The organism is Polaromonas sp. (genome assembly GCF_012927455.1).
In the GTDB taxonomy this organism is placed as follows: Bacteria; Pseudomonadota; Gammaproteobacteria; order Burkholderiales; family Burkholderiaceae_C; genus Polaromonas.
Map to the genome: position 1 here is coordinate 115,344 of NZ_JABBPE010000003.1, position 57,164 is coordinate 172,507.

Sequence of the window (57,164 nt, forward strand, 5' to 3'; positions counted from 1 at the left end):
GGAAATTCCCCCGGCCTTGATCACGGGGCGCTCGCCATTGGGCAGGACGGGGCCCTCCCTTGGCGCTTCCTCCGTCGTCAACGTGGCAATGTTTGTGTCCAGCGCGACCGCAATTCGGTGCAGCATGGCCAGTGAAGGAGATGCCTGTCCGCTTTCTATTTTTGAGATCAGGCTTTCTGAACATAGCGACTTCTGAGCCACCTGCGTCATGGTCAGACCGGCAACCAGGCGGGCATGCCTCAAACGGACGCCCAGCATTAAGGGTGGTTTGACGACAGCGTCTTCCGAGTTTGGCGCAGCAACGAGATTTGATTTCATGCGCAACTCCATCTGTTTGTCCGAAGGGTCAGGCATTGGCCAGCGATGTCACGGCATAAGCCAGCGCCTGAACACCCAGAAACAACTCCTCAGGTGCTGTTTCCTCCGCAGCATTGTGACTGACTCCCCCCTTGCTCGGAACAAAAATCATCGCTGTCGGGCAATGCTCTGCGAGGTACATGGCGTCATGAAAAGCGCCGGACGTCATCCGCAACGGCGCAGCCAGCGACGCGCTGCTGCAAGCGCGCGTGCAGGCCCGTTCAATCAGCTCCAGCATCGCGGCAGGGAAATGTGTCGGGGGACGGGAAAACATGGATTCGAATTCGATCTGACCTGCCCAAGAATACGCTCGTGTGATCCTGTTCAACGCCGCCTCGAACTGAACCAGAACCTGCTCATCGACACAGCGCACATCGACGGTGAACTCCACGGCACCGGGAATCGTATTAATCGAGTTCGGGCTCACCTGCCACCGGCCCAGCGTCAGCCGCAATTTTTCCCCAGCCTCCACCGCCTGATAGGCATACAGCTGCTGCGCCAACCCGACGGCAGCAGCCATGGCATCAACGCGCTCGCCCATGGGCATAGTGCCCGCATGGCCGGCAGTGCCAGTCACCTGAATACGATACCAGCGTACGCTCTGGATGCCCGTGACGACGCCCAGAGACACAAGCGCACGCTCAAGCACAGGGCCCTGTTCGATATGCAGCTCCACGCAAGCGGACATCGGTTCAGCCATGGGCCGACGGGGAACATCCGGTACAGCCTGCAGGGCCAGATCCAAAGCGTCCCCAAAACGCACACCCTTGGCATCGACAGAATTTCTATAAGCAGGTAGACAACTCGGGTCGACAAAGGCGCTGGAACCCATGGCACCCGGACCAAAGCGGCATCCTTCTTCGTTGGTCCACGCAACGACCTCGACAGGTCGCAGGGTCTCGATACCCGCATCATTTAACGCAGCAATCACTTCGAGGCCAGCAAGCACGCCGTAAGCCCCGTCCAGCTTGCCACCTACCGGCTGGGTATCGGCATGGCTTCCGGTTAGCACAGGGGGCAAATCGGATGTTCCCGGACGACGGAAAAAAAGATTGGCGCAGTCATCGATCGTGACCGAGCACCCACGCGAACGGGCCAGATCGATCAAATAGCGGCGAGCCTGAAGATCATTGTCGGTCAAGGTTTCGCGAGAAACACCTCCGTCTGACCGTCCGCCAAAGGCCGCAAGCTCGGCAATAACCGACTGCAGGCGATCATGCTGCACATGGTCCTGCGCGCGTTCGCTGGCCGCCGTCTGATCTCGCTGTTCCAGGTTGCTCACATTCAACTCCTTATTCATGTTCACCTCAGACTGAGCTCTAGCGTATGCGCTGCTCTCAATGTCAGCGAATCAGCCCATCGCGGGCCAATGACCGTGACGCCTACTGGCATGCCGTGCACTCCTGTCCCTGCCGGCACATGCACACAGGGGTTTCCGAGTAGCGTCCAGAATCGGTTGAAGATAGGGTTACCCGTGGCGCCTAGCCCCGCAGGCGCCTCACCTTCAGCGCTGGGGGCAAGAAGCACATCGATCGACTCGAAGACGGCGTCCAGCGCCTGCCGCGCAGCAATCACGAGTAACTGCGCAGCGGCAAAGTCGGCTCCGTTCAGCGACTCACCCAATGCCAATAGCTGCGAAAAAGCTAAGCTGAACTTTCCAGCTTCCCGCTGGCGCTCCGGCGCAAATGCTGCCGCGGCTTCATAAGCCATGATCTGAATTTGCGCCTGCGTCAACGCATCGCACGAAGCCGGTAAGACAAGGTCATGAACATGTGCTCCAGCTTTTTCTAACTGGCGTGCCGAATGTTCAAGCACGCAGCGCGCATCGTCCGAGGCGAGATCCCAATGGGCGGTACGGCAAATACCCACGCGAAGGGCAGATTGCCGCTGCGGATCCAGGTTGACTCGGGTCAATGCACCAACAAAAAAAGCGGCATCATCCACCGAGCGTGCGAACGCGCCGATTGTGTCGAGACTGGGCGCGAGCGGCTTGACACCGGCCAGCGGCAATGTCCCGTGGGTGGGCTTGTAGCCGATCACACCACAGTAGGACGCCGGCCTCACGATGGAGCCAGCCGTCTGGGTCCCGAGTGCCAGTGGCACCATGTTCGCAGCCACCGCCGCGGCGGATCCGCTGGACGACCCGCCCGGCGTGCGGGGCGCGTCTGCTGGAGCGCGGGGATTGCATGTCACGCCAGGGTTAAAGGTTGCAAATTCGGTGGTGACGGTCTTGCCCAGCACCACCATCCCGGCATCGCGGCAGGCGGCAACGCATGCGGCATCGAACCTCGGAAGGTGCTGCGCATAAATAGGCGAACCATAGGAAGTCGGCATGTCGACGGTGTCCATCAGGTCTTTCACACCGACCGGGACGCCTCGCAGCAGCGCGTTGCTGCTGTGGCTGTGGCGATCCAGCGCACGCGCGCTTTGCAGCGCCATGTCTGCATCAAAGAACTGCCATGCCTTGACCGATGGTTCGCAAGCCTGAATCTGTTCAATGTAGGCCCGCGTCACGGCTTCAGCCGTCAATTCCCTGCGCGAAACCCTGGCGGCCAGTTCTCGTGCAGACAGTGTGAGAATGTTATGCATGCCACCGACTCAGCCGAAATAGGCCGAACGCACGTTGTCATTCTCGGACAGAGCTTGTGCCGTGCCAGAGGCCACGACTTTGCCTTGCGAAAGAACATATCCGTAATGCGCAATCGCCAGCGTTTGACGGGCGTTCTGCTCCACCAGCAGAACCGTCATCCCGAGGTCATTGATCTGCTGGATCACCTTGAAGTTTTCTTTCACATACAAAGGCGACAAACCAAGCGAGGGTTCATCGATCAGCAGCAGCTCGGGTTCGGCCATCAGACCCCGACCAATCGACACCATGGCCTGCTCGCCCCCCGACATGGTGCCAGCAAGCTGCACCGACCGCTCCTTCAGACGGGGAAATATCTCGTAGACCCGCGCCAGCCGCTCCCGAATTCGGGCAGGAGAGGTCTCCAGAAAAGCGCCGAGCGCCAGATTTTCCCCGACTGTCATGCGCGGAAAGACTTTGCGGCCTTCGGGAATGCAGGCAATGCCGCTGGCGATGATTTTGTACGTTTTTTCCCCGGCAAGGTTGCGCCCATCCCACCAGATTTCGCCCTGGCGCGGGGGCGTCAGACCGACAATCGAACGGATCAGCGTGCTCTTTCCTGCCCCGTTTGACCCCAGGATGCAGGTTATTTTGCCCGGCTCCACTTCGATCGAAACATCATGCAAGACATTGACCTTGTCATAGCCGGTAGTGAGATTCTTGACGCTGAGTTTGCTCATGCTGCTTCTCCGAGATAAGCGGTCTGTACATACGGATCGGCCGTAATCTCGACATAGCTTCCTTCGGCGATTTTCTTGCCGTAGTTCAGGACGACGCAGCGGTCAGTGATTCTTTCGATCACGTTCATTTCGTGCTCGATTAGGACGACAGACAGCTTGTCAAGCTTTCTCCGGACTTGCAAAATATCCTGCATCAACTCGTCTGTTTCATCATGTGTCATCCCTGCGGACGGCTCGTCCAGGAGCAACAAGCGCGGCTGACTCAGCAGCGCGCGACAAACCTCGATGCGTCGGCGGTCGATCATCGTGAAGCTCTCGACCGGCTCGAACAGCCGCCCGACCAGCGGAGGACTGAAGATCTGCAGCAAGGCCTTCACTTTTTCGACGTAAGCGTCGTACTCGGTTCGAAACGCCTTTCGCTGCAGCAAATTGAAGATCAGTCCATGCTGCATGTGCTGGTAATCGCCAATGACAATATTGTCGAACACCGTGAGAGACAGCGAAAGACGGGAGCGCTGGAAAGTACGGGCGACGCCACTGCGGTAAATCACCTGCGGCGTCTTGCCGAGAATGTTTTTACCATCAAGGGAAATGCTGCCGCCGCTGGCTTTGTACAGCCCGGTCAGCACATTAAAAAAAGTGGTCTTGCCAGAGCCGTTCGGACCCAGCAGGCCAAGTATTTCGCCCTCATTCACAGTCATGGACAGTTCATCGAGCGCCGTCAGGCCACCAAAGCGCATAGTCAACTTGTCAACCGAGATCAGGGATTGGCGGGCCATCATGAACCCTTCCTGGCGAAAAAAATCCGTGTCTTGCGCGGCAACAGCCCTTGCGGCCGGAACAGCAGAATCACAATCACCAGCGCTGCGTACAACAGAAAACGATACTCCTGAATGAATTGAAGTTTTTCAGGAAGAATCAGCACAATCATCGCGGCTGGGATCAAGCCGGCGATATTGCCCAAGCCACCCAAAATGACAATTGAGAGCATCAGCAGCGAGTCACCAAAAGTGAAGTTATTGGGCGCGACGAATGCAATGATCATCCCGTAAAGACCACCGGCGATACCCGCAAAAAAATTGCCCATGGTGAAGGCAATGACCTTCCAGCGAACGATGTTCAGGCCGAAGGTTGATGCCGCCGTCTCATCGGTTCGCACCACGTCCATGCTCAGGCCGACCCAAGAACGCTCCAGTGCATTGACCAAGGCATAGACACCTGCAAACATGGCAAGACTGAGCAATGCGTAGGGAACATAAAACGAGATCTCCAGGCCAAACAAACTGAAGCCATCGTTCAAAGAAAAGCCGAACAGGTTCAATCCGGGCACCTGAAGGCCTTGCGGTCCACCCAGCACATCGTTGACCTCAATGAAGGTCTTGAACAGGATACCGAATGCGATGGTGACCAGCGCCGCATAGTGGCCACGCGTTCGCAACACTGGCAAGATCAGCAGCGAACCAATGACAGCGGCACTCACTCCAGAAATCAAGATGACAAGAACGTGAGGAACGGCAGTGTGGGTAGCGAGAACAGCCGTAGCGTAACTGCCAATACCGAAAAAGGCGGCCCCGGCAAAGTTGGCCACGCCCGAATATCCGAATTGCACCGTCAAACCGAGACAGGCAGTGGAGTACAGCAACACGCCACACAACATCAGCAACACAAAGTGCGAATTGTAGAAAGCCGCAATCAAGGCCAGACCGCAGCCAACGGCCAACCATCGGGAAAGGCCCGGGCGCCGTGCAGCCGACTGTTCGACCTGTAAGGTAACACCGAATCGTCGGCTCAAAATCACGACCAGGATTGCGGCAACCGACAAAATGGCAATGCTGATTTGACTCTCTGCATGAAGGAAAAACCACACATAGACGGTAAGGACAAGCGCGGCGATGCTGAGCATCAAGGCAGATTTCGCGGGGGTTATGGTTTCTTTTGGATTCATGGTACTAAACTCGTTCGCTCGACTTTTCGGCGATTAAACCAGTCGGTTTCCAGGCCATAAAAATGATGACGACGGCGAAGGCAAAAACGTCTTTGTAAGAGCTGGGAATGCCGGGAATCAGTGCTGGCAACATGGCGCTGCCAATCACCTGCAAAGCAGCGAAAAGAAATCCGCCAATAATGGCGCCATAGATATTGCCCAGGCCCCCCAGAATGGCCGCAGCAAACCCAATCACCCCCAGCAGCAAACCGACATTGAAGTTGACTTCGTAGTAGTACAGGCCATTCATTACACCAGCGAGCGCAGCAAGGCCAGAACCCAGTGCAAAGGTAATCAGCACAACCGCCTCAAAGTTGATGCCCATCAACCGCGCGGTCTCCCCGTCTTGCGCCACAGCACGAATCGCCAAGCCGAGCTTGGTTCGCGTGATGAGAAGGTGTACCCCGGCAATGGCGAGCAAGCCGCTGGCCAGCAAAATGAGGTTATCAATTCGCAGCGAAAGCCCACCGAGCTCCACCGTGGAGGTGGGCAGCAAAGCGGGAAACGGTTTCGGGTTGGAGCCGTCAGGATAAAACAGACGGACCGCCTCGCGCATCACCGTGCCGAGCATCAACGTCGCCAACAGCGTGTTGAGCGGTGGCGCATGACGCAGCGGCAGGATCAGGAACTTGGCAATTCCCGCCCCTAGCAAACCAGTGACGGCGACTGCAAATACAACCACCGCGAGCAACTGCAGCGCCGGTGAAGCCAGCCCGATTTTCATCAATAGAATGGATGCAGTGAGCCCGGCGAAGGCACCCACCATCAAGGTGTCTCCGTGCGAGAACTTGATCACGTCCAAAACCCCGAAAAACAGGGTAAAGCCAACAGCGACCATGGCGTAAATCACGCCCAGCATTAGGCCATTGAAGATATATTGACTAACTTCACTCATCAGGTTTCCTGGAACGGTTGAGGATTACCCTCCCGCGTCGCCGATGGCTTGCAGGAGGGCATCTTGGGGATTACAAACCGGCCAGCTTGCGCTTGCCCTTGCCGTAGCTGCTGTCTTCCCAAACCACCCATGCGCCGTTTTCCACCACGTACTTTGTGATAAGCGGCACAATGTTCTGGCGATGGTCGTCAAAGGTCACCTTGCCAACAATCGTATCGACATCATTGGTATTGTTCAGAACGTCACGCACTTTTTTGCGATCCGGACCAACCTTCTCTACTGCATCCATGATCAGATTGGCGGCGGCAAATGCAAAGGGACCATAAGCCTCTGCCGATTCGCCATATTTTTGCTGCGCGTACTTGCTGGTGAAGAAAAGCCCGCCTGGCAGCTTCTCCCATGGCGCCCCTTCGATAAACGAAAGCGAACCTTCAGCCAGCTCCTTGCCTGCACCCTGAATATAGGCATCGGACTTTATCCCGGAGGTCCCCTGGAATTGAGCCTTGATGCCCAGCTTCTCCATCTGCGTCCGAATCCGTACCCCAAGCGGCGTCAGTCCGCCGAAGTAAATGACGTCTGGATTCAACTCGCGAATCTTGGTCAGTTCGGTGGTGAAATCCTGTTGGTCAGCCGTCACCCCGAAGGTGCCCAGGACTTTACCGCCACCTTTTTTCAGGAATTCGCCAAAGTATTTGTTGTGTCCTTTGCCGTAGTCCGTTGTGTCATGAATAATGGCCCATTTTTTGTAGCCCAGTCCGGCCATGAACTTGTAAGCGACCTCGTTTTGATTGATCATCGTGCCGTTGACACGATGAACTTCCTTGAAGTTGTTGCCGTAAGTTACCTCGGGCAGAACCGCACCCCACACCACAGCCGGCATTCCAAAACGGTTGTACACGCCCGCCGTGGCCATAGCGACTGCCGAGCAATAGTGTGTGACGCCAGCCACAATATTTTTGTCCGCGGCCACCTTAGTCGCCACCTGCACACCCACATTGGGCTTGCACTCGTCGTCTTGCGGCACTAATTCATAGGTGTATTTGGATTTGGGATCCTGATTACGCAGGCGCACTGCCAGGTCAGCGGAATTGCGCCCCCCCAGGCCGACATTGGAGACCCCGCCGGTCAACGGACCGATGAAGGCGATTCGCACCACTTCTTTCGCCAAGACCGGGCTGACTACGAGAGCCAGACTCATACATGTCGTCAACAACGCCGTTACTGCCAATACCGTGTTTCGCTTGCGCATAGTCACTTCCTTTCGGGTGGATTGAAGAATGCAAATTAAGTATCATGATTCTGATTGACTGTTATTTGAATACAGTTCAAGTCGCTTGAATATTGACATGCATGATTTATGCCAGACATCTTCCTTACTTGCTAGGCGGACAAACCCGAGCGAGCCAAACTTACCGAGCAAGAAGCAGCGCGCCACTTTGAGCATTTGACAGGGTCCAGGTCAAGGAGCCACTCCAAGCGAATCGCTGGTTAGATGCACCACTGCGTTGCTTAAGGGGCGTCCCACGTTGGTGCTTAAATCAGACTGTCGCACCATTCCAAGACAAGGAGCCGCACTGAATAATGCTGACCAGTTCGCTTCCATCAATAGCGGGAACTACCGGGCGGACACAGAAGAACACGCTGGGCAGGAAGGGCTCTGGTTTGATCGCCCCGCCACATCAATCGCAATATGGAACCCAAAATGGCTGACAACTTATCAAGTATCCCGGTCAACGATGCCGTAGCGTTGACCCAAACCCTTCTGCGGATAAACACCATCATCCGCCCGGCAATGAAGACCAGTGCATCCAGTATCTGGCTGAGCTGCTGTCGGCCGCGGGCTACGGTTGCCGGCTGGTTGACTTCGCACCGCACCGCAGCACCCGGTCGCACGCATAGGCGGCAGATCCGACAAACCGCCGATTTGCTTCACCGGCCATGTCGACGTGGTCCCGCTCGGTTCAGCTAAACGGGAACATGACCCGTTCGGCGTAGAGATTGTGGGTGACAAGCTTGTTGTCGCTGACGTCAATTTGACCAGCGCTGCCGAAAATCAGTGACCACCTGGTGGATCAGGAAAGCCCAGAGTTTTTGCGGGATGCAGAGCATATGTCCCTGGTCAGTCAGAATCGGCAGCCTTGGTCAAATTGACGCCGGCAGCAACAACCTGCGGTATAAAAACCTTTGAATCACAGCCTTTCTGGCCACGCATCAGCAGGTGGCATTATGACAACGGGGCAGCAATGCGGTCAGCAGCTCTATTCGAACGTACTTCGTGCTTGACGCCCTGGAGTCGACCGTAAGAGGTGCGGCGCCCTTGTAAGGGACATGCAAAAATCATACGCCCGCAGCCTCGGCCAGGAGTTAAGTGGTGGGATGGGTCGAGGATCCAAAGCCGTTGGAGTCGAAGGTGAGCGACCCAGGCTGCCTTTCCGCAAGCTCGATCAGTTCTGCCACGTTGCGAACGGTATGCGTCTTGGGATTGATCAGCAACACGTTGGCGTTTGCGCCCAACATGCAGACGTATTCGAATGCCGGATCATCACACCAAACTTTTTCACCTCGATAGGAAACCCGCCATGGGAATTCTCGTGCCCGCCAAACGTGTTGTGAATTACAAAAGTGAAAGTCGTGTGAAATCCGATGGCAGTGGCGTGGACCTTGCCAACGTCAGGATGAGCATGAGGCCCTTTGACGAGATTGCGGTCGAAGAAGCTACCCGCCTGAAGGAAACCCGCAAATGCAATGCGGTACCGGGTATTGGCCAATGGCTGCTCTCTGGAAGCTCAATTTCAAAATTTTGCCGACTCGTAAGCGGCAATCCGCCACGATAGACCAGTTTTTACGGCTGGACATGAAACGCTCGGCCTTGTGCCTGTTGCCGCCGATACGGATCTGACCGGCGCCAGATATTGGCGATCACCCCATAAGCGAGAAAACTCAATGACCTAGCGGGTTGCCGGCCTGTTGCCCCTGATCACTCGAAATCGGCAGGGGTGGTCAAACTGGCGCCGGGAGCATCAGCCGGGAGCAAAACGTGCTGATTGCCGTGCATCTGATTCAGATCAATGAAAAGCCAAGTTCCGTCTAAAACATGCGATATATTGCCTTAACTGCTTTATATTTCACTGCATGCGATATATTGCAAATTCAACTGCTTTCGGCTTCGGCTCTTTGGCGTAAGCGGTATGCGCTGAAGAGGTTGAGATCAAGCTGTCTTAAGTGCATGGCTCGTTTTCAACTTTACTATTTGATTGATCAACCAACGAATTTCAGCAACCCATTGGACGGTCTGAAAAGCGCTTGAATTCCGGACAACGAAATTTTCCCATGGGATCACCATGATCCGCAAATGAATCTGTTAGGCATTCGACACCGCACAGTGAAAGCGGAAGGAGACAACAACATGCTTGAGATCATCATTCAAGGCCGGGGCGGCCAAGGTGCGCAGACCGCCGGCAACCTGCTGGCGGCCGCTTTTCATGCCCAGGGGCTGCACGTTCAATGTTTTGCCAGTTATGGCGGAGCACGCCGTGGCACGCCGGTGAACTCCCATCTCCGAGTCGATCAGAGGCCGGTTCGCTTGCGCTGCGACATTGAGCTGGCCAGCGCCATTCTGTGCTTTGATGCCAGCCTCCTCGAAGGGAAACTACTGGCCACTGCGGGTCCCGACACCCTGATTGTGGTGAACTCCGCCAGAAGCGCAGCTGAATTTGCCGAGTTCCTGCCCACCACACGCGTGATCCCGATCGACGCGCTGACGATATCGCGCCAGCATGGCCTCGGGCGTATCGTTAACTCGGCCTTGCTCGGCGCTTTGGCTCGCGTGATCAAGGCGCCCACACTGGCGATATTGACGCAAGCGTTGGTTGACAACGTACCCAGGCAGCCTGACGAGAACGTTGCTGCGTGTAATGAAGGCTACCGTTGCGCTGATCGCCAATTGTTCGAAAGTGCGACATGAACGCGCCGGTCCCTGCCCTTATCCCCACCGTCTGGACCACTGGGAGCACCGAGGCCATCAAGACCGGTACGTGGCGCTCATCGCTGGCCAGGCACATCAAGGCGCCTGCTCCTTGCCACGGCGCCTGCCCCGTCAATGGCGACATCGCCGAGTGGATTGAATTGGCGCGCCAGCGCGATTTTCACGCTGCCTGGCACGTTTTGGCACGTCACAATCCGTTTCCTTCGATTGCCGGACGCATCTGCCACCACCCCTGCGAAACGGCATGCAACCGCACCGGTTACGACGAGGCTATTTCCATCTGCAAGCTGGAACGTTTTGTCGGTGATCAAGCGCTGTCGCAGGGATGGACTTTTGAGCCGGCAGCAACGACTCAGAGCGGTCACGTCGCCATTGTTGGCGGTGGCCCGTCAGGATTGTCAGCAGCGTTTCAATTGCGCAGCATGGGCTTTGCTGTCACCTTGTACGAGGCGCAGGCGGAACTGGGTGGGGTCATGCGCTACGGCATCCCGGCCTACCGGCTGACTCGCAATGTGCTCGATGGTGAAATCGCACGCATTGTCGCCATGGGCGTTGCTATTCATTGCAGCCACCGAATCGACAGCGCTGACGCTTTGGTGCGGCTGGGAAAACAGCACGATGCGCTTTATCTGGCGTTAGGTGCCGCGCGCAATAAGCGCCTGCCCACGCTGGATTACAGCCAGTCCTGGGTCTGCGATGGCGCCACCTTTCTCGCTGGTGCCAATGCTGGCAAACCCGTGCCATTGGGCAAGCGGCTGCTGGTCATCGGCGGTGGCAGCGCTGCGCTTGATGCTGCGCGCAGCGCGCGCCGATTGGGACATCAGGTCACCCTGCTGGCGCTGGAGCAGCGCGCCCAATTGCCGGCGCAGGCCGAAGAAGTGGTCGAAGCGTTGGAAGAAGGCATTGAGGTGATTGACGGCGCCCGCCTGGATGGCGTTGTCGATGCTGGCGTCCAGGGCCTCGCCATCAACTGCACCAAAGTAGTTTTGATTGCTGGCGCTGAACGTGGCCAGTTCACGGTAACGCCCATTGAAGGCAGTTCCTTCACACTTGGTGCTGACGCCATCGTCACCTGCATTGGTCAGGATCCCGATCTGACAGTGCTGGGCGATGGTTTTTCTACTTTGGGCGGATTACTTCAAACCGACGCGCAACTTGCCACCAGCATGCCTGGTGTTTTCGCTGGTGGCGACATGGCCAGCATTGCACGTTTTGTGACTGAAGCAATTGGCATGGGCCAACGCGCGGCGCACGCCATTGCACGCGAGTTGCGCCAACGCCAGGGCGGGATCACCCCTCCTCCCGCGCACGCCCGCCACGACGACGAACCGCTGGTGGACCTGCCGGCCATCAGCACGCACTACCACCCGCAACGCGCGCGCGTCCAGACTCCGCGGACCGACGCCAATGAACGCCTTCACCGCGACGCCGAAGTGCAGCTTGGCCTGGAACTTGAGCAGGCGCTCGCGGAGAGTGAGCGCTGCTTCTCGTGCGGCACTTGCATCAACTGCGACAACTGCGTGGTGTACTGCCCCGACATGGCGGTCAATCGTGTAGGCAACGACTACGTCGTGTTGACCGACTACTGCAAAGGCTGCGGTCTGTGCGTCAAGGAATGCCCAACAGGCTCAATGAAGATGCAGGAGGAAATTCGATGAATGCAGCCAACAAGAGCATATTGCTGACCGGCAACCAGGCCGTCGCCTGGGGCGCACGTCTGTCCCGACCACGTGTAATTCCGTTGTATCCGATCACACCGCAAACCCCGGTGCTTGAGCAACTCATCGAATTTCATGTCGAGGGCAGCTTGGACGCGGAGATCATCACGCCGGAGTCGGAACACTCCGTGATGTCTGCCTGCATTCCAGCATCACTGGTGGGCGTGAGGGTGTTTACCGCCACCGCCTCGCAGGGTTTGCTTCTGATGCACGAGTTGCTGCACTACGCGAGCGGCGCGCGTGCCCCGATCGTGATGGCCAACGTCAACCGTACCGTCGCGTCGCCTTGGGCCTTTTGGCCCGACCAGACCGACAGCCTGTCCCAACGCGACACCGGCTGGATCCAGTACTACGTGGAAAGCGCCCAGGAAGCGCTCGATACTGTGATTCAGGCCTATCGCGTGGCCGAGCAAGTGTTGACGCCGGTCATGGTCAATTTGGATGCGTTTTACGTCTCGCATGCCTTGGAGCCAGTGTTGGTACCAGGGCAGGCGCTGGTCGATGCCTATTTGCCGGCGTTTGACCCACCGCATCGGCTCGACACCGAGAAGGTCGAGTCGTGGGGCTATGTGGTATCGCAAGAAATGTTTTTTCGCCACCGCCAGGACCTTGGCGCGGCAATTGCACGGGTGCCGGCACTGGCTGCGCAGGCCGATCACGAATGGGCTGAGCGTACCGGGCGCAGCCACGGGGTGATTGAGCGTTACCGCTGCGATGGTGCACGCACCGTCATTGTCACCATGGGCAGCATGTGCGGCACCGCACGCGAGGCCGTAGACGCCATGCGCGAAGCCGGCCAGGCGGTCGGACTCGTCAAAGTCCGCCTGTTTCGGCCCTTGCCCAAGGCACGACTGCTTGAAGCGCTTGCCGATGTCGACGAGATCGTTGTGCTGGATCGCAACTACTCCCCTGGCCATGGCGGTGTGTTGCACCAGGAACTGCGTGCGGCTTTGTATGGAAGTGCGATCTCACCACGCATTCATGGCCTGCTCGCCGGTGTAGGCGGCGTCAACGTATCACCGGCCAAGATTGCCGAATTTGTCAACCAGGCCACCCAGCGTGCGGTGCAGGCCGATTCCCAGTGGGTATGTTGAAGAGGGTGAACACCATGATTCAAATCGAACAAGCCAATCAAGAACCTATGCTGTGCTCCGGGCACGCCGCCTGTCCCGGCTGCATCAACGCCCTTTCGGTGCGCCACGTCCTGACCGCCATGGGACGCAAGACCATGGCGGTCATTCCGCCCTCCTGCATGGCCATTATTGCTGGAGCGCAACCGCACAGCTCGCTGCGCATACCGGTGTACCAGCCAACGCTCGAATCTGGCGCCGCCGCCGCCACGGGGCTGCGACGCGCGCTCGACGCCCTGAACAAGCGCGATACACAAGTTATCGTGCTGGCCGGCGACGGCGGGACCCTCGACATTGGCTTTCAGTGCCTGTCCTCGGCGGCAGAGCGCAATGAAGATTTCATCTACTTCTGTCTGGATAACGAAGGCTACATGAACACGGGAGCCCAAAAATCGTCTTCCACACCGCATTTTGCTCGCACCGGATCGACACCGGCGGGAAAGACTTCGCGCAAGAAAAATCTGACCGAAATCATGGCGGCGCACCGCGTGCCCTATGTAGCCACCGCGAGCGCGGGCCATCTGCCAGACCTGCTGCGCAAGGTTGAAAAGGCCAAGACGATACAGGGCACCCGCATCATCACGCTCTTGATTCCCTGCATGGAGGGCTGGGGCGTGGCCGACGACGCCGGCTTGCTGGCCGCGCGTTACGCGGTGGAATCTGGCGCCTTTCCTCTGTATGAGGTGGAAGATGGACATTGCTACACCCTCAACCACTCCAGCAAAACCAGGCCGGTAGCTGACTACCTCGCGCTGCAGCGGCGCTATCGGCACATGACAAGCGCAGACATTGAAACCCTGCAAGCCGAAATTGACGATGGCTGGACCACGTTGCAGCAACACGCCGCCGCAAGTCAGGCCAGAGCCCATACGGCCTCGTCCCACTCCACGTGATCAAGTTCAACCCCTCCTAGAAAAACTTTCGATGAAGACATCTCTTGTAACGGCAATTCACTCCTCCACCAGTTTGACGGCTGAGCGGGATTGCCATTCGCGCTTGATCGTCGACGTCGCCAAGACCGCGCAGCGACTTCCAGCCAAAGAGCAAAAGGTGGCTGCCGCCCAATGCCCCGCCCCACAAGGATTGCCATGAATCTTGCACCCAAGGATGTGCGCAAAGTCCCGACCTACTGTTACCAGTGCGTGGCAGGGCCCGACTTGCTCACCGTCAAAGTAGAACAGGGCGTGGCTACTGAGGTCGAGCCCAACTTCTGCGCGGCCGGCATTCATCCGGGCAATGGAAAGGTTTGCGTCAAGGCGTTCGGCCTGGTGCAAAAAACCTACAACCCGAACCGGGTGCTCGCTCCCATGAAGCGCACCAACCCGAAAAAGGGGCGGCACGAAGATCCGGGCTTCGTGGCCATAACGTGGGACGAAGCGTTTGAACTGATCACCGAGCGCCTGGAGCGCGTGCGTGCCGAGGGCATGACCGACGAGTCGGGCTATCCGCGCGTGGCGATGAGCTTGGGCGGCGGCGGCACGCCGCAGTCCTACATGGGAACGATGCCGGCCTTTCTGTCGGCCTGGGGTTCGGTCGATTTCGGTTTCGGCTCGGGTCAGGGTGTCAAGTGCTATCACTCCGAACATCTGTATGGCGAATTCTGGCACCGAGGCTTCACCGTTTCGCCCGACACGCCGATGACCAATTACCTGATTTCTTGCGGCGCCAATGTAGAAGCTTCCGGCGGCGTGGTGGGGGTAGCCCGACACGCCAAGGCGCGGGTGCGCGGCATGAAGCGAGTGCAGGTGGAGCCGCATCTGTCCATTACCGGCGCATGCTCAGCCGAATGGGTGCCAATCAAGCCCAAGACCGACCCGGCCTTTCTGTTTGCACTGATGCATGTGCTGCTGCATGAAGTGCCACGCGAACGGCTTGATGTGGCCTTCCTGGCGCGCAGCACCGCTTCGCCCTATCTGGTGGGCGATGGCGGCTACTACCTGCGCGAGCCGGCCAGCCACAAGCCGCTGGTCTTCGATTCGATCCGCCAGACTGCCGTGCCTTTTGATACGCCCGATGTCCACGAAGCGCTTGAGGGCGAGTTCGTGGTCGAGGCAGTTGAGCACGGACCCGACGGTGATGTGTTGGGTCGCGGGCTACTGCGCGGCCAAACCGCTTTCAGCAAGTTGGTGTCGCACATGCTCACGTTCTCGCCCGAGTGGGCGGAAAAACTTTGTGATGTGCCCGCCGCCACCATGCGCCGCATTGGCAACGAATTCCTGGACCATGCCTGCGTCGGGCAGACGGTCGAGATCGACGGAAAGACCATGCCCTTGCGTCCAGTGGCCGTCAGTCTTGGCAAGACCGTCACCAATGGCTGGGGCGCCTATGAGTGCGTGTGGGCGCGCACCATGCTGGCCGCGCTGGTCGGTGCATTGGAAGTCCCGGGCGGCACCCTGGGCACCACGGTGCGCTTGCACCGCCCGATGTCACAGCGCCATGAAAGCGTCAAACCGGGGCCGGACGGCTTCATGTACAGCCACCTGAACCCGACCGACAAAGCGCACTGGTCGCCCAAGCCCAATATCCGCAATGCCTACCGCACCATGGTGCCGCTGGCCACCGACGGACCCTGGAGCCAGGCACTGGGGCCAACGCACTTTTCCTGGATGTTTCTTGATGAAACGCCTAAGGGACTGCCGCGGGTCACCCTGCCCGACGTCTGGTTTGTCTATCGCACCAACCCGGCCATCTCGTTCTGGGACACCGACGGCATCATGGCCAAGATGACGCGTTTTCCCTTTGTCGTGGCCTTTGCTTACACGCGCGACGAGACCAACCACTTTGCCGATGTGCTGTTGCCCGACGCCACCGACCTGGAAAGTCTGCAACTAATTCGAATAGGCGGCACCAAATTCATCGAGCAGTTCTGGACGCAACAAGGCTTTGCACTGCGCCAGCCGGTCATTGCTGCCCGCGGCGAAGCGCGCGACTTCACCGAGATCGCCACGGAACTGGCGCTGCGCACCGGTTTGCTGGAAAAATACAACGCAGCCATCAACAAGGGCGCTGCCGGCATGCCACTCAAGACTGCCTATGGCGATTTCTCACTGGCCATCGACGTTGCGCACAACCGCGAACAAATCTGGGACGCCATCGGACGCTCAGCCAGCGCTGAACTCAGCGAAGGGGCCGAGGTACACGATTTGGCATGGTGGAAAGAGCACGGCCTGGCCACCAAACCGTTCCCCCAGTCCGACTGGTACCTCTATCCAACGCTGGCTCGGCAGAACCTGCGTTTCGAACTGCCGTATCAGGAACGCCTGCAGCGCGTCGGTGCCGAACTCGGCCGGCGTCTGCACGAGCACGATATGCACTGGTGGGACCAGCAGCTGCACGAGTACCAGGCGCTGCCAGTGGCCAAGGATTTCAGCGAGTTGTGGACGGCAGAACTGGCCAAGACACTGGTGACCAAGGGCGGCAGTATCGCCGACTTCCCGTTCTGGATGTTGACGGCGCGAAGCATGCAGTACGCCTGGGGCGGCAACGTCGGCATGCAGATGATCAAGGAAATCGCGGACAACATTGCCGGGCACCGCGGCGTAATCATCAACACCGGCCGGGCGCAACAACTCAGCATCGAGGACGGTGACGACGTGACGATCTCGACGCCGATCCGCAGCGTGCACGGCAAGGCGGTATTGCGCCAAGGCATCCGTCCCGACACGTTGCTGCTGATTGGTCAGTTCGACCACTGGGCGACACCGTTCGCCAAGGATTCTGGCGTGCCCAGCATGAATGCCCTCACCCCGATGTCGCTGGCGTTGACTGATTCTACCGGTTCGGGCGCCGACATCGTGCGCGTGAGCCTGAACCGCAAAAAGGCCGGAGTATGTTCATGACACGCTGGGCCATGACGGCTGACTTGCGGCGCTGCGTCGGCTGCCAGACCTGCACCGCCGCGTGCAAACATACCAACGCCACGCCGCCAGACGTTCAGTGGCGCCGCGTCATTGACATGGAATTCGGCGAATACCCCGACGTCAAGCGCGTCTTCGTGCCGGTCGGCTGCCAGCACTGCGAGGACCCGCCCTGCATGGCCGTGTGTCCCAGCACGGCCACCAAGAAACGATCCGACGGCATTGTCACCATTGACTATGACCTGTGCATTGGCTGCTCCTACTGTGCCGTGGCCTGCCCCTATCAGGCGCGCTACAAGACCCAGAAGTCGAGCTTTGCCTATGGCGCGCCGACCGAGAACGAGGCCAAGCGCCACGACGAGTCGCGCCTGGCAGTGGCGACCAAATGCACATTTTGCGTTGATCGCATTGACGCCGGACTGGCACAAGGACTGACGCCGGGCGTAGACCCGGCGGCGACGCCGGCCTGTGTCAACGCCTGCATTGCCGATGCCCTGGCGTTTGGCGACCTGGACAACCCGCAAAGCAACGTCTCCCAATTGCTGGCGAAAAACCAGAGTTTTCGCATGCATGAAGAGCTTGGCACTGGACCCGGTTTTCACTATCTCTGGGACAAGGCGGACACATGACTTCCAGTTCCGCCACGACGCGCTGGTGCAAGTCAGCTTTCACTGAAACCGATGGGAGACGTCTATGAGTACCAATGCAACCGGTGCGGCCGGTTTTGGACCCAACCCATGGCAACAGGCCAGTTGGGACTGGCGTGCCGCCGGCAACTTCATCGGCGGCGGCGCAGGATCCGGCCTGCTGGTTACCAGCGCACTGTTTGCCGCAGCCAACACCAGCACAACCCCGGCCTTCAACGGGCCGCTGTTGCTAGCGCTCACCCTGACTGGACTGGGCCTGCTGTGCGTCTGGCTCGAGATCGGCCGCCCACTGCGCGCGCTGCATGTGTTCTTCAATCCGCGCACTTCGTGGATGTCACGCGAAGCCTTTATTGCACTGCTGCTGTTTCCGGCCGGGTTACTGGCGCTGCTGAACGTGGTTGGCTCACTGTGGGCAAGCGCCGCGCTCGCCTTGCTCTTTCTTTACTGCCAGAGTCGCATGCTGCCGGCGACGCGGGGCATTCCAGCCTGGCGTTCGAAGCAACTCTCGCCGCTCATGTTCGTCACCGGACTGTGCGAAGGGTGTGGCATATTTTTTTTACTAGAGCCGAGGCACGGCGCTGCAATAGGCTTTTTCATGCTGCTGCTGGTAGTGCGCTTGGTGCTCTGGAGGCGGTACCGCAGCGCCGTCGAGCACAGCTTGGCGCCGCGCGCTCGCGCTGCGCTGAACCGGGCCGGACGCATGCTGCAGTTCATCGGCACCGTTGCCCCGTTGTTGCTGCTTGGCGTCAGTGCATGGCGAGTGAGCGGTGACGCCTCGACTGCGCTAGTGGCTCTTGCCGGCGCCGGCGCCGCCTTCGCCGGCGCCTACTTCAAGTACACGCTGGTGACCCGTGCCAGCTTCAATCAGGGGTTTGCACTGACGAAGTTGCCGGTGCGCGGCGTGAGAACCAAGCAGTAAACCAGATGCGCCACCGTGAACCATGAAGCAAATCCGAAGCCTCAAGGACAGCAACAGCTATTTTGACCGCTAGGCCGAGACCGGGCCACGCGAGACGGTTTCTGTCCTTTCTGGCTGGAAAACAACTGGAGTCAGCAAATGAAAAGGTTTCTTGTCGACATCGGACTCTTGATCTCCACGTTCAGGGGCAGATGATGCTCGCGCAATTCCTGCAATTCCTTTTCTCGGGCGTTACCGTCGGGGCGACCTACGGACTGGCCGCATTGGGCTTTACGCTGATTTACAACGCCAGCAACGTGATTAACTTCGCGCAGGGCGAATTCATCATGCTCGGTGGCATGCTAGCGGTCTTTTTCACCCAGGCCGGATTGCCACTGCCGGTGGCGCTGGTGCTGTCCATCCTGGTGCCGGCCATCGTCGGCGTGCTGCTGGAAAAGCTGGCAATCGAACCGGTCAAAGGGGCCGAGACGGTCACCCTGATCATCATCACCATAGGCGCTTCCCTGGTCCTTCGCGGCCTGATCCAGGTCTGGCTCGGCAAAGGTACCCACAGCCTGCCAGCATTCTCCGGCGAAGTCCCGATGGCCGTACTGGGCGCGACCCTGATGCCGCAAAGCCTGTGGGTGCTGGGCGTCACTGTGGTGGTCGTGGTCGCACTCTGGTATTTTTTCAACCGAACCATGCACGGCAAGGCCATGCTGGCCACGTCATTTAATCGGGTGGCAGCCGAATTGGTGGGGATCAACACCAGTTGGGTGCTGTTCATGAGCTTTGCCATGTCGGCTGCACTGGGTGCGTTGGGTGGCATTCTGGTAACGCCGATTACGCTGACCTCGTACGACGTAGGCATCATGCTCGGCCTCAAAGGTTTTGTCGCTGCGGTCGTTGGTGGCCTGGGCAATGGTCTGGGTGCCGTACTTGGCGGCTTGTTGGTGGGTATTCTGGAGGCGATGGGTGCGGGCTACATCTCGTCGGCGTACAAGGACGCGATTCCCTTCGTGCTCATCCTGTTCATGCTGTTCTTCATGCCACGCGGCCTGTTTGGCGGTAAATCATCGGACCGGGTGTGACATGAAAAACAGCGCCTACCTCGGCTTGTACCTCATCGTCGCGATTTTACTGGTGCTGCCCTTTGCAATACCCAACAGCTTCTACATGGATCTGGCAATTCGCATGGCGATCAACGCCATCATCGTGCTGGGCCTGAACCTGCTGATCGGCTTTGCCGGCCAGATCAGCATGGGCCATGCTGGTTTCCTCGGTATTGGTGCCTATGCATCTGCCGTGCTGCCCACCCACTTCGGCTGGCACCCCCTGCTCGCCATGGGTGGCGGCGCGCTGACAACCGCTTTACTGGCGGCGGTGCTGGCGCGGCCGATCTTCAAGCTCAAGGGCCACTACCTGGCGATGGCCACACTGGGCCTGGGCATCATCATCAACATCGTGCTTCGCAACGAGGCAGACCTGACCGGCGGCCCCGACGGCATGCCGGTGTCGGCGCTCGGACTGCTGGGATTTGAGTTGTCCAGCGACAAACATTGGTACTGGGTGGTGGCCTTGCTGCTTTCGGTCAGCGTCTGGGCCTCGCTCAACCTGATCGACTCGCCTTTTGGCCGCGCCTTGCGCGCCTTGCATGGCTCAGAGGTGGCGTCCCAGGTCGCCGGTGTCGATGTTGTGCGCTACAAGGTGTCGATCTTTGTCATCTCGGCGGTCTTTGCCAGCCTGATGGGCAGCGTCACTGCCCATTACGTCGGTTTTGTCACTCCCAACTTCGCCGACTTTTTTCATTCAATTGAACTGGTCACCATGGTGGTAATTGGCGGCATGGCCTCGGTTTATGGCTCCCTGGTTGGCGCCGTGCTGCTCACGGCTCTGCCCCAAGCACTCGCCTCGTTCGAGGGCTGGGAGACGGTGGCCTTCGGCACCATCCTGATGAGCTGCATGATCTTCATGCCCAAGGGCCTGGTGCCGACACTGGTGGACAAATTCAGCAAACGAGCCTAAGCATGGCACTTCTTGAAGTCAAACAACTCTGCGTTCACTTCGGTGGCGTCAAAGCAGTGCAAAACGTCAGCTTCAGCATTGAGGCGGGAACAATCTATGCCGTGATCGGACCCAATGGCGCGGGCAAGACGACACTGTTCAACCTGATCACCGGGATTTACGCCCCTACCAGTGGCGAAATCAAGCTGGACGGCAACTCGATAGCAGGAAAGACGCCTAACGAACTCGCCAAATGCGGCGTCTCCCGAACTTTCCAAAACCTGCAGGTATGCATGAACATGAGTGCCATCGAGAACGTGATGGTCGGAGCCCACCTGCGCCTGGACCGCAACCCCCTCAAAGCAGCGCTGCGTTTACCTTCTATTACGCGCCGGGACGCGGAGTTGCGCACCGAATCAGCTGAGCTGATGCGATTTGTCGGACTGGATGCTTACATCCAAGCGCGCGCCGACAGCATGCCATATGGCACCCTTAAGCGGCTGGAGGTCGCCCGCGCACTGGCCTTGAAGCCACGCATCGTTTTTCTGGATGAGCCCGCAGCCGGGCTGAATCCGAAAGAAACCATCGAGGTCGATGACCTGATACGCAAGGTGGCTGATTCCGGTGTCACGGTCGTGCTCGTAGAGCACGACATGAAGATGGTAATGAACCTCTCCAACCGCATTCTCGTACTCAACTACGGGGAAAAGCTGGCTGAAGGGACGGGGGAAGAAATTCGCAAAAATCCCGACGTGATCGCCGCATACCTTGGCGTCAACGCATAAACCAAGAACCTCTCGCATGCAAGCACTACGCATCATCTGCGAACAACACGCCAATTTGTCGCGCCTGGCTACAACCATCGACTTTGTCGCCGAGGAAATAGAAGGCGGTAGCAAAGTCAATCCGGTCTTCTTCCAATCGCTCTTTGAATACATCGAACAGTTTGTCAACCATTGTCTCCCTCTGAAGGAAGGCGATTGTTCACTTCGCGCTTTACGTCTACGCAGTCCGGATGCCGACGCCATCCTCGACCCCTTGCAGGAGGAACATCGCAACGGACAGGAAATTCTCAGAGCCTTGCGTGGCCAAACTATGGACGTCGCCAATGGCCAATTGGCGTCCCCCGCGTTTGCGGCCGCGTTGCGTATCTATACGACCGGACTGAAAAGCCGCATCCGAATCGAGAGGCAGTTTGCGATGCCACTTGCCCGCGAGGTCCTGACCGCAGAAGACTGGGCGCAAATAGATCGCGCCTTCCTGGCTAACGAGGACCCGCTCCTTGGCGACAAGGTTAAGGCGCAGTTTCCTGAAATACTTCACCGCATCGCCCACCTGGCGACAGCGTCGGTCGGTGCGGGCGGGCAGACGACCAGCCGTTCGCAGGCCAGTTCGCCACCTGTTGGGTCTGATGTGCTTCTGCGTGTGTCGGAGATGGAAAGTTGCTACGGCCGCATCAAGGCCTTGAAAGGCATCAACCTGGAAGTACGCCGTGGGGAAACGGTGGCGCTGGTAGGCGCCAATGGCGCCGGGAAGACCACCTTTTTACGTGCCGTCTCCGGTGTACAGCCGATGAGCGCCGGCAGCATCGACTTCGACGGCGAAGACATCAGCAAGGTGCGTTCGGACATGCGCATGCGCCGCGGCATCTGCCAAAGCCCCGAGGGGCGCCAAGTGTTCAGGCCGCTGTCGATCGAGGACAACCTGCGACTGGGGGCCTACACGCAGCCCAAGCACCAAATCCAAGGTGATCTGGAGAGGGTCTTCTCAATGTTCCCTATCCTCAAGGAAAAACGGCTGCTGCCGGCAGGAACCCTGTCTGGGGGTCAGCAGCAGATGCTGGCGATTGGCAGGGCGTTGATGGGACGACCGAAGCTGCTGCTGCTCGACGAACCGTCCATGGGACTGGCTCCACTGATGGTGAGAGATGTGTTTAACGTCATTAAGACGCTCAAGGACCAGGGTATGACCATTCTGTTGGTTGAGCAAAACGCCTTCGCCGCGCTCGCAATTTCCGATCGTGGCTACGTACTGGAAACCGGCCACATCACCTTGACCGGCACCGGCCGGGAATTGACTAGCAATGAACAGGTGCGTGCGGCGTATCTGGGCATGTGAATCGCAAACAGGAGACAACCATGCAAGTAGCCCTTGAACATATCGAGACCGCCAGTCGTGACGAAATATCTGCCCTGCAACTCGATCGCATCAAATGGACGCTGCAGCACGCTTACGACAACGTGCCGCACTACAAACAAAAATTTGATGATCAAGGCGTTCACCCAGCCGACCTGAAAACCCTGGCTGACATGGCCAAATTTCCGTTCACCACCAAGATCGATCTGCGCGACAACTACCCATTTGGTCTTTTTGCCGTGCCCCGCACCCAGGTGGCGCGCCTGCACGCATCTTCCGGCACAACAGGAAAACCAATTGTCGTCGGCTACACAGCCAAAGATATTGATAACTGGGCCAATCTGATGGCGCGGTCGATCCGCGCTGCCGGTGGCCGCGCCGGCGACACCTGTCACATCGCCTATGGCTACGGCTTATTTACTGGCGGTCTGGGTGCGCACTACGGTGCCGAGCGCGCCGGCTGCATGGTGGTGCCGATGTCAGGCGGGCAGACGGAAAAGCAGGTGCAGTTGATTCGTGACTTCCGGCCAGAGATCATCATGGTGACCCCGTCCTACTCGCTGGTCATTGCGGAGGAGTTCGAGCGCCAGGGCATCAAACCGGACGACATATCCCTGAAAATCGGCATCTTCGGTGCCGAACCGTGGGGTCATAACATGCGCTGCGAGATTGAGCGCAAGCTGGGCATCGACGCCATCGACATCTACGGACTGACCGAAGTGATGGGCCCCGGCGTCGCCTGCGAGTGTATCGAATCCAAAGATGGCCCGGTGATTTGGGAAGATCATTTTTACCCCGAAATCATCAATCCGGATACTGGCGAAGTAGTCGCGGATGGCGAGTATGGTGAACTGGTCTTCACCTCACTGTCCAAGGAAGCCACGCCAGTGATCCGCTACCGCACGCGCGACCTGACCCGGTTGCTGGAGCCGACCGCGCGCAGCTTTCGCCGCCTGGATCGCATTACCGGGCGCTCCGACGATATGCTGATCGTGCGAGGCGTCAACGTGTTCCCAAGTCAGATCGAAGAGCAGATCCTGCGCGACAAGCGCTTAGGAGGCACCTACCAGATCCTGCTCAACCGCGATGGTCACCTCGACAACGTCGAAGTGCGGTGCGAAATTCAGCGTGAGTTCTCGGGCCATTTTTCGCCTGCCGACACCGAGGCGATCAGCAAGGAATTGCAGCACCATATCAAGACTTTGGTCGGGATCTCGACGCGGATCACCATCATGGAATATGACTCCATTCCGCGCACGCTGACCGGCAAAGCGCGCCGCGTGATCGACACGCGCCCCAAACAATCCTCGGCGTACTGATATGGCTGAAGCCTTGATCTGCGATGCCATTCGCACCCCCATCGGCCGCCATGGTGACACACGGGCCATGGCAAATGCGGGGGTGGCGCCGCGCATTCATGGGCAGTGGCCCGGCGCCGGCGGTGCGCAGAGTGTGGAACGCTTCACATTTTCGCGCGTGGCGGACGATGAGGCACGGGTCCATCCCAATGGCGGCAATCGCGATAGGGCATTCTCTAGGAATGAGTGGCGCTCGTCTGGTGACGACCGCAAGTTACGAACTGGCACGGCACGGCATGGCATGGCATGGCATGGCATGGCGGGCGCTATGCGCTTTGCACCATGAGTATCGGCGTTAGGCAAGGTATTGCGCTCAATTTCGAACGCATTTAATTTTCAACCAGGAGACAAGACCATGAAATTCAAATTGAAATCTATCGCTCTTTGTGCAGCTGTTGTTCTTGGAAGCTTTAGTGTTTATGGTGCCGACCCCATCAAGATTGGCTCCATACTTTCTATCACCGGCCCGGCCGCCTTCCTCGGTGATCCAGAGTTGAAAACACTGCAACTGTATGTTGAAGAGTTAAACAAAAAAGGCGGCGTGATCGGACGTCAAGTGCAGTTGGTCCATTACGATGACGGCAGTGACGCGAATAAAGCCAACGGGTTTGCGAAGCGCCTGATCGATGATGACAAAGTCGATATCTTGATAGGCGGTACTACTACGGGCTCGACCATGTCGATGGTGCCACTAGCAGAAAAAGCAAACATCCCATTTATCTCCTTGGCCGGCGCCGTAGTCATCGTCGAACCGGTGAAGAAATGGGTTTTCAAGACACCGCATACCGACCGCATGGCTGCCGAAAAAGTGTTTGAGAACATGAAGAAGCGCGGCATCAGCAAGGTCGCACTGCTGTCGGAAACCAGCGGTTTTGGTCAATCCGGCAAGAAGGAAACCGAAGGGGTTGCGGCCAAATATGGCATCACATTGGTCGCCAGCGAAACCTACGGTCCTAAAGACACCGATACCAGCCCGCAACTGACGAAAATCAGAAACGCGGCAGGTGTGCAGGCAGTGTTCGTGTTCGGTTTGGGTCAAGGTCCAGCCATTGTCGCCAAGAATTACAAGCAACTCGGTATCACCTTGCCTATGTATCAGTCACATGGCGTGGCCTCTGATGAATTTCTGAAGCTGGCAGGTCCGGCAGCCGAAGGAATTCGTCTTCCCTCGCCTGCTCAGTTGATCCCCACAAAGTTGGCCGCCAACGATCCTCAAAAGCCAGTGGTGACGGCCTATACGCTCGCTTATAAAACGCGCTACCAGCAGGATGTATCGAGCTTTGGCGGCTATGCCTACGATGGTTTGATGATTGCGGTCGATGCGATCAAGCGCGCTGGTGGTACTGACAAAGCCAAGGTGCGAGACGCCATCGAAGCCACTCGCGGTTACGTAGGCTCAAGCGGCAATGTAAATATGTCGACGACTGACCACATGGGCCTCGACCTGTCGTCCTTTCGCATGCTAGAAATCAAAGGTGGCGATTGGAAGATTTCCGACCCTGACGCCACTGGCAGTACCGTAAGCGTCAAATAATTTCCGAGCTGGGCCGTGCTTGAACCCGATCGGCCCACTTGACAGTCTGCGGTAAAGCCCAGGCCAAACAAGACTTCGGCAACTTGGGATCGCGCACGGTGTCCCAGCGCCAGCGTATCAACGCCCGCGAATTAAACTGACGCAGTCCAACATGCTGCGTAATATCCAATTTGTCCAAGTTGTGATCCAGGAAGGTGGGTAGCTGGTACTGCGGTTCCAGGGCAAGCAGGTCAACCGCAAACAAGACCTGGCGCAGGCTGGCCATTGGCCGAACCGCTAGTGGGAGAACATCGTGCTGCTCCATCGCAATTCATGCTGCATCGCTTCTTGGCCTTGCCGGCTTTTTTTCGAAATGAAGGTCTTCGATTGTCAAACGGTCGGAATGCTCAGCAAATTGCTAATTTACCCAATCTGCTTCAGGAGCTCTGCCATGCTCTGCTGAATATCAAGTCCGGAAGTATTGACTGTCACGTCGGCCTTACGGTACATAGGCTCTCGCCCCGCCAATATCCGCTCGAGATCTTGCATAGCCTCGCGGTTGTCACCCATGGGCCGCTGGTCTCCCTGTGCTACGACGCGGGTCATATGCTCGGCGGCGCTCGCCTTGAGCCAGACCGTGTAACAGGAACTGAGCAATTCATCGAATGTTGCGGGTTCGGTGGCAATACTACCCCCTGTAGACAGCACAAAACGATCATGGCTCTGGATGATCGCTTCCAACGAGCGCCGTTCATACCGGCGATAAGCGGCTTGTCCATAGAGCGAAAACACTTGAGACAATGTCGTCCCCGCAGTCTGTTCGATAACTTCGCCGAGTTCGATGAAAGCGACCCTCAGATGCGCCGCAAGTAATTTGCCTAAACTTGTCTTGCCCGCCCCACGCAGCCCGACCATGGCGATACGATGACGGCGATCCTTTTTTTCAAAAGTACTCCGAAGCAGTTTTTGGGCCTCTCCCAACTGACTCGGTGACAAACGCGAGAGAAACTGACCGAGCAGTGTGAGTTCCGCCGGCTGCTCCGGCCCTACCCGAATGATCTCTTCCAGCGGCATGGCCATTGCCTGCGCGACTTGGCGCAGACGAAGAATGGAAATATTGCCCTCTCCGCTTTCCAGTTGCGCAAGATAACGCACCGACACCCCCGAATCGCGTGCCAAAATTCCCCGAGTCATTCCCCGTCGCACCCTTAGATCACGAATGTGCTCGCCAAGACCATGCAGATACTGGCTATCGTCGTCTCGTAATATCGACGCTGGCGATTTTTCTAAATTATTTTTGCTCATAAGTTCGATCACACATAATGTGCATTATGTTGCCATTATGATTGACCGGAGTACATCCCACGGCCCTGTGGCGAACTCAACAAGCGGCGAGCAAAACAAGCGACTACGCTCAATAGGTCATAGCGCACCCGCAGTTTGCACAAGCTGTTGACCCCCCCTGCGCTCAACTCTACGACCTGATGTCTGGCGCGCTGAATGGGTGTTGGCTGGCGTCCGGTCACCTCCTGTCCGCGCCCTTGGTATGAGAGCGCGGCAGCGCCAGCGAAGATGCGACCGCTACAAAAGCGGACGCAACTCGCGCGCCGCTTCAAACAACAAAGGCAATAGATCGCGCTGCATGACCAGCGCCGAGATGCGGCTGTCCGATGCCACCACGTTGAGCGCTGCCACCGTCACGCCCTTGCTGTTGCGCAGCGGAACCGCCAGCGCATGAACACCCAATTCATGCTCTTCGCTGGCGATACAAAAATCGTTCTGGCGAATTTTTTCTATGAGAGCACGAAACGAGCGGACGTCGACCGTGGTTTGGGGAGTCAGGCGTTGCAAATACCGCCCTTTCATCCATTCATTGAACGCAATTTTGGTTTTGGCGGCCAACAAGACCCGCCCTGTCGACGTGGCGTGGGCGGGCAGTCTTGCCCCCATGTGAAGGCCATAGGCAATCACGCGCCCGCCTCCGGTTGCCAATGAGTTCCGGTCGTTTCCACTGCGCGCCACGATCACCACCTCGTCGCCGTCGAGAACCACCGCTGAACACGATTCCTGCGCCTGAATAGCGAGCCGGCTCAGCGTGGGCTGTAGCGCGCGAGGCAAGCGGGCGGACGCGAGATAATTGCCCGAGAAGCGAAGTACTTTGCTGGACAACCAGAAGTAACTGCCATCGGTTTCAAGATAGCCGAGGTAGGCCAACGTCAACAGGTGACGGCGTGCGGCAGCACGCGTCAGACCCGCCCGCTCAGCCGTCAGCGTGGCATTGAGCCGCTGTCGCTCAGTATCAAAACTCTCCAGCACGGCCATTCCCTTGGCCATGCCTTCAATCAAATCCGCCTTGGCAATAGTCATGGGCTGCCTTCAGTTTCATTTCAAATAACTGTGCGTTCATCGCGCAACCGGCGCAATCATCGCACAACTCATGAACTCGGCACTTGCGCATGAAAAACCAGTGACTAAGCTCAAACCATTGAAGGTAGGAGCTCCAATGCAAGTTCAAGTTGCCATCATCGGCCTGCATCAAAGTGCCCGGACTGCAGACACATGCTGTCCGCTGGGTCAGCCGATGCGATGAGTCATTTCCAAACGGCTTCGCGATCAATCTCTCACTGACGAAGGAAAGATCAAATGACAGAACACAGCGTGTCACTGGTAATGGCCGGCAGCGGCGGGGCGGGTGTTGTAACGGCCGGTTCGCTGCTGCTAGAAGCGGCCGGCAAAGCCGGCTGGTATGCCTTGATGAGCCGCTCGTCCGGACCGCAGATTCGTGGTGGCGAGGCAGCCACAATGCTGCGTTTTGCGACGGAGCCCATTTTGTCGCACGACGACAGCTTTCACCTGTTGATGGCCATCGACTGGGACAACATTGGCCGCTTTTCGGCTGAGATTCCATTGATCGGTGCCAGCCTCATCGTCGGTGACCCCGTGCACGGCCCAGCCCCGGTAGCGTTGCTGAGCGGGCGGCCGCGCGAGGCGGCATTGGCGATGACGGCAATAGCCGGCCAAATCGAACATGGCCGCCCGAACATGGTCGCCCTGGGCGCGATCGCCGCCATGATCGGGCTGCCGACGCAGGCCATGCAGGCGGTGGTCGAGCAGCATCTTGGGCGCAAGGGGCAGGAGGCAATCAACGCCAGCATGGCCGCCTTTCACGCCGGCTTTGCCGCAGCGGCTGAGCTGCCAGAGATTCCGAAGCTGCCGGCCGTCACTGCCGGCCCGCAGAAGCGCTGGAGCATCACAGGCAATGAGGCGGCTGGCCTTGGCGTCATCCGTGGTGGTGTGCGCTTTGTCGCGGCCTACCCGATCACACCTGCCACCGAAGTCCTCGAATGGCTGGCCCCATCGCTGGCCAAGGTTGGCGGCGTGCTGGTGCAAGCCGAAGACGAACTGGCTTCCATCAATCAGATCATCGGCGCTTCCTACGGTGGCGTGCCGGCCATGACTGCCACCTCGGGCCCGGGCCTGTCCCTGATGATCGAATCGCTCGGATTGGCAGTGGCCGCCGAGGTGCCGATTGTGGTGGTCGATGTGATGCGCGTCGGACCCTCGACCGGGATTGCAACCAAGTCGGAGCAAAGCGACCTCAACATCGCGGTTTACGGTTTGCACGGCGACGCTCCGCATATTGTGGTGGCGGCGAACTCGGTCGCTGATTGCCTGTTCACCAGCCAGTGGGCCGTGCATCTGGCCGAGGCTATGCAGACCCCCACCATCGTCCTGACCGATCAGGCCATGGGCCAGTCGAGGGCGATTCTTCCGCGTCCTGCGAAGCTGGCCTTTATCGGTCAGCGCGATACCGCTAAGGCCGCTGTTGTCGGCGAACATTACAAGCGCTATGCCGTGACTGCCTCCGGCGTTTCGCCGATGGCCATTCCCGGCGCCGCAGGCCTGGCCCACACCGCGGACGGACTCGAACACAACGAGTTTGGCACGCCGTCGTCGCAAGCGTCGGACCACCTGTCGCAAATGGACAAACGCAGCCGCAAGCTGACCCAATTCAATTACGGCGACCACTGGGCCGACATCCTCGATGCCGACGCAGGTCCGGGCGACATGGCAATCATCACCTGGGGCTCCTCGACCGGCCCGGCGCGCGAAGCCTTGAACCGATTCTCGGCGGCGGGCGGCAAGGTCCGCTTGATTTCGGTACGACTGATCGCCCCGGTCCAACCCGGAAAATTGGCCGTGGCGCTGGCAGGAATCACGCGGGCCCTGGTCGTGGAGCAATCGCACAGCGGTCAGTTTTATCGCATGCTGCGGGCGTTCTACGATCTGCCGCTTGAGACGCGCTCCTTGCACCAGGCTGGCCCGCTGGGATTCGGCCCGGCCCGGATTCTCGAACAACTCAATCGCTTGAGAGCGTGATGGAATCTGTAGTGCGCAAATACAAGGCCAAGGACTACAAGTCCGAACTCAAACCGATCTGGTGTCCCGGCTGCGGCGACTACACGGTCCTCAATGCGATAACTCGTGCCCTGGCCGAACTCGCACTGCCCCCGGAGGGGGTCGCGATCGTCTCCGGGATTGGTTGCTCCTCACGTATCCCGGCCTATACCAGCGTCTATGGTTTCCACGGCGTACATGGCCGTGCCTTGCCGGTGGCAACCGGTCTCAAGCTGGCGCGCCCCGATCTCACAGTGCTGGTGACGGGCGGTGACGGCGACGGCTTCTCGATTGGTGGAAACCATTTCATACATGCCTGCCGCCGCAATGTAGATCTGACCTATATCGTGATGGACAACCAGGTCTACGGCATGACCAAAGGCCAGGCCTCGCCGACTACGGCACCTGACTGGGAGGGCAGCAAGCTGACTCCTGCGGGGACCGGAATCAATCCGTTCCAGCCGCTGGTGGTGGGTCTGGCATCGGGAGCCAATTTCATCGCCCGCGTTTCCAGCAGCGATCCCGTCAACATGGCCCAAATCATTGTCGAAGCGATTCGCCACCCCGGATTTTCACTGGTGCAGGTGCTCAGCCCCTGCGTTACCTTCCGCCCGGAGCAGGCCGAATGGCGTGACATCGTACGCGCCGCGGTGGTCGACTACACGGACGATGCCGCCCGCGCCGCCCGCCGCTTAATGACCGATGACGGCTTCAATGTGGGCAAGGTTCTCTTCAAGGGCTCCCGCCCGCCCTATCGACCAGAATTCGAGCGCGCCAATGGGTCCATTGCGGAGCTGGAATCGAAGTTCGTGCTATGACTAAAAACCTGACGGACGGCACCACCGTTCAAACCGTTCATGAACTTCTCGCGCATGCGCTGGCGATGGAGACCGAAGCCGCAGAGCGCTATGGCGAGCTGGCGGACCAGATGCAAACCCACCGCAGGACAGCCGTCGCGGCGATCTTTCGCCGCCTCGAAATTGCGGAGCGAAACCATTTGGTCGATTTCACCGCAATGTGCGAGGATGTCCCGCTGCCGCACTACGCCCCCTGGGACTTCAAGTGGCGAAGCAATGAAAGCCCGGAAGCAATCGACATCGGCCGGGTGCACTATCACCTGTCGGTGCGCGAGGCCCTCCAGCTCGCACTTGAGCACGAGCACGAGGCGACAGAGTTTTATGCCGGCGTTGCCGATACGGCGCAAGCCCCTGATGTCATCGCGTTGGCGCGCCAGTTCGCTCTGATGAAGAACGCGAACACATTGGCTGGCTGGAAGCCTGTTTGGCCGAATCCGGGTCCGGCGATTCGATGGCAGGCGAGGACCCCGATCCGCCACTGTGTCAGGAATAGCCATGCGCGGCAGGCCAACCGTCCGCGGCAATATTTTTGAACCCATTACCAGTCGAGGGGAAACACAAATGGCGCTACTCATCAACGACCTCTGCATCGCCTGCGATGTATGTCTGGCACCCTGTCCGAACAAGGCGATCAGCGCCGGCGAGGACATTTTTTTCATCGACCCCGCACTGTGCACGGAGTGCGTGGGGCACCACGCGATCTCCCAGTGCGTCAAGGTCTGCCCGGTACGCGCCATCGTTCCCGATCCGGCGCACCGCGAAAGCAAGGATGAGCTGCAGGCGAAGTACGAGTATCTGAAGGCGCAAAAAGCCGCTTGACGAATCACGACCAATAGGAGCTAGGGACATGGCAATCAGAGACAAACTGGAGCGACTCGTCGCCCGAATGTACGACACGCCGCAGTACAACTCGCAGGGGGCAGTGTTGTTCGTCGACCTTGAGCAGCGCGCGATGCTTAAAAAGTACCTGCCGCTGGAGGTGCTGCGGAATTTTCTCGGCGGACGTGGCGCCAACATGTGGCTGCTCTACAACCTGATGGAAGAAGAGCGCGAGGCACTTGATCCCGATATCCCCCTGATCTTCGGCTCCGGCGTGTTGACCAGCAGCATGCCGTCAGCCACACGCGGCAACATCACCAGCAAGTCCCCTGACAGCTATGCGATTCTCGATGCCAATGCCGGCGATTACTTTCCGTCCTTCCTGCGTTGTCACGGCTATGACCATGTCGTGCTGTTCGGACGTTCAGCCGCCTGGACCATGCTCAAGATTTCCTATGACAAGGCCGAGTTCATCGATGCCGCGCCCTATGTCGGGCTAAACAATCTCGACATGGCCGCCGCGATTGAGCGTGATTTCGACTGCGTCGAGCGCGAGGACATGGCGCTTGCTCGCATCACCAGCTCAGGCGAGAACCAGGTGCTGTGCAGCGGCATCATGGGCGGCGTCAAGGCGATCTGGGCCCGCGGCGGCGGCGGCGCCAAGATGGGCTCGCTCAAGGTCAAGGCCATCATGATCCACGGCGCGCCCAAGGACCTGCAGCCGGTGCAACCCATGGCCAAATACAACAAGATTATCGGCAAGAAGATTATCTCGACCAGCGTGATCAAGAACGCCTTGAAGATGGTGGGCACGCCCTTCCTGTACAAGCCGAGTCGCGTCCTGTGTGCCCTCGGCACCAAAAACAACCAGGAAACGAGTTGGTCAGCCAATCTAGACGCTGACAATTTCGATCCCTATCGCCCGGGAATGGACGGTTGCTATCTCTGCCCGGTGCATTGCCGCAATCAGAATGACATGACGCCCGAAGCCCAGGCCGGCTGGGGCGCCTCGGCCCTCAAGGGTCTGACCGGCAATGCCAGTTACGACAAGGAGCAGGCATCGATCGAACACGGCAAGCAGCACACCTACAACGGCATTCACGATGACGGAAAGTACGACCAGTACGACAAAGGCGACGGCCCAGAATACGTCACGCTGGGCAAGTTCGGCCCGATGATCGGCATCAAGCAACCCGAGCAGGTGCTGCGTCTGAACAATATCCTCAATGACCTTGGGCTCGACTCGGCCTCCACCGGAAGCTCGATTGCCTGGGCGATGGAGCTGTACCAGCGCGGCATCATCACGGCCAAGGAGACCGGCGGCATCGATCTGACCTGGGGCAACTATGAGGTCATCGAACAACTGTTGTTCATGACCGCCAGACGCGAGGGCTTTGGGGGCACCATTGCTGACTCGGCGCGTGCGGTCGAACGCGGCAAATACCCGGCCAGCGCGCTCGATTACCGCATGGCAGTCAAGGGCCTGTTCCAGTCCGATCCGCACGATTCACGCATTTTGAAGGCATTCGCCCTCGGGTTGTCGGTAGCAACCCGCGGCATGGATCACTTGCGCAACCGCGTCACGCTCGAGATCAACGCGCGTATCAACGACGATCCAGCGTTCAAGGCGGCCTTGTACCACGGGACCGTTTCGGCCGCGCCGAACAGCTACGAAGGCAAGGAATATGCCGTGCGCAAGTGCGAGAACAACTTCGCGGTGGGTGATTCGGTAGGCATGTGCCGTTTCAACACCAAGCTGTTCAACTCCCCGACCCTGCCCGACCTGAACGATTTCGCCACCCAGCTCGGAGCGTTGACGGGTGAGACCTTTGTCGAGGCCGAGCTCGACGAGATCGGCCGCAATGTCACGGGGATCGAGCGCATGCTGAATTTTCGCTTCGGCCTGCGCGCCAAGGACGACACCCTGCCCCGCCGCTGGTTTGAAGAAGCACTGACCGACGGTCCCTTCACTGGCGAGAAGATCGACCGCGCCGAGTTCGCCGCCATGAAGAAGCGCTTTTACAACCTGACCGGCCTGAATACCGAAGGTACGCCGGCCGTCGACTGGCACGAAAAGCTCTCAAGCCTGATCACCGGCTTTGCCGTGCGGGTCCATTTGCCAAGACCACTGCCCGGCGCGCCGGAAAAGGTCGTGATCATCGACGAAAACGTCAGCAATGTGACTGCCCTGCGCCAGGCCCTGTTGCGCAAGCTTCCCGAGGCGGCCAGCGATCTGAACGACAGCACCTGGAATATTGCTGTCAATGGCCACATGGTGCTGTCGGGTGAAACCTCGGTCCGGATTGCGAGCGGAGACCACGTTTTGTTGGTGCCCATCATCGTCGGTGGATGACATGAGGCAGCTCAGCAGTGCTATGCAGTGCAGTGCACTGCGAATGACACAGGCAAGGAATGGCGCCGCCACCGCCATTCCCGCACAAGCATTCGACGCCAGGCGTTTCCACCCAACCGAGGTGACCGTCAAATGACTTATTTCGACGAAGCGACCGAAACCCTGCCGCGTGCGCAACTCGCTGCCTTGCAATTGAGCAAGCTGCAAGTGATGATGGCCCACCTGTGGGACAAGAATCAGTTCTACAGCCACAAGTGGAAGGCCGCGGGTGTCCAACCCTCAGATATCGGGTCGCTGGCTGACCTAGCCCGGCTGCCGCTGACCCGAAAGGCTGAGTTGATGGAGGACCAGGCAGCCCACGGCCCCTTCGGTTCCAACCTGACCTATCCCCTCAAAGCCTACGTGCGCGCGCATCAGACCTCCGGCACCACGGGCGTGCCCTTGAAAGTATTCGATACCGACGAATCCTGGGACTGGTGGGGCCGCTGTTGGGGTCATGTACTGGCCGGCGCGGGGGTCACCGCCTCCGACCGACTTTTCATGGCCTTTGCGTTTGGCCCTTTCATCGGCTTCTGGGCGGCGGTTGAAGGTGCCCGAAAAATCGGAGCAGTGATGATTCCGGGGGGTGGTCGCGATTCACGGCAGCGTCTTGAGATGATGCGCGAAGCCGGTGCGACGGTGCTGTGTTGCACGCCTTCCTATGCGCTGCGCATGGTCGAGATCGGCCGAGAGATCGGATTCGACCTGCGTTCAATTCCTCTGAAGACCACGGTCCACGCCGGCGAGCCGGGCGCCAGCGTGCCGGCCACCAAACAACGCATTGAAGACGCCTGGGCCGCCAAGTGCTTCGATCACGCCGGCGCCTCCGAAGTCGGTGCGCACTCCTTCGAATGCCAGGTCCAACCGGGGGGCACACATCTGATAGAGAGTGAATACATTGCTGAAGTACTCAATCCACTGACTGGCGCGGCGGTCGCGCCTGGTGAACGTGGCGAACTGGTGATCACCAATCTGGGCCGCTGGGGTTTCCCGGTGATCCGCTATTGCACCGGTGACCTCGTGCAGGTCAATCTGGAACGCTGTCAGTGCGGTCGGACATCCTTGCGCTTTGAAGGCGGCGTACTGGGGCGGTCCGACGACATGGTGACGGTGCGCGGTGTCAACGTCTTCCCTGGCGGCGTGGAAAACATCATCCGCAATTTCACCGAAGTCGACGAGTTTCGCATCACGGTGAAAAAGGTCAAGCAGATGGATGAAATGGATATCGAAGTGGAACTGTGTGAGGGCACGAACCCGGAATTGATTCACGCCATCGCCCTCAGGCTCGACTTCATGCTGGCCTTTCGCCCGCGGGTACACCACGTGGCCCACAACGCGCTGCCGCGCTTTGAGATGAAGGCCAAGCGCTTTCATGTCAAGCTTGAATCAGACGAGCCCAGCGTCAGCTAGGGCTCGCTCGGTGCCAATAGTTTGAACGTCAAGAAAGCCGCGGCGGTCGTACCGATCCAAGGAACAGAAATCAATGACCATTGAATCAACAATCGAGCCAGACCCCGCTGGGGCAAACACGGTTGCGACGACGTTATTCCGGCGGGCCGCCGCCGCCGGACGCGACACCCTGAACCAGGATGACTTGGGCACGCTACTTACCAGCCTCGGCTTGGTCTTCACGCCCAATGCAACGCAGACAGCGCAGCCACCCGCTGTAGAACTGCTTCTCAGCCTCAACAACACCAGGGAGTTCGGCATGGTAATCAGCGCCGGGCTGGGCGGGCTGGATGCTAAGCTGGCGAATGGCAACTTCAGAAAAGACCGAGCGACGGTCTACGCCGCCACCAAACTGACGGACGCGGAAGACTTCCTGCGCCTTTTCAAACGCACCTTTGCCTATCAAAAGTTGGCAAAGGTTGCCAAGCGAGCCAGTGTCGCTCTGCCGGACCAGCAATTGCAAGCCTGCTTCGACGAGGTTCTTGCGTTGGCGAACAACTTTTCTCAAGGCAATCTCCAGTCCTCATTCGTGCTTCGCAGGCTGGAACTCAATCCGGTGCATGTTGGCGATCAACTGAAGGTTCAAGCCGCTCATTGCGAGTTCGATTTGCCATCCACCGGGCGGCTGCGGCGTCCCCTCCACAAGATTGACAAGCTGATTCATCCGGCGTCGATCGGCATTGTCGGGGTCTCCGCCACCAGCATGAATTTTGGCCGGATCATTCTGCATAACTTGATCGGAAGTGGTTATGGCAAGGACCGCCTGACCGTCATTCGCCCGGGTGAAACCGAGATTGATGGTGTCAAGTGCGTGGCAAGCCTGAAGGAACTTGAGTACAAGCTTGACCTGCTGATCGTGGCAGTGGCGGCCAGTGCGGTTTACGCCCTGGTCGATGAAATCATCGAAACCGATTCAGTCGAATCGGTGATGCTGATCCCTGGCAGCCTGGGGGAAACCCAGGCCAGCAGAGAGCCGGCTGCGGCGTTGGCGGACCGCATCAATGCGGCTCACGGCAAGCCCGGCGGCGGACCCATTTTTCTTGGCGCCAACTGCCTTGGCGTGGTCTCCCATCCTGGCGCCTATGACTCCTGGTTCATTCCGCTGGAGCGCCTGCCCAAGCCCCAAAAGAAGCCCGAGCGCAACTCGGTCATGCTGAGCCAGAGCGGAGCTTTCATGATCACGCGGCTCAGTCAGAACCCGTGGCTTGATCCGCGCTACATGCTGGCTTTGGGCAACCAGACCGATTTGACCCACGGCGACCTGCTCGACTATTTCGCCAGTCTGCCCGACGTGCAGACCCTTGGCATCTATATCGAGGGCTTCAAAGACCAGGACGGACTCGCGTTCGCCCAAGGCGTACGCAAAGCGGTGCTCGCTGGCAAGCAGGTGGTGGTTTACAAATCCGGCAGGACTGGCCCCGGCGTGGCCGGCGTGCTGGGGCATACCGCGTCCATCGCGGGTGATGCGACCTTGTTCGAGTCGGTGCTGCGCCAGGCCGGAGCCATCGTTGCGGAAGACTTCAACAGCTTCGACGATTTGTTTTACATCGCAGGCGCGCTGCACGAGAGGAAAATCGGTGGCGGACGACTCGGCGCCATCAGCGGCGCGGGTTTTGAGGCGGTCGGCATGGCGGATTCGATCGATTCGGACAACTTCGCCATGCAGATGTGTGCGCTGGCGCCCGACACAGTCAAACAGGTTGAGGAAATTCTGGTGGCCAAGAAGCTCAATGCGCTGGTCGAAGTCAGAAACCCGATCGACATCAATCCCGGCGCTGACGACGAAGCCCACTTGCAGATCGTGCAGGCGTTTCTGCAAGATCCGAACATTGACGCGGTAGTCGTTGGACTCGATCCCACGGCGCCCTCGGTGCGCGCATTGCAGGTGAGCCGGCTGCGCCCAGGATTTGATATCAGCGACCCCAACAGCACCGTCCACCTGATGCCGCCGCTGGTTCAGCGCAATGACAAGCCTGTCATTGCTATTGTGGATGGCGGGCAACTCTATGATGCCATGTGCGCGGCGCTAATGGACCAAGGCGTCTGCGTCTTCAGGAACTGCGCGCGGGGCACCCGGGCGCTGGTGCGCTACATTGAGGCACGCCTGTATGCTGACGCCCTCAGAGGCCGCTTGTGAACCAAGCGACCAAACTTGCCCGGAGAGCGACTTTAAACGTGGTCGGGCAACAACGTGAAACTCAAGTCAACGGAGAAAATCATGAGTGAAGCATTCAAACCCGGCCTCTCGGCCACGCGACGTGTCCAAATTGATACCGATCGCACCATCAATTTCATGGGCGAGGACTGCCGCGTCTACTCGACGCCAAAATTGCTTTTTGACATAGAAATTGCCTGCCGCGATCTGCTGCTGGACCACATCGGGGCCGGCAAGGACTCGGTCGGCACCCGGGTCGAGCTTGATCACCTCGGCGCCACGCTGCTGGGCATGTGGGTAGAAATCACCGTCACGCTGGTCGAGATCAATGGCCCCGCAGTCTGTTTTGAATTTAGCGCAAAGGATGCAGTTGAGGAGGTGGCACGCGGCAAGCACAACCGGTTCATTGTGGGCGTCGAAAAGACGGTGCAAAGACTGAAGGCGAAGCTTGCCAAGGCGAGCGCAGTGGCCAATGGGTAGTGGGGGCGTCGCTGAGCAGATAGGGGTCAGCGCCGGACTTGACAACTCCGCTTGGTGACATCATTTCCCCAAAATATTTTCACGGAAAACTATTCCGGCAGCCAAAACAACAGAAGGCTGAGGTCCGCTTGTCATCGACCGCAAAGATTGTTTACTGTCCTTCTGCAGTGCCTGAATTTTTCAAAACCGCAAGGCGACCAGTGCGATCGACGGCACGAATACGATCAGAGAATCCTTAAAATGTCGGACATCAGAAACGGGACGATGCCCTTGAAGGTTTCCTTCATGGGCACGTCCTTGGCCATGTTGTTGTTGATGAATACATTCATCCCTACCGGCGGTGTGATCAGGCCGATCTCAACCACCATCAGGGCCAGGATACCGAACCAGATCGCTTTTCCTTCCGGATCGAGACCCCAGTAGTCGGTGCCCATGATGATGGGGAAGAAGATGGGTATGGTCAGTAGCAGCATCGGCAGGCTGTCCATGATGCAGCCAAGAAAAAGGTAAATGCCGATGATGACGGCCAGGATCAGCAGCGGTGAGTAACCCAGGCCGACCACCCATCTGGCCAATTCTGTTGGCATTTGCGTCTAGGCGAGTAACACGTTCATGATGTCGGCACCGAGCAGGATCAGGAAGATCATCGCTGTCGCCTGGGCCGTGCCGTACAGGCAGGCCAGAAAATTGCGCCTGTTGAGGCCGCCGGACCGCCATGCGACGAAAGCTGTGGCCAGCGTACCGATCGATGCGGCCTCGGTGGGCGTGAAGAAGCCGCCGTAGATGCCCCCGATGACCGTGACGAAAATCAGGAAAATCGGCAGGTGTCGACCAGCGCCGACAGCCGCCCGGACCATGAAACCCGTTCGGCAGCGGGCGCTGCGCTGGAGTCCAGGCGGGCGACGATGGCAATCACTAGCATGTAGCCGATCATGGCGATGATGCCGGGGATGAAGGCAGCGACGAAGAGCTTGGCAATGTTCTGCTCGGTCAGAATGGCGTAGATCACCAAGGGGACGGAGGGCGGTGTAAGGATGCCCAGCGTGCCACCGGCAGCAATGGCGGCGGTCGCCAGTCGTGGTGAGTATTTGTGGTTTCGCAATTCGGGCAGGGCAACCTGTCCCATAGTTGCCGCCGTCGCCAGAGACGATCCGCAGATGGCACCGAAGCCGGCGCAGGCGGCCACTGCGGCCATGGCCATGCCGCCGCGCCAATGGCCGATCATCGCGTTGCCGGCCCGAAATAGAGCCTTGGAAAGACCACCGTGGGTGGCAAACTGGCCCATCAATAGGAAGAGAGGCACCACGGAAAGATCGTAGACAGAGTAACGTGCCAACGCGGCGTTCTTCATGTGGTTCAGCAACGGATCGAGCCCGCTACCATCATGGCCATCGCGATGTGCATGCGCAGGGCCAGCAGCAGGATCATCAGGCCGGCAATCAACAGGCCTTGTTCGATACCGGTCATGAGTTTGCTCCAGTGATATCAACCCATGCCGTATAGAGCGCGGCGCAGCCCAGCAGGAAGAACGAAGGCACCATGGAAACATAGCCCCACCAGATGGGAAGATTGAGCAGCATCGAGGCATCGCCGCTGCTGCGCAATCCGATCAGGCCGACTCCGATGCGCCAGGAAAAAACAAATCCGGCAACTCTGAGTACCAGGCTGGCAAGGATGTCAAGCCGTCTGTTGACACGAGCCGGCAGACCAGTGGTACAAAAATCGCCAATGATGTGGCCGCGAATCATCTGGCAGAAGGGCAGCTACATCGCGACTGCATTCGCAATCGCAATCGCAATCGCAATCGCAATCGCAATCGCCGACATGGTTTGCTCCAGTTCGTAGTCGCCAAGGATGGGCTTATCGAATACGGATCGACCGACAATGTTGGCAAAGGACATCAGTGACATCAATATCAGCATGATGCCGGCACAAACTGCAAGGAACCGGCAAGTCCTGTTAAGGACTCGCCCGGCCGGGTCGCGCGGTCCCGATTCACTGTCGACATAAACGGCATCGGCCATAGCTATCCTCTACGTAGGGCAAAGCCCCATATCCAACTTGTATAACCAACGAGAAGCCAACCGCGTACCGATGCTTATCGGCGCCCGGTCATACGAGCTCAACGCTTACTTGGTGTTCTTCTTGATCAGGTCGCGCGCCGATTGCAACAGCTTCGGGCCGTCATGCCCCAATTTGGTGATGTTGGCTGCCCATTCGTCGTCCAGGCTGCCAGTGGCCTTTTTCCATTTCTCGAGTTCGGCCGCCCCGATCACGTTGATCGCGACACCTGACGCCTTGACCTTGGCGCGTCCCGGTGCGTCATCGGCTTCCTGGATACGGCCCATCGAAGCGGAAAATTCGCGGCCGGAATTGGCATCGAGCACCTTCTTCAGGTCGGCCGGCAAGGAATCGTACTTCGCCCTGTTCATCGCCACAACGAATACCGTGGAGTAAAGGGAGTTGTACTTGGGGTCGGTCTCGGCGGCGTACTTGACAAGCTCGTTGACCTTGATGCTTGGCACCACCTGATAGGGGATCACGGCACCGTCGATGACGCCTTTCGACAAGGCTTCCGGAACCGGCATGCCGACGGGCGTGGCGCCCAGCAAGCCCAGCATTTTGTTGGTCGGGCGGGTTGGCGCCCGAAACTTCATGCCCTTGAAATCCGCCATGGTGTTCATTCGCGTCTTGGTCGTGAACAGGTAGCCCGGGCCGTGCACGTGGACTGCCAAAAGGTGGGTGTCCTTGAACTCATGCTGGGAGTGGGTCTGAACAAAGTCCCAGGCGGCCCGACTGGTGGCCTCGGCATTGGTCATCATGAAGGGCAGTTCGAATACCTCCGACATCGGAAAGCGATTCGCCGAATAACCGGCTACCGTCCAGACGATATCTGCCACGCCATCCCTGACCTGATCGTAGAGCTGTGCTGGCGTACCGCCGAGCTGCATGGCGGGATAAATCTGACACTTGATCCGGTTTGCCGATTCCTTGGCGAGCTTGTCGCACCAGGGCACCAATACCCCTACCTGGATGAAAGTCGACGCCAAAAGGAAATGATGAACCTTGAGCGTGACTTCCTGAGCCTAGACCGCAAGTCCGGCGCTGGCGATGGCCGCCGCGAGCAGCGTTTTGACAAGCAATTGTTTCATTTGATTCTCCTCATGTGTCTATGACAACTAGCTATGGGTAAGAATACTGAGGCTGTGACACGACTTGCGATCGATTTCACAGGTGAATTCATATTGAAATTCACAAAGCGCCGTCGGCTTCGAGCCGCACTACAAACGAGCAAGACGCAGAAGCTTTACTTGTTTTGCGAGCATGCAGCATTGCCTTTGGGGTGCAGCACGTCGGGTTAGGTTACCGGGGGTTACCGTGTCGGCTTTTCCTTTCCTGAAAATGAATGAGCTGAGCACTGGAAGTCAACGCGAAAGCTGATTGCAAGGCTGTCCCTGCCAACGGCGTCTAGCACCTCCATCTGGTTGATTGTTTTCAATGTTGCTTGCGATGGCGCGCTCAACGGTGACAAGATGGTTGCGATACACCGCAGTCGCGTAAAGCAGATTGGCGAGCAGCCACCCGCTGGCCACGATCAGCGCCAGACCTGCCGGAACCTCCGCGCCATCGCCGAGCCCATCACCCTGGGCAAAGGATCGGGAATTACCACACTTATGTTATCGCGGTGCTCCGAGGCAGAGCGGCTGTGATTGATCAACAGGACCGCGATCATCGCAACCACGGCGGGAAAGGCGATGGCCATAAAGTTCTGCTCTAGTGGCAGGGCGATACCTACCAAGGTTCCAATCACGATAGGCGCCAGGATGGCGCCGCTTCGGCCTATGCCCGACGCCCAGCCGATCCCAGTCGAGCGCACCGCCATCGGATAAAACTGACCGGCATACGCATAGGTCACGATCTGGGTGCCTATCGTCGTGGCACCAGCCAGTCCGACCAGCAGGAAAAGCACCTCGGTTGGGACCTTGTAGCCCAGCATCGTGATTGACACGGCCGCCAGCGCGTACATGCCTACGAGCACATACTTGATGTGGAAGCGGTCGGCCAGCCATCCGCCGCCAATCGCACCGATCATCGCTCCGAAGTTGAGCACCAGTACGAAGGTCAGCGCAGAGCCGAGACTGTAGCCGGCATTGGCCATCAGCTTGGTCAGCCAAGAACTAAGGGCGTAGACCATAAACAGACACATGAAGAAGGCAATCCAGAACATCACGGTGCTGAAACTACGACCGCCCTGGAAGAGCTTGCTGATTGGCGCGCCCTCGGCCTTGTCTTCAGACGGAACTGCGAACAGATCATTTGCTTCAGGCAGGTAACTGGGCTCCATGCGCAACACGATCTTCTTCAGCTCATCGAGCCGGTTCTCCTTGATGAGGAAGGGCATGGACTCGGGCATGGCCTTGAGGATCCACGGAATCAGTATCACCGGCAGGCCCGCTGCCAAAAACACCGACTGCCATCCGTGGGCTTCGATCAGCCCCTTGCCCAGGAGCGCCGCGAGCATGCCGCCGACCGCGTAGCCGCTGAACATCAGCGTGACCATCGTGGTTCGGATCTTCTTTGGCGAATACTCGGTCATCTGCGCCACCACGTTCGGCATGACGCCGCCGATGCCAAGCCCCGCAAAAAAGCGCATCGCGCTGAAGGTGTAGGGGTCGTGGGTAAATCCCGCTGCCGAAGTGAAGACGCTGAACAGCACGACGCAAATAGCGATGGCCCAGCGCCGCCCGATTTTGTCTGCGACAGTGCCTAGGAAGATGGCCCCAATCATCATGCCGAACAAGGCCGAGCTAACCATGAAACCCGCGCTCTGGGCGGTGACGCCCATCTCCTTCATGATCGACGGCAAGGCAATTCCTGCCACCGCCAGGTCGTAGCCGTCGAAGATGATGATCAAGGCACACAAGAACAACACCCTACCGTGAAAGCCGTTGAAGCGGGCCTCGTCGGACAGTTTGTGAACATCAATTCTGCGCATGGTTTTGTCTCGCTTTACGGTTGTTTGGATGGGAAGTTATCGTGTTGTGCGTCTTTTCTCATTGGGATCGGGATGTTGCCGGGTATTGCCGCAGCTTGAACCGTTGAATCTTGCCCGTGGCGGTCTTGGGCAGATCTTCGAGAAACTCGATCAGCCGAGGATATTTGTAGGGTGCTAACCGGTCTTTGACGAAGGACTTGAGCTCATCCTCGCTAACTTGGGCTTCGGCTTTACGCACGACGAAAGCCTTGGTTTTTGTCAGTCCGTCAGGGTCAACCAAGCCAACGACAGCAGCTTCCAGGACCGCCGGGTGCTGCGCCAAAACGGCTTCTACTTCGAACGGCGAGACATAAATGCCGCTGACTTTAATCATGTCGTCACTGCGACCGCAGTAGGTATAGCAGCCGTCCGCTTCACGGGCATATTTGTCGCCGCTCTTGGTCCAGTCCCCCTGGAATGTCTCGCGCGTCTTGTCTCTATTTCCCCAATACATAAGGGCGCTGGATGGGCCATGAATGTACAGGTCCCCGATTTCCCCGTCATGCACCAGACGGTTTTCGTCATCGCGTAATTCAACGACATAACCCTTCACCGGCCAGCCGGTAGTGCCGTATCGCACCTGTCCAGGACGGTTGGAAAGATAAATGTGCAGCAGTTCGGTGGAGCCTATGCCATCGATCAATTCGATGCCAAAGTGGGCACTAAAGCGCAGTCCCAATGCAGCGGGCAGGGCTTCACCGGCAGATGAGGCCAGGCGCAGCGCCAACTCGTTAATGTCTGGCAGCGCGGACGATGCCAGCATGCCTGCAAAGCCAGTGGGTGCACCGAAGAAAACAGTTGGTCGTTGGCCGCCGACTTGACCCTTCCAACGTTTGAATACAGCCTCCGGTGTCGGGCGTTCAGCCATCAAGATCGTGGTGGCGCCCACACTCAATGGAAAGCTAAGTGCATTCCCAAGACCGTAAGCGAAGAACAATTTGGCAGCCGAGAAGCAAACATCTTTTTCCGTCAACCCGAGCACGGCTTTACCGTATAGCTCGGCTGTCCAGTAGGGGTTGGCGTGCGAGTGCACCGTCCCTTTGGGGTAACCCGTGGAGCCCGAAGAATAAAGCCAGAAGCCGGGATCGTCAGCCTTGGTTGTTGCCGGCTTGACTGAGGGCTGGTTCGACTGCAGGAAAGCTTCAAACTCCATTGCAGCAGGATGCAGCGGCCCCAAAGGGCGAGAGACAATCACCTTCTGAACTTCGTGGTCGGACTTCGTCATAGCCGCAGTCAGCGCCGGCAACAAGGCACCGGACACAAGAACGGCCTGCGCAAGCGAATGCTCCAGCATATACACGTAGTCGTCAGCAGTAAGCAATGTGTTGATGGCTACCGGCACGACTCCAGCGTACATTGCGCCGAGGAAGCTCACGGGCCAGTCGTTGCAATCGTGCATCAAGAGCAGTACGCGTTCCTCGCGCTTGATTCCCAGCGAGTGCAAACCCGCTGCCACGCGTCGGACCCGCTGGTCGAGTTCGCCGTAGCTGAGAGAACCCAGGTCGTCGATGAAAGCGGCCTTTGTCTCGCGCTCAATATTGCAGCCCAGCAGGTGCTGCGCGAAATTGAACGTTTCAGGTGGCGGCGACACATCGGTCGCCGCAATCATGGGAGGGAATGAGCTCATGGATGTCTCCTAATATTGGGGCTAAGCGTTGCGTCCATCCTGGGCTCACGCAACGCTAGAGTTGACGCAAGTCTCGATTGCAGCAAGGTGGCTGCGATAGATTGATGTCGCGTAAAGCAGATTGCGCAGCAACCATCCGTGCGCGATGATCAACGCAAGACCTGCTGGATAGACAAACCACACTGGCCAGAACACCGATAAGACCAACAGTGCGCAGGCTAGGAAGTGGGTGAGCGTCTGCCTGGAAATCTGCCCCTGCGGCAACACCTTTTTCATGTTCGGCACCTTCACTCGACCGCTCCCACTGTTCTGCAAATGCAGCCAGACCAGGAAAGGAACGATTTTGTAAAGCATGCTAACAGTCACCGAAATGAAGCCGCCAAACAGCAAGAACACGCCAAACAACAGCGGCCAGCGCTGCCACTCGCCAAGGGGAACGATGATCCCGGCGCCCATCCACAAACCGCAGGCGAAAACCACAGATAGCATGGCAACCGTCCATAAATCATGCGATGCATCGCGTTTCGGACGCTTGCTAAGGCGAAGAATTTTCAGGGTCACGATCGAAAATACTGCGCCAGAGGCAACCACTGCCAAAGCGGACAGCTTAGATAACGTCCCCCACCCAGACAGATCGGCTATCGTCCACAATGAAACAGCGCCGAGCACTGTCATTGCAAAGCTTCGCCCCAACCAGGCCGGGTACTCTGGCGTAAGTTGGAACATGGGAACGGTCACAAAGCCCACAGCGGAAAGCAAGGTGCAACTCCACGCCATAAAGCCCCAGCCCAGATGAAGATCAGTCAGTTGAACTAGTGGCGAATCAAGTGCCCGGCCTAAAGAAGCTGCCAACAGCACGCCAGAAAATACGGTCACGGTTAATCCGAAGACGGCCAGCTTTAGGCCGACAATCGTTGGACTCAAAGAGGAAATGCCATACAGGGCCAGCGCTGTCGTGACGACAAATATCATCAAGCCGGTTGCAAGGAATGCGATTGCAAACCCGAACAGCAGAGGCTCAGAGGTTAGAAAAGCTGCAACCAGGAAGAGTGCTCCGGCCGTGATTGTGGCGTGCACAAGCGTAGCAACTTGCAGCGGTCGCGCTAAATTTGCGCCGGCTACGACGGGTAACAATTGCAGCATCGCGCCGAGCATCACCTGCAGCATGAAACCGACAGTGATCAAATGAGTTAGCGCCAGCGCGCCACGCGTCCATCGCGAGGCAAATAGTTCCGGACCGACAAACAAAAGCAACACCCCGGCAAGAATCGCAAACAGCGGAGCCGTCAGGAAAAACCGAAAGGGCGCACTAATTGGCGGCGCCTGTTTGAAAGACAGTAGCGCCTGCATTATTTTGGACCTCGCCAGATCAGAATTTCGACTGTGCCGTCGCTCACAATCCGGGTCTGACGCGAATAGCCATTGAGCTCCAGCGCCCGATAGAGGGGATAAGGCTCACGCGACAGCAAAAGCAGCACATCCTCTGCCGGGCCGCTCGCTTCCAGTGCCTCCAAGGTCAGCACAAACGGCTCTGGTGGCTCGAGCCCGCGCCCATCAATGGTTTTGATGACCCTGGTCTGGCGCATACGACAAATCCGATGGCCTACTGCAGCTTCTGCTGCAACTGCGGCAGCAGTGTGTTCACCTGAGCCCTCAGATGATCGTCACACATGGGGTAGAGAACGTTCTCTTCCTTCATGTTGTGCTGCTGCATCATGATGAGCAGGGTCTCGGCGTTTCCTGAGTAGTCGTCGGCATCCTTCGCCGCCAACGCCTCCTGTGCCGCAGCCAGCAATTCATGCATCTGAATATGTTCATCGCGCATCACCTGGGTCGGTCCCATGGTCATGCCGCTTTCCGCTTCAAATGCAGGAAACAGAAGCTCTTCTTCAGCCTCAAAGTGCTGCTGCATCGCGCCTGCAAAACCTGCAAAAGCGGCGCTAGCGCGATCCCACGCTCGCGCCGCGACCGCCTGTTCGACGTCGGAAAAGATATCGTCGCAGCGGCGATGATCGTCCGCCATGCAGTCTTTGATATTGGTCATTTAAAGTACCGGGTTGGACTTAATGAATGGTCATGCCGCCGTCGGCGGCCAAGATTTGACCGGTTACGTAGGACGACGCGTCGGAGGCGAAAAATACGAACACGGGAGCGATTTCCTTCGGCTCGGCCCACCTGCCCAGGGGAATGCGGTCGAGGTATTTTTCCTTGAATCGCTCATCGGTCCGGATCGTTTCCGTCATGGGGGTGGCAGCGCCTGGCGCGATGGCGTTGGCGGTGATGTTGAAGCGCGCCAATTCCTTGGCGCTACTCTTGGTCAGGCCCAGCAGGCCGGCCTTGGCCGCGCTGTAGTTGATCTGGCCGATCGTGCCCAGAATCCCCGCGGCCGAGGTGACGTAGATGATGCGGCCATAGCGGCGCTCGATCATGCCGTCCACCACCGCCTGCAGGCAGTTGAAGCTCCCGCTCAGGTGCACCGCAAGCACGTCTTGCCACTGCTCTTGGGTCATCTTGTGCAACATGGCCGTACGCGTGATGCCAGCATTGTTCACCAGGATGTCGACCCGCCCCCAGGTCTGCGTGACCTGTGCTGCCATGGCAAAGACCTGCTCGCGCACTGCCACGTTGCAGGCCACGGCGATGGCCTGTCCACCGGCCGCGTTGATTTCGGCGGCCACCCCTTGCGCCGACTCGATGTTCATGTCGACCACCGCGACCCGCGCGCCCTCCCGGGCGTAGGCAGCAGCCACGGCGGTGCCAATACCCTGGCCGGCGCCGGTCACGATGGCGACTCGATCCTTGAGCTGCATGGTGTCAGGCTTTTGGTTTCGCCAGAACCTGTTCCGCCAACTTGTCGTCGAACAGAGCCCCTTCGGCTACCAGTTGCCGGTATTTGACGAAGTCAATCACATCTTTGCCAGTGACTTTTTTGGCATCGAAGGCGTTGAATCCGAGATAGGCCTCGTGATTCATGTTGACTGCCAGCCAATGGCGGTTGGCCAGCTTGAACTGGTCCCAGAAGAACTTCTTCTTGCCGCGAATACCGTCAATCGACTTGATCAGACAATGCGGAAACAGGTTGGTGAATTTCCAGACCAGTTCATTGACTGCCGCATCGAGCTTGCTGAAGTCGGTCGTGCACTGCGCCATCAGTTCCTTCGCCGCCTTGACCTGATCGGCGGCCACGGCCTCGCCATAAACCAGCTCGCCGTCATCAACGTAGGCATCGGTACGCACCAGGGGATTGCGCACCCACTCACCGTCCTTCTTCAGCACCGGGACCACCTTGGTGACCAGGTTCTTGGCTCTCATTTTGTAGGCGCTCCAAGGCTCGCAGGAAACGCAGTTGTACATCGCGTCTTCCATGTTGAGCATCCAGGGCAGAAAGTCGGTTGAGCCACCGTCCGGCGCACTTCCGTGTTTTGGTCCGGCCTGGCCGAAGATCGCAAGATCTGAAGTGATGGTGAGATCAGTGGCCATGCCTATTTCCTGGCCGCCGCCAACCCGCATGCCATTGACGCGGCAGATCACCGGCTTCTTGCAGTTGAGAATGCCATCGACCATGGCGTTGAACAGATCCATGTACTCGCCATATTCATTGGGCCGTTTCGAGTAATAGGCGGAGTACTCGGCAGTGTTGCCGCCGGTACAGAAGGCCTTGTCGCCCACCGCCGTGAAGACCACGGCAACCACGGCGCGGTCGCTGGAGGCGCGCTGGAAGCCGGCTATTACCGCCTTCACCATTTCCGTGGTGTAGGAGTTGTACTGGGTCGGATTGTTCAGAATAATCCAGGAGGCGAACAGTCCCGCCACGGTGTTGCCCTGCGGGTCGGTGATGGGCCGTCTTTCATAGATGACGGAAGGGGCTTCGGTGCCGAAATACTCTTCGCCCAGCAGAGCGTGGTCTTTCAGTTCGTTGTCGCGGCGTAGCCAGTTGAGTGTCATTTTGTTGCTTTCCTTGTTAGTTGAAGTCGGGGGTGAGGATGACGCGGCGCTTGAGTTTGCCGTGATGGGCTTCGTTGAAGACCTTCTCAATCTGGCTCATGGGACGGGTTTCCACAAAGGGTTCAAGCTGGATGCGTCCGTCCAGACACATCTCCAGAACGGCCGGGTATTTGTCCGGCGTGCAGCCCCAGGTGCCAATGATCTCGGCGTCGAAGGCCATCAGTTTGGAGAGCATATAGCTGGTCTCGTCGGTGCCATAACCGACCACCACCAGCATGCCGACAAAGGACAGCAGCGACAGGGCGGTCTCCTGACCCGGCTTGGTGCCGGTGCACTCGAATATCTTCCAGCCCGTGTTGCTTGATACGCCGGCCTCCTTGGCGATCGCCTTGAATTTCTCCTTCAGTTCTTTGGTGCTCAAGCCGCGCGGGTTGAGGGTGGCGTCTGCCCCAAAATCTTCCATTTTCTGCAGCTTTTCGGCATTGACATCAATGCCCACGACCAGCCTGGCCCCCATGCCCTTCGCAACCTGCACCATGAAGCTACCGACACCGCCGGCGGCCCCGACTACGACGACCAGGTCGCCGCTTCCAAGCTTGGCGCGAATAGCAGCCTGGTACGGAGTGGTCACCGCATCGGCAACCACGGCTAAGTGTTCAAGCGGGATGTCTTTTCTATTGCCAACGACGCAAAGGAACTTGGCCTGCACCACAATATGGCTGGAGAAGCCACCATAAATACCCATCGAGTTACCCGGCATCTTTTGCGCAAGGCAACGGTTACCACGGCCTGCCTTGCACAGATCACACTCGCCGCAAGGAAGCACGGCGGGAATAATGACTTCTTTGCCAATCATGCTGGCTTCGCCGCCGATTGCCACGCCGCTGATTTCGTGCCCAAGGGAAAGGGGAGGCTTTTGAACTGTTGGCACTCCCATGTAAAAGTACGAAAGATCGGTGTGGCAGACGCCACAGCCCTTGATCTCTACCACCACGTCGCCTGCCTGCAGCGCCGGCATCGGGATGCGTGCTTTGGTCAGTTTGCCCGGTTCGGACATTTGCCAGGTATCGATAAATTCCGGAATCATGTTTTTCCTCCTGTTAATTGCGCTGGTTTTCTAATCACGAATTGCGCCATACCGGTTTGCGCTTTTCGAGGAAGGCTGCCAAGCCTTCTTTCGCGTCGTCGGTCATCATTAATTCTTGAAGATAGATGGTCTCCACTGTGTCGAGCGCCGCATTGAAAGGCTTGCCCGCCGCTTCGCGGATCGCCTTGCGGGTGCTTAGCAAGGCGACGCGAGAAAGTTTCAGAAAGGGAGCAAGAAAAGCCTGAACCTCGGCTGCAAATGTTTCCCGCGGGAACACCCGATTGACAAGCCCCATCGCCCTGCCTTCCTCCGATGTGAAATTCTCGCCACCCAACAGTATTTCCATGGCCCGTGCGGGTGGCATCAGCGTGGGCAAAAGGACAGCTGCCACCGGAGGGAAAACCGCCAGCTTGATCTCCGGTTGACCAAACTTAGCACCGGCAGCCGCCACAATCATGTCGCAAGCGATGGCCAGTTCCATGCCACCGCCTAGAGCCACCCCGTTAACGACGGCGATGATGGGCATGGACATCCTGTGCAACCGACGGAAAATTCCGTGGAATGCGTCAATCATCTGGTCTACTTTGTCAGGCGTGTGATCGGCCACCTCGACCCCCGCAGAAAAGGCTTTGTCGCCGATGCCCGTAATCACCAGTAGTTTGACGGAGCTGTCCTCCTGGCAGGCGTCGAGCGCGTCGTTGAGCTCACCCATCGTCGGAATGTCGAGGACATTAAACGGGGGGCGATTGATCGCAAGAGTCGCCAAACCATCGACGACACCGTACTGAATAAACTGAAATTGTTGCAATGGGACCATAGGTTCTTTTCACCTTTAGTGTTCGTTCTTGACTTGCAGTTGCAGACTGCAAACTTCTTCGCAGTCTGCGCAGTAAATTTCGCCGTTCTGACGGATGTGCCAGACATCGGAACCACAGCGTTCGCAGCACTTTTTCACCGCAGCAGTAGACTGCATCAGCTGCGCGATTCGGAATTCGATAATTTTTGCCATTCCCTTCTCCTTTGCTTTAGAACAGGTCGTCCAACTCGTCTGAGCCACCGCCGGGCATCTTCCCGTGCGTCTGCAGGTAAGCCTGAATCATTTGGGATTCGCGCGATGTGTACATCGCCGCCTCTTCGAAAACGAAAGCCATCGCCTCGTTGATCCGACCCAACTGTTCCGTCAGCCCCTGGTTGAGGTTCTCAACCCCCTTGATCATGAGCACGTTCTTGTCTGCATCGAGCAATTGGAAAACTCCGGACTCCCGGCTTACGCCGGAAATTACCTGGGCAGTGAATGCCAGCCAAGACTCCGGCGGCAAGAGTGCATCGGAAATTTTCGGGGCCAGATTGCATTTGAAGCAGCGTGCGGCTTCGGCCCGGGCCGTGGCATCGTCAAAGCCTGGGTCAACCTCATTCCAACCACCGCGCTCTGCGGGATCAAGAAAGATCGGGTGAAATTTGCGTAACTTGTTGAATGCGCGGTCACTGCCCAAAAAGGGCTTACTTTCCCATCCGTCGTTCAGCAGTTTTTCTTCAATGTCCCCATCGCCGCCGAGTTGCTTATCCATGGCAGCAGCCGCCACGCGGCCTTGAGCAATGGAGTCGATCAGCGTGGAAGGGCCTAGAACGCAGTCGCCGCCGGCATAGACTCCAGGACGACTGGAAAGCATCGAATCCTCGCGCACCGTGATGCGGCCCTTTGGGTCGGTGTGCACTTTAAAACCTTCGAAACGCTTGGGATGCTGGCCGACAGCGGCGATCACAAGGTCGACACCTTCGCAGACTTCTTCGCCGGTATCTACCGGGCGCCGGCGCTGCGATGCATCAGGCTCACCGAGCGCCATGCGTGAGAAGGTGATGTTCAGCCGGTGGCCGTTATGGCCAGGTTCAATCTTCTTTGGGGCGAGCAGGTAGCGGACATTGACGCCCTCATCGATACAACCGGCAAACTCCTCCTTGCGGGCTGGCATTTCCTCACGAGTACGGCGATAGACCATGTCCACTTCGGCACCGAAGCGTAGCGATGAGCGTGCATTATCCGTAGCAACGTTGCCACCGCCGATGACCACCACCTTGACTCCCGTTTGGATGCCATTGCTTGTATTGACCAGCCCCATGGCTGCCGCCTTGAGATAGGTGGGACTGTCGACAACACCGGGGAGGTCTTCGCCCAAAATACCCAGCTTGTCCCCCCCCTGGCAACCGATGCCGATGAAAAGCGCCTCATAGCCGTTGGCGAACAACTCGTCGGCATTCTCGACTCGGGTATTGAAGCGAAACTCGACCCCGAGCTTTTCAACTTCAGATACTTCATCGTCGATAACACTGTGCGGGACGCGATAAGACGGGATGCCGTAACGAGCCATGCCGCCCGCAGCCGGCTGGGCATCGAAAACGGTCACACTGTGACCCTTCTTCGCCAGGTAATAGGCGACCGTCAAGCCTGCCGGCCCGGCCCCGACAACCGCCGCCTTGCGGCCGGTCGGCGACAACTGTTTTGAGTAACGCCGCCAGATACCCGTATCGTTGTCGGCCGCAATGCGTTTGAGCGAACGAATCGACAGCGGATCATCAAGTTGCCCGCGTCGACAGGCAGACTCGCACATGGCAAAACAGGCGCGGCCGAGAATGCCGGGAAACGGCAGTTTTTCGCGCACGACCGCGATGGCTTCCCCGTACTTTCCTTCAGCCGCCAACTGTACATAACGCGGCACATCGATGCCGGCCGGGCATGCTGCTTTGCATGGAACCAAGCTTTCCTCACGCCGGGCCGGATCCAACGTACGGTCGGTAAGGGCCCCGGTGGGGCAGACGATGACGCAGGCTTGGCAGAATTTGCATCCAGATTCGATCAAAGTCGGTGCGATGGTGCCAACATAGCGACGGATACCCTGCGCGGTCACTACCTCTTTGACTTCGAGACAACCGACGCCCCGCACATCGTTGCAGGCCACCAGGCAGCGACGACAGTCAATACATAAGTTGTAGTCACGATCAAAGAACGGTTCGTTCGTGATGATCGGGAGTTGCGCTGGCTTGTAGGGCGGCGTCGTATTCGGAATCCCGATGTAGTCCGATACTTTGCGCAGTTCGCAGTCCGAAAAAATCGAGCAGCACCGGGTTTCTGGCGCATTTCCATAGGAGCATTGGGTACGCGAGCAACCGTCGCGCTGCGGGCAGACCAGGCAGACGTGGGGGTGAAGGCCGAGAATCTTCGCGAGATGGTGCTGCCGCGCTTGCTGGATTTGCGGCGCATTTGTACTCACCACGAGGCCGGCTTTCACGACGGATGAGCAAGCCTTGCTCAGGCCCGGCACGCCCTGGATCTCGATTTGGCAGAGATTGCAACCGTCATTGCCTTCGTCCGCGCATCGCCTCAGCGGAGCCGGTGGCAGATCAGGGTGGGCGCACAGCGCCGGAATGTAAATACCGGCAACGCTTGCCGCGTTAAGTATGGACGCACCGACCGGCGCCTCGATGACCCTGCTATCGATAGTCAGTTCAACCAGCATCCCGCGCACACTCGCATCCGCTGACGGAACGGCCTTCCACCACTTAATTACTGACGTGTGTTGCGCTTGCATCACTTCTGTCTCCTGATTTTTGCTGCCGGTATCGGTACGCGCCGCAGCTTCTTATCCGCTGCCATATCTCTTACACTTCCTCCATGTTCACGCTGGTGTACCTCGGAAAATACGCACCACGGCAGCGCCCGGTTCGCACGGCGGCAACGAAATCTGCCATGCATGTGATGGCGTCCACGAATTCCGTTGCACAACGACCGACAGCGGCCGTCTTGTGGCAATCACTTCCCCCCAACATTGGCAAGTCCATGCGCACTGCCGCCAGCATCGCGAGTTGGTTGTCGGCCTCGCTGTTGTTGCCGTTATGCGACTCGACCGCGGCGATCCCGTCTAGGTCGAATATTCCTTTGCGCAGGCAGGCAAGGCCGACCTCGCGAAAAGGGTGCGCCGGAACACAAATGCCCCCCAATGCGTTGATGCGCGCAATCACCTCTTCTAATGGCAGGTAGTTGTCGCGTCCCCATGCGTTCCAGCCATCGTCCTCAACGCCATAGGCCAGCAAATGCCCGCGGTCCGTGGAAATCTCGACGCCGCGCAACACAAGCAAGCCCTCATCCCGACCAATCTGTTCGACCGGCTCGGACGCCTCGTAGGAGTAATGCTCTGTGATGCACACGGCGTCGATTCCAAGAAATTTGGCGCGTCGAATCAGATTGACCGGTTCAAGCCAGTTGTCGTACGAATATTTCGTATGGCAATGGGTGTCTATCCACATGGCAGGTCCTAGTACGCGAGGACTCAGGGCAGCTCGAGCTCGAGATTGATCCGCTTGGACGGAACGAATTTCTGACGCGAGAAGAATTTTTCCAGCGCAAAGTCATCCCAGTTCACTAGCGTGTAGATCTTCTTGACGCCAGCAGCCTTCATGTTCATCATGAACTGGTCCAGCATTTCGCTGGCCACACCGTAGCTGCGGAAAGTGGGGTGAACGCCCAAGGCATCAATCGTTGCCGTCCCGTCCGAGATGCCGAATTCGCCGAAAAATAGATACCCCATCACGAAACCGACAACCTTGCCGTCCACTTCACAGACGATCGAGCAATTGATGTCGGTTTTCTTGTTCAGGATGCTGGCAATTTTTCTCTCGTAGTATTCGCGCCGGGACTGTTTGCTCGCGGCTTCGTCGATGTCGACGATGTCATCAAGATCCGCTTGCTTGAGTACGCGCATGATGCGCTGCTGGTTCGCCATTTTCTTTCTCCATGAATGCTGGCTCGTCCCTGGGGACATGCCATAACTTTTGCAACTAAAACAGTTCTTCGTTCGGCTCGACGGTGTGCCCCGGGCGGACATAGATCGAACCCCAGGCCTGACTGGCATCGGATTTGTCCGCAGCGTCGTAGCAAGTGGTGCAGGATTCAACTTCCCCGCTGATAGATTTAATTGAGCGCATTTCGGCGAATTGCTCGACGTGGACTTCGTAGCCCATGGCCCGATAGTTCTCAACCACTTCAGAAAGACGAGGCTCGCCTATGGTTGTGCGCAAGATCCAACCATTCTGCGCGAGCTTGACGGACGGATCTTCGCTATCCGCAGACGCTCCGCCGCCGGAAGAACATGAGCTCCCGGATGCGCACGTTGACGCCGCCGAACATGACCCGCTAACCAGAGTGACCTCGCCCGTCGAACATGCTGAAGCAGTTGAGGCCGCCTGATGGATGGGGATAAACATCTGACTTTTCACCATGAGAACTCCCTTACCAGGAATGCTTGATCGCGCCGGGCGTGCAGGCCACCGTGCAGGGCAGGCTGGCATAGCCTGAGGCTGGCTTGCATTCCGAACAGTCGTAGGCGAGCGTGCGGCAGTTCGATTTCTTCACCCAGGCCACTTCATCGTCGTAGTCATCGGTGATCATCTCGAACATTTGCTTTGGGCAGGCAGCGAGACAGGCACGCTCAGCGGCGCAGTCGATGCACTTGTCGGTATTGATAGTGATGTAATACTCGCCCGAGCCGTCCTTGTAGCCATAGTTCGCAATCATCTGTTCGCTCCTTCCTGGTAGAGCCGTGGTGAGCAGCCAAGCTGCATTGAATATGAACGTAGCTCAAGCTGCCTTCGCTGCGGCGGCGCCTTGCTTTTGCATGAGCGTGTAGCCAAAGAGTGCCGCACCCAGAGCACCGGCGATCTGGCTGTCCACCTTGGTATCAATGGCCTTGATTCCGAGCAGCTTTTCGATGCGCTTGACGACGCCCGGATTTTTAGCGATTCCACCAGTGATGAAGAACCCTTCTTCGACGCCGATCCGCTCGAGCAGGGATACCACGCGCTCGGCCATGGCCTGGCAGTAGGCGGCAAGCACCTTGTTCTTGGTGTAGCCGGCCTTCAGAAGTCCCAATGCTTCGGATTTGGCAAAGACGACGCAGACCGAGGAAACGGCTTCAGGTTCGACGTCGACGTCGAAGGAACGCGGACCCACTTCGGCAATCGGGATTTGCATCAGGTCGGAGATCACTTCCATGCCCCGCCCGGTACCGGCAGCGCACTTGTCATTCATCAGAAAGTTAGTGACCTTGCCCTTCTCATCGCAATGGATGGCCTTGCAATCCTGGCCCCCCATATCGAGGATGGTGCGCACGCCGTTGCCACCCATGTAGTTGGCGCCACGGGCGTGGCAGGCGATCTCTGTGATGGCCTTGTGCGCAAACGGCACATTAACTCGGCCGTAGCCGGTGCCGATGACATAGTGGATATCTTCGAGCTTCATGCCACATTTATCCAACACGCCTTGCAGCGCATTTGTGGCGGAATCCGGAGAGTTGTTGCCGGTGCGCATGCTGTTGAATCCGTACAGTTCGCCGTCAACTACCAGCACGGCCTGCGAGGATACCGAGCCCACGTCAATTCCGCAGGTGACAATCTTTGCATTTTTCCAGTTTTTGGTTTCGTCAATCCAGGCGGTTTCTTGCCAGCGCCAGAATTCCTTTTTCTCTGGGACCGTTTCTGCTATTACTTGTGCACTCGTTGAGTTCATCGTTTACTCCTTTTGCGTAGGTGTTCAGTGCTGCCGCTCAGCAGCAATCAGGGCGCAGCCTAAAGCGCTGATGTATTCAGGCATGTCCGGCAGGGATATTTTGTCGACCCCCATTGCCTTCTTCAAAGACTGAACAAAGCCGGCGTTGTGCACCATGCCCCCAATCAGGACAACCTCGCCATCGATGCCAACTCGGCGCACCATGGCGCAGACGCGGCTGGCCACCGCATCAAGCACGGCCTTGGCAATATCGTTCTTGGGCGTCGCGGAGTGGATCAATGACACCACTTCGGATTCCGCGAAGACGGTGCATTGGGCATTCATCGGAATCGTCTTGTCGGACAGCAAGCTGGCGTCGCCAAACTCCTTCAGGCTCATCTGCAGCGCCCGTGACATCGCTTCGGCAAACGAGCCGGCGCCGGCTGCGCATTTTTCGTTACCGGCAAAGTCGATCGCCCGTCCTTCGGCGTCCGTTTTCATACCGCGGCCTTCTTCGGCGCCGACGTCCACCACAGTGCGACCCTGGGGATACATGTAGGACGCGCCTTTGGCACCGGCGGTCATTTCGGTGATGCC

Annotated in this window: 54 protein-coding genes and 4 pseudogenes (2 of these 58 cut by a window edge); 24 read left to right on the forward strand and 34 right to left on the reverse strand. The window is 58.2% G+C overall.

The genetic code is table 11. The features are described from left to right. The 9 genes from HHJ18_RS04880 to HHJ18_RS20940 all read right to left on the reverse strand — a co-directional run. Positions 1-318: the 5' portion of an XRE family transcriptional regulator gene (locus HHJ18_RS04880; protein WP_296912139.1), read on the reverse strand. Its footprint begins 276 nt before the window's first position; the window shows 318 of its 594 coding nt (coding positions 1-318); its start codon is at positions 316-318; the stop codon falls past the left edge of the window. Positions 319-346: 28 nt separating this feature from the next. Next, positions 347-1,657 (reverse strand): M20 family metallo-hydrolase, encoded by a 1,311-nt coding sequence (locus HHJ18_RS04885; protein ID WP_296912141.1) that lies wholly within the window; start codon positions 1,655-1,657, stop codon positions 347-349. A gap of 2 nt (positions 1,658-1,659) precedes the next feature. Continuing rightward, a complete protein-coding gene (locus HHJ18_RS04890; protein WP_296912144.1) occupies positions 1,660-2,946 on the reverse strand; it encodes an amidase in 1,287 nt (428 codons plus the stop codon). A 9-nt stretch (positions 2,947-2,955) separates the two neighbouring features. Beyond that, entirely contained in the window at positions 2,956-3,663 is a 708-nt protein-coding gene (locus HHJ18_RS04895; RefSeq protein ID WP_296912146.1) for an ABC transporter ATP-binding protein, read from the reverse strand. Further along, on the reverse strand, positions 3,660-4,442 hold the full coding sequence (locus HHJ18_RS04900; RefSeq protein WP_296912149.1) for an ATP-binding cassette domain-containing protein: 783 nt from the start codon (positions 4,440-4,442) through the stop codon (positions 3,660-3,662). The genes HHJ18_RS04895 and HHJ18_RS04900 overlap by 4 nt, the downstream gene beginning before the upstream one ends. After that, positions 4,442-5,608: a branched-chain amino acid ABC transporter permease gene (locus tag HHJ18_RS04905; RefSeq protein ID WP_296912152.1), complete on the reverse strand. Its 1,167-nt coding sequence runs from the start codon at positions 5,606-5,608 to the stop codon at positions 4,442-4,444. Before HHJ18_RS04905 ends, HHJ18_RS04900 begins: the two co-directional genes overlap by 1 nt. A gap of 4 nt (positions 5,609-5,612) precedes the next feature. Further along, positions 5,613-6,542, reverse strand: coding sequence for a branched-chain amino acid ABC transporter permease (locus tag HHJ18_RS04910; protein WP_296912156.1), 930 nt, complete (start codon positions 6,540-6,542; stop codon positions 5,613-5,615). 70 nt (positions 6,543-6,612) lie between these two features. Further along, the gene (locus HHJ18_RS04915; protein WP_296912159.1) at positions 6,613-7,791 is read right to left on the reverse strand and encodes a branched-chain amino acid ABC transporter substrate-binding protein; all 1,179 of its coding nucleotides are present in this window, start codon (positions 7,789-7,791) and stop codon (positions 6,613-6,615) included. A gap of 1,115 nt (positions 7,792-8,906) precedes the next feature. Next, positions 8,907-9,059 (reverse strand): hypothetical protein, encoded by a 153-nt coding sequence (locus HHJ18_RS20940; RefSeq protein ID WP_366558804.1) that lies wholly within the window; start codon positions 9,057-9,059, stop codon positions 8,907-8,909. Between the two features lie 62 nt (positions 9,060-9,121). Between HHJ18_RS20940 and HHJ18_RS04925 the strand changes: the two are divergent. The 16 genes and pseudogenes from HHJ18_RS04925 to HHJ18_RS04995 form a co-directional block, all read left to right on the forward strand. Further along, positions 9,122-9,274: pseudogene (locus HHJ18_RS04925) on the forward strand (electron transfer flavoprotein subunit beta/FixA family protein); the annotation flags it as partial. 674 nt (positions 9,275-9,948) lie between these two features. Continuing rightward, positions 9,949-10,506, forward strand: a complete 558-nt coding sequence (locus tag HHJ18_RS04930; protein WP_296912161.1) for a 2-oxoacid:acceptor oxidoreductase family protein — start codon at positions 9,949-9,951, stop codon at positions 10,504-10,506. Continuing rightward, positions 10,503-12,185 carry an NAD(P)-binding protein gene (locus HHJ18_RS04935; RefSeq protein ID WP_296912164.1) on the forward strand — a complete coding sequence of 561 codons (1,683 nt, stop codon included), beginning with the start codon at positions 10,503-10,505 and terminating at the stop codon, positions 12,183-12,185. Before HHJ18_RS04930 ends, HHJ18_RS04935 begins: the two co-directional genes overlap by 4 nt. Continuing rightward, positions 12,182-13,339, forward strand: a complete 1,158-nt coding sequence (locus HHJ18_RS04940; RefSeq protein ID WP_296912167.1) for a transketolase C-terminal domain-containing protein — start codon at positions 12,182-12,184, stop codon at positions 13,337-13,339. Before HHJ18_RS04935 ends, HHJ18_RS04940 begins: the two co-directional genes overlap by 4 nt. A gap of 14 nt (positions 13,340-13,353) precedes the next feature. Further along, positions 13,354-14,268 carry a thiamine pyrophosphate-dependent enzyme gene (locus HHJ18_RS04945; protein WP_296912169.1) on the forward strand — a complete coding sequence of 305 codons (915 nt, stop codon included), beginning with the start codon at positions 13,354-13,356 and terminating at the stop codon, positions 14,266-14,268. Positions 14,269-14,463: 195 nt separating this feature from the next. Next, entirely contained in the window at positions 14,464-17,214 is a 2,751-nt protein-coding gene (locus HHJ18_RS04950) for a molybdopterin-dependent oxidoreductase (protein ID WP_296912172.1), read from the forward strand. Next, a complete protein-coding gene (locus HHJ18_RS04955) occupies positions 17,211-17,861 on the forward strand; it encodes a 4Fe-4S dicluster domain-containing protein (protein WP_296912175.1) in 651 nt (216 codons plus the stop codon). The genes HHJ18_RS04950 and HHJ18_RS04955 overlap by 4 nt, the downstream gene beginning before the upstream one ends. A gap of 64 nt (positions 17,862-17,925) precedes the next feature. After that, positions 17,926-18,798 carry a DmsC/YnfH family molybdoenzyme membrane anchor subunit gene (locus HHJ18_RS04960; protein WP_296912177.1) on the forward strand — a complete coding sequence of 291 codons (873 nt, stop codon included), beginning with the start codon at positions 17,926-17,928 and terminating at the stop codon, positions 18,796-18,798. 191 nt (positions 18,799-18,989) lie between these two features. Continuing rightward, positions 18,990-19,868 carry a branched-chain amino acid ABC transporter permease gene (locus tag HHJ18_RS04965; RefSeq protein WP_366558805.1) on the forward strand — a complete coding sequence of 293 codons (879 nt, stop codon included), beginning with the start codon at positions 18,990-18,992 and terminating at the stop codon, positions 19,866-19,868. A 1-nt stretch (position 19,869) separates the two neighbouring features. After that, positions 19,870-20,802 (forward strand): branched-chain amino acid ABC transporter permease, encoded by a 933-nt coding sequence (locus tag HHJ18_RS04970; RefSeq protein WP_296912183.1) that lies wholly within the window; start codon positions 19,870-19,872, stop codon positions 20,800-20,802. 2 nt (positions 20,803-20,804) lie between these two features. After that, positions 20,805-21,566 (forward strand): ABC transporter ATP-binding protein, encoded by a 762-nt coding sequence (locus HHJ18_RS04975; protein ID WP_296912186.1) that lies wholly within the window; start codon positions 20,805-20,807, stop codon positions 21,564-21,566. A gap of 16 nt (positions 21,567-21,582) precedes the next feature. Continuing rightward, positions 21,583-21,975, forward strand: a pseudogene (locus HHJ18_RS20945) (hemerythrin domain-containing protein); the annotation flags it as partial. A gap of 240 nt (positions 21,976-22,215) precedes the next feature. Beyond that, entirely contained in the window at positions 22,216-22,899 is a 684-nt protein-coding gene (locus HHJ18_RS04980; RefSeq protein WP_296912273.1) for an ABC transporter ATP-binding protein, read from the forward strand. Positions 22,900-22,919: 20 nt separating this feature from the next. Then, complete coding sequence (paaK, locus tag HHJ18_RS04985; RefSeq protein ID WP_296912188.1) at positions 22,920-24,236, forward strand: phenylacetate--CoA ligase PaaK; 1,317 nt, start codon at positions 22,920-22,922, stop codon at positions 24,234-24,236. 157 nt (positions 24,237-24,393) lie between these two features. After that, positions 24,394-24,608: pseudogene (locus HHJ18_RS04990) on the forward strand (hypothetical protein); the annotation flags it as partial. Positions 24,609-24,630: 22 nt separating this feature from the next. Further along, positions 24,631-25,809: an ABC transporter substrate-binding protein gene (locus tag HHJ18_RS04995; protein WP_296912191.1), complete on the forward strand. Its 1,179-nt coding sequence runs from the start codon at positions 24,631-24,633 to the stop codon at positions 25,807-25,809. Here HHJ18_RS04995 and HHJ18_RS05000 read toward each other — a convergent pair. The 3 genes from HHJ18_RS05000 to HHJ18_RS05010 all read right to left on the reverse strand — a co-directional run bounded on the left by HHJ18_RS05000 (position 25,802) and on the right by HHJ18_RS05010 (position 28,155). Beyond that, positions 25,802-26,074: a hypothetical protein gene (locus HHJ18_RS05000; RefSeq protein ID WP_296912193.1), complete on the reverse strand. Its 273-nt coding sequence runs from the start codon at positions 26,072-26,074 to the stop codon at positions 25,802-25,804. The two genes, HHJ18_RS04995 and HHJ18_RS05000, sit on opposite strands and share 8 nt — an antisense overlap. Positions 26,075-26,211: 137 nt before the next feature. Then, entirely contained in the window at positions 26,212-27,105 is an 894-nt protein-coding gene (locus HHJ18_RS05005; RefSeq protein ID WP_296912195.1) for a helix-turn-helix transcriptional regulator, read from the reverse strand. A gap of 264 nt (positions 27,106-27,369) precedes the next feature. Beyond that, entirely contained in the window at positions 27,370-28,155 is a 786-nt protein-coding gene (locus HHJ18_RS05010) for an IclR family transcriptional regulator C-terminal domain-containing protein (protein ID WP_296912197.1), read from the reverse strand. A gap of 276 nt (positions 28,156-28,431) precedes the next feature. On the opposite strand from HHJ18_RS05010, the gene HHJ18_RS05015 reads away from it, so the two are divergent. The 8 genes from HHJ18_RS05015 (at position 28,432) to HHJ18_RS05050 (ending at position 38,338) form a co-directional block, all read left to right on the forward strand. Next, positions 28,432-30,168 carry a 2-oxoacid:acceptor oxidoreductase subunit alpha gene (locus HHJ18_RS05015; protein ID WP_296912201.1) on the forward strand — a complete coding sequence of 579 codons (1,737 nt, stop codon included), beginning with the start codon at positions 28,432-28,434 and terminating at the stop codon, positions 30,166-30,168. Then, on the forward strand, positions 30,168-31,004 hold the full coding sequence (locus tag HHJ18_RS05020; RefSeq protein WP_296912203.1) for a 2-oxoacid:ferredoxin oxidoreductase subunit beta: 837 nt from the start codon (positions 30,168-30,170) through the stop codon (positions 31,002-31,004). Before HHJ18_RS05015 ends, HHJ18_RS05020 begins: the two co-directional genes overlap by 1 nt. Next, positions 31,001-31,576, forward strand: coding sequence for a ferritin family protein (locus HHJ18_RS05025; RefSeq protein ID WP_296912205.1), 576 nt, complete (start codon positions 31,001-31,003; stop codon positions 31,574-31,576). The genes HHJ18_RS05020 and HHJ18_RS05025 overlap by 4 nt, the downstream gene beginning before the upstream one ends. Before the next feature lie 28 nt (positions 31,577-31,604). Then, entirely contained in the window at positions 31,605-31,862 is a 258-nt protein-coding gene (locus HHJ18_RS05030) for a YfhL family 4Fe-4S dicluster ferredoxin (protein ID WP_296912207.1), read from the forward strand. A 28-nt stretch (positions 31,863-31,890) separates the two neighbouring features. Continuing rightward, positions 31,891-34,215, forward strand: coding sequence for an aldehyde ferredoxin oxidoreductase C-terminal domain-containing protein (locus tag HHJ18_RS05035; protein WP_296912209.1), 2,325 nt, complete (start codon positions 31,891-31,893; stop codon positions 34,213-34,215). A gap of 132 nt (positions 34,216-34,347) precedes the next feature. Then, positions 34,348-35,664, forward strand: a complete 1,317-nt coding sequence (locus HHJ18_RS05040) for an AMP-binding protein (RefSeq protein ID WP_296912211.1) — start codon at positions 34,348-34,350, stop codon at positions 35,662-35,664. 73 nt (positions 35,665-35,737) lie between these two features. After that, positions 35,738-37,840 (forward strand): CoA-binding protein, encoded by a 2,103-nt coding sequence (locus HHJ18_RS05045; protein ID WP_296912213.1) that lies wholly within the window; start codon positions 35,738-35,740, stop codon positions 37,838-37,840. Between the two features lie 81 nt (positions 37,841-37,921). Next, on the forward strand, positions 37,922-38,338 hold the full coding sequence (locus HHJ18_RS05050; RefSeq protein WP_296912215.1) for a LysR family transcriptional regulator: 417 nt from the start codon (positions 37,922-37,924) through the stop codon (positions 38,336-38,338). 224 nt (positions 38,339-38,562) lie between these two features. Here the strand turns inward: HHJ18_RS05050 and HHJ18_RS20950 are convergent. The 22 genes and pseudogenes from HHJ18_RS20950 to HHJ18_RS05155 form a co-directional block, all read right to left on the reverse strand. Continuing rightward, a pseudogene (locus HHJ18_RS20950) lies at positions 38,563-39,195 on the reverse strand (TRAP transporter large permease subunit). Next, positions 39,147-39,689 carry a TRAP transporter large permease subunit gene (locus tag HHJ18_RS20955; RefSeq protein WP_366558806.1) on the reverse strand — a complete coding sequence of 181 codons (543 nt, stop codon included), beginning with the start codon at positions 39,687-39,689 and terminating at the stop codon, positions 39,147-39,149. The pseudogene HHJ18_RS20950 and the gene HHJ18_RS20955 overlap by 49 nt, the downstream one beginning before the upstream one ends. Before the next feature lie 112 nt (positions 39,690-39,801). Next, positions 39,802-40,086, reverse strand: a complete 285-nt coding sequence (locus tag HHJ18_RS05060) for a TRAP transporter small permease subunit (RefSeq protein WP_296912217.1) — start codon at positions 40,084-40,086, stop codon at positions 39,802-39,804. Between the two features lie 15 nt (positions 40,087-40,101). Further along, positions 40,102-40,362 carry a hypothetical protein gene (locus HHJ18_RS05065; protein ID WP_296912219.1) on the reverse strand — a complete coding sequence of 87 codons (261 nt, stop codon included), beginning with the start codon at positions 40,360-40,362 and terminating at the stop codon, positions 40,102-40,104. Between the two features lie 105 nt (positions 40,363-40,467). Then, complete coding sequence (locus HHJ18_RS05070; RefSeq protein ID WP_366558807.1) at positions 40,468-41,388, reverse strand: TRAP transporter substrate-binding protein; 921 nt, start codon at positions 41,386-41,388, stop codon at positions 40,468-40,470. Positions 41,389-41,933: 545 nt separating this feature from the next. Continuing rightward, on the reverse strand, positions 41,934-43,334 hold the full coding sequence (locus HHJ18_RS05075) for an MFS transporter (RefSeq protein WP_296912221.1): 1,401 nt from the start codon (positions 43,332-43,334) through the stop codon (positions 41,934-41,936). Positions 43,335-43,392: 58 nt separating this feature from the next. Then, a complete protein-coding gene (locus HHJ18_RS05080) occupies positions 43,393-45,000 on the reverse strand; it encodes a benzoate-CoA ligase family protein (RefSeq protein WP_296912223.1) in 1,608 nt (535 codons plus the stop codon). 45 nt (positions 45,001-45,045) lie between these two features. Continuing rightward, positions 45,046-46,350: a permease gene (locus tag HHJ18_RS05085; protein WP_296912224.1), complete on the reverse strand. Its 1,305-nt coding sequence runs from the start codon at positions 46,348-46,350 to the stop codon at positions 45,046-45,048. Next, a complete protein-coding gene (locus tag HHJ18_RS05090; protein WP_296912226.1) occupies positions 46,350-46,586 on the reverse strand; it encodes a DUF2249 domain-containing protein in 237 nt (78 codons plus the stop codon). Before HHJ18_RS05090 ends, HHJ18_RS05085 begins: the two co-directional genes overlap by 1 nt. Positions 46,587-46,603: 17 nt before the next feature. Beyond that, a complete protein-coding gene (locus HHJ18_RS05095) occupies positions 46,604-47,044 on the reverse strand; it encodes a hemerythrin domain-containing protein (protein WP_296912228.1) in 441 nt (146 codons plus the stop codon). Positions 47,045-47,063: 19 nt separating this feature from the next. Then, positions 47,064-47,810, reverse strand: coding sequence for a 3-oxoacyl-ACP reductase FabG (gene fabG, locus HHJ18_RS05100; RefSeq protein ID WP_296912230.1), 747 nt, complete (start codon positions 47,808-47,810; stop codon positions 47,064-47,066). Positions 47,811-47,814: 4 nt separating this feature from the next. After that, positions 47,815-48,945 carry a 6-oxocyclohex-1-ene-1-carbonyl-CoA hydratase gene (gene oah / locus HHJ18_RS05105; RefSeq protein ID WP_296912232.1) on the reverse strand — a complete coding sequence of 377 codons (1,131 nt, stop codon included), beginning with the start codon at positions 48,943-48,945 and terminating at the stop codon, positions 47,815-47,817. A 16-nt stretch (positions 48,946-48,961) separates the two neighbouring features. Further along, positions 48,962-50,032, reverse strand: coding sequence for a 6-hydroxycyclohex-1-ene-1-carbonyl-CoA dehydrogenase (had, locus tag HHJ18_RS05110; RefSeq protein WP_296912234.1), 1,071 nt, complete (start codon positions 50,030-50,032; stop codon positions 48,962-48,964). Between the two features lie 34 nt (positions 50,033-50,066). After that, positions 50,067-50,849, reverse strand: a complete 783-nt coding sequence (locus HHJ18_RS05115) for an enoyl-CoA hydratase-related protein (RefSeq protein WP_296912236.1) — start codon at positions 50,847-50,849, stop codon at positions 50,067-50,069. 15 nt (positions 50,850-50,864) lie between these two features. Further along, a complete protein-coding gene (locus HHJ18_RS05120) occupies positions 50,865-51,041 on the reverse strand; it encodes a hypothetical protein (RefSeq protein WP_296912238.1) in 177 nt (58 codons plus the stop codon). A gap of 16 nt (positions 51,042-51,057) precedes the next feature. Beyond that, entirely contained in the window at positions 51,058-53,616 is a 2,559-nt protein-coding gene (locus HHJ18_RS05125; protein WP_296912240.1) for an FAD-dependent oxidoreductase, read from the reverse strand. Positions 53,617-53,686: 70 nt separating this feature from the next. Then, positions 53,687-54,331: a PHP domain-containing protein gene (locus HHJ18_RS05130; protein WP_296912242.1), complete on the reverse strand. Its 645-nt coding sequence runs from the start codon at positions 54,329-54,331 to the stop codon at positions 53,687-53,689. A gap of 23 nt (positions 54,332-54,354) precedes the next feature. After that, positions 54,355-54,807 (reverse strand): GNAT family N-acetyltransferase, encoded by a 453-nt coding sequence (locus HHJ18_RS05135; RefSeq protein ID WP_296912245.1) that lies wholly within the window; start codon positions 54,805-54,807, stop codon positions 54,355-54,357. 55 nt (positions 54,808-54,862) lie between these two features. Further along, complete coding sequence (locus HHJ18_RS05140) at positions 54,863-55,288, reverse strand: hypothetical protein (protein WP_296912247.1); 426 nt, start codon at positions 55,286-55,288, stop codon at positions 54,863-54,865. Between the two features lie 25 nt (positions 55,289-55,313). Beyond that, complete coding sequence (locus HHJ18_RS05145; RefSeq protein ID WP_296912249.1) at positions 55,314-55,598, reverse strand: hypothetical protein; 285 nt, start codon at positions 55,596-55,598, stop codon at positions 55,314-55,316. A gap of 63 nt (positions 55,599-55,661) precedes the next feature. Then, the gene (gene bzdQ, locus HHJ18_RS05150; protein ID WP_296912251.1) at positions 55,662-56,588 is read right to left on the reverse strand and encodes a benzoyl-CoA reductase, bzd-type, subunit Q; all 927 of its coding nucleotides are present in this window, start codon (positions 56,586-56,588) and stop codon (positions 55,662-55,664) included. A gap of 24 nt (positions 56,589-56,612) precedes the next feature. Continuing rightward, positions 56,613-57,164, reverse strand: partial view of an acyl-CoA dehydratase activase gene (locus tag HHJ18_RS05155; protein WP_296912253.1) — the 3' portion only. 309 nt of this gene lie beyond the right edge of the window; 552 of the gene's 861 nt are visible here — the last part of the coding sequence; its start codon lies beyond the right edge, outside the window; the stop codon is at positions 56,613-56,615.

What these genes read in the sequence shown, in the direction of transcription:
- HHJ18_RS04980 (WP_296912273.1), top strand. Translation starts at nt 22,216, where the DNA reads ATGGAAAGTTGCTACGGCCGCATCAAGGCCTTGAAAGGCATCAACCTG.
- HHJ18_RS04995 (WP_296912191.1), top strand. Translation starts at nt 24,631, where the DNA reads ATGAAATTCAAATTGAAATCTATCGCTCTTTGTGCAGCTGTTGTTCTT.
- HHJ18_RS05010 (WP_296912197.1), bottom strand. Translation starts at nt 28,155, where the DNA reads ATGACTATTGCCAAGGCGGATTTGATTGAAGGCATGGCCAAGGGAATG.
- HHJ18_RS05065 (WP_296912219.1), bottom strand. Translation starts at nt 40,362, where the DNA reads ATGGCCGATGCCGTTTATGTCGACAGTGAATCGGGACCGCGCGACCCG.
- HHJ18_RS05030 (WP_296912207.1), top strand. Translation starts at nt 31,605, where the DNA reads ATGGCGCTACTCATCAACGACCTCTGCATCGCCTGCGATGTATGTCTG.
- HHJ18_RS04905 (WP_296912152.1), bottom strand. Translation starts at nt 5,608, where the DNA reads ATGAATCCAAAAGAAACCATAACCCCCGCGAAATCTGCCTTGATGCTC.
- HHJ18_RS04910 (WP_296912156.1), bottom strand. Translation starts at nt 6,542, where the DNA reads ATGAGTGAAGTTAGTCAATATATCTTCAATGGCCTAATGCTGGGCGTG.
- HHJ18_RS05040 (WP_296912211.1), top strand. Translation starts at nt 34,348, where the DNA reads ATGACTTATTTCGACGAAGCGACCGAAACCCTGCCGCGTGCGCAACTC.
- bzdQ (WP_296912251.1), bottom strand. Translation starts at nt 56,588, where the DNA reads ATGAACTCAACGAGTGCACAAGTAATAGCAGAAACGGTCCCAGAGAAA.
- HHJ18_RS05020 (WP_296912203.1), top strand. Translation starts at nt 30,168, where the DNA reads ATGGAATCTGTAGTGCGCAAATACAAGGCCAAGGACTACAAGTCCGAA.
- fabG (WP_296912230.1), bottom strand. Translation starts at nt 47,810, where the DNA reads ATGCAGCTCAAGGATCGAGTCGCCATCGTGACCGGCGCCGGCCAGGGT.
- HHJ18_RS05015 (WP_296912201.1), top strand. Translation starts at nt 28,432, where the DNA reads ATGACAGAACACAGCGTGTCACTGGTAATGGCCGGCAGCGGCGGGGCG.
- HHJ18_RS05115 (WP_296912236.1), bottom strand. Translation starts at nt 50,849, where the DNA reads ATGGTCCCATTGCAACAATTTCAGTTTATTCAGTACGGTGTCGTCGAT.
- HHJ18_RS04935 (WP_296912164.1), top strand. Translation starts at nt 10,503, where the DNA reads ATGAACGCGCCGGTCCCTGCCCTTATCCCCACCGTCTGGACCACTGGG.
- HHJ18_RS04930 (WP_296912161.1), top strand. Translation starts at nt 9,949, where the DNA reads ATGCTTGAGATCATCATTCAAGGCCGGGGCGGCCAAGGTGCGCAGACC.
- HHJ18_RS05045 (WP_296912213.1), top strand. Translation starts at nt 35,738, where the DNA reads ATGACCATTGAATCAACAATCGAGCCAGACCCCGCTGGGGCAAACACG.
- HHJ18_RS04950 (WP_296912172.1), top strand. Translation starts at nt 14,464, where the DNA reads ATGAATCTTGCACCCAAGGATGTGCGCAAAGTCCCGACCTACTGTTAC.
- oah (WP_296912232.1), bottom strand. Translation starts at nt 48,945, where the DNA reads ATGACACTCAACTGGCTACGCCGCGACAACGAACTGAAAGACCACGCT.
- HHJ18_RS05080 (WP_296912223.1), bottom strand. Translation starts at nt 45,000, where the DNA reads ATGAGCTCATTCCCTCCCATGATTGCGGCGACCGATGTGTCGCCGCCA.
- HHJ18_RS05050 (WP_296912215.1), top strand. Translation starts at nt 37,922, where the DNA reads ATGAGTGAAGCATTCAAACCCGGCCTCTCGGCCACGCGACGTGTCCAA.
- HHJ18_RS05140 (WP_296912247.1), bottom strand. Translation starts at nt 55,288, where the DNA reads ATGTTTATCCCCATCCATCAGGCGGCCTCAACTGCTTCAGCATGTTCG.
- HHJ18_RS04970 (WP_296912183.1), top strand. Translation starts at nt 19,870, where the DNA reads ATGAAAAACAGCGCCTACCTCGGCTTGTACCTCATCGTCGCGATTTTA.
- HHJ18_RS04975 (WP_296912186.1), top strand. Translation starts at nt 20,805, where the DNA reads ATGGCACTTCTTGAAGTCAAACAACTCTGCGTTCACTTCGGTGGCGTC.
- HHJ18_RS04960 (WP_296912177.1), top strand. Translation starts at nt 17,926, where the DNA reads ATGAGTACCAATGCAACCGGTGCGGCCGGTTTTGGACCCAACCCATGG.
- HHJ18_RS05060 (WP_296912217.1), bottom strand. Translation starts at nt 40,086, where the DNA reads ATGATTCGCGGCCACATCATTGGCGATTTTTGTACCACTGGTCTGCCG.
- HHJ18_RS05075 (WP_296912221.1), bottom strand. Translation starts at nt 43,334, where the DNA reads ATGCGCAGAATTGATGTTCACAAACTGTCCGACGAGGCCCGCTTCAAC.
- HHJ18_RS05120 (WP_296912238.1), bottom strand. Translation starts at nt 51,041, where the DNA reads ATGGCAAAAATTATCGAATTCCGAATCGCGCAGCTGATGCAGTCTACT.
- HHJ18_RS20955 (WP_366558806.1), bottom strand. Translation starts at nt 39,689, where the DNA reads ATGAAGAACGCCGCGTTGGCACGTTACTCTGTCTACGATCTTTCCGTG.
- HHJ18_RS05130 (WP_296912242.1), bottom strand. Translation starts at nt 54,331, where the DNA reads ATGTGGATAGACACCCATTGCCATACGAAATATTCGTACGACAACTGG.
- HHJ18_RS05000 (WP_296912193.1), bottom strand. Translation starts at nt 26,074, where the DNA reads ATGGCCAGCCTGCGCCAGGTCTTGTTTGCGGTTGACCTGCTTGCCCTG.
- HHJ18_RS20940 (WP_366558804.1), bottom strand. Translation starts at nt 9,059, where the DNA reads ATGTTGGGCGCAAACGCCAACGTGTTGCTGATCAATCCCAAGACGCAT.
- HHJ18_RS04955 (WP_296912175.1), top strand. Translation starts at nt 17,211, where the DNA reads ATGACACGCTGGGCCATGACGGCTGACTTGCGGCGCTGCGTCGGCTGC.
- HHJ18_RS05135 (WP_296912245.1), bottom strand. Translation starts at nt 54,807, where the DNA reads ATGGCGAACCAGCAGCGCATCATGCGCGTACTCAAGCAAGCGGATCTT.
- HHJ18_RS05025 (WP_296912205.1), top strand. Translation starts at nt 31,001, where the DNA reads ATGACTAAAAACCTGACGGACGGCACCACCGTTCAAACCGTTCATGAA.
- HHJ18_RS04915 (WP_296912159.1), bottom strand. Translation starts at nt 7,791, where the DNA reads ATGCGCAAGCGAAACACGGTATTGGCAGTAACGGCGTTGTTGACGACA.
- HHJ18_RS04895 (WP_296912146.1), bottom strand. Translation starts at nt 3,663, where the DNA reads ATGAGCAAACTCAGCGTCAAGAATCTCACTACCGGCTATGACAAGGTC.
- paaK (WP_296912188.1), top strand. Translation starts at nt 22,920, where the DNA reads ATGCAAGTAGCCCTTGAACATATCGAGACCGCCAGTCGTGACGAAATA.
- HHJ18_RS04890 (WP_296912144.1), bottom strand. Translation starts at nt 2,946, where the DNA reads ATGCATAACATTCTCACACTGTCTGCACGAGAACTGGCCGCCAGGGTT.
- HHJ18_RS04900 (WP_296912149.1), bottom strand. Translation starts at nt 4,442, where the DNA reads ATGGCCCGCCAATCCCTGATCTCGGTTGACAAGTTGACTATGCGCTTT.
- HHJ18_RS04965 (WP_366558805.1), top strand. Translation starts at nt 18,990, where the DNA reads ATGATGCTCGCGCAATTCCTGCAATTCCTTTTCTCGGGCGTTACCGTC.
- HHJ18_RS05085 (WP_296912224.1), bottom strand. Translation starts at nt 46,350, where the DNA reads ATGCAGGCGCTACTGTCTTTCAAACAGGCGCCGCCAATTAGTGCGCCC.
- HHJ18_RS05145 (WP_296912249.1), bottom strand. Translation starts at nt 55,598, where the DNA reads ATGATTGCGAACTATGGCTACAAGGACGGCTCGGGCGAGTATTACATC.
- HHJ18_RS05035 (WP_296912209.1), top strand. Translation starts at nt 31,891, where the DNA reads ATGGCAATCAGAGACAAACTGGAGCGACTCGTCGCCCGAATGTACGAC.
- HHJ18_RS05090 (WP_296912226.1), bottom strand. Translation starts at nt 46,586, where the DNA reads ATGCGCCAGACCAGGGTCATCAAAACCATTGATGGGCGCGGGCTCGAG.
- HHJ18_RS04940 (WP_296912167.1), top strand. Translation starts at nt 12,182, where the DNA reads ATGAATGCAGCCAACAAGAGCATATTGCTGACCGGCAACCAGGCCGTC.
- HHJ18_RS05125 (WP_296912240.1), bottom strand. Translation starts at nt 53,616, where the DNA reads ATGCAAGCGCAACACACGTCAGTAATTAAGTGGTGGAAGGCCGTTCCG.
- had (WP_296912234.1), bottom strand. Translation starts at nt 50,032, where the DNA reads ATGATTCCGGAATTTATCGATACCTGGCAAATGTCCGAACCGGGCAAA.
- HHJ18_RS04885 (WP_296912141.1), bottom strand. Translation starts at nt 1,657, where the DNA reads ATGAATAAGGAGTTGAATGTGAGCAACCTGGAACAGCGAGATCAGACG.
- HHJ18_RS04945 (WP_296912169.1), top strand. Translation starts at nt 13,354, where the DNA reads ATGATTCAAATCGAACAAGCCAATCAAGAACCTATGCTGTGCTCCGGG.
- HHJ18_RS05095 (WP_296912228.1), bottom strand. Translation starts at nt 47,044, where the DNA reads ATGACCAATATCAAAGACTGCATGGCGGACGATCATCGCCGCTGCGAC.